Annotated in this window: 30 protein-coding genes and 3 pseudogenes (1 of these 33 running past the window's edge); 21 read left to right on the top strand and 12 right to left on the bottom strand. The window is 41.1% G+C overall.

From position 1 onward, the window contains the following. From RMX98_RS25875 to RMX98_RS25835, 9 genes and pseudogenes are all read left to right on the top strand, one after another. Window positions 1-2,188 carry the end of an SDR family NAD(P)-dependent oxidoreductase gene (locus tag RMX98_RS25875; protein ID WP_322676923.1) on the top strand. 7,490 nt of this gene lie to the left of the window's left edge, so the window shows 2,188 of its 9,678 coding nt (coding positions 7,491-9,678); its start codon lies off the left edge, out of view; its stop codon occupies window positions 2,186-2,188. Beyond that, window positions 2,185-13,248 (top strand): non-ribosomal peptide synthetase, encoded by an 11,064-nt coding sequence (locus RMX98_RS25870; protein WP_322676922.1) that lies wholly within the window; start codon window positions 2,185-2,187, stop codon window positions 13,246-13,248. The genes RMX98_RS25875 and RMX98_RS25870 overlap by 4 nt, the downstream gene beginning before the upstream one ends. Then, window positions 13,245-17,484, top strand: a pseudogene (locus RMX98_RS25865) (beta-ketoacyl synthase N-terminal-like domain-containing protein). The gene RMX98_RS25870 and the pseudogene RMX98_RS25865 overlap by 4 nt, the downstream one beginning before the upstream one ends. Before the next feature lie 57 nt (window positions 17,485-17,541). After that, window positions 17,542-25,107, top strand: a complete 7,566-nt coding sequence (locus tag RMX98_RS25860) for a non-ribosomal peptide synthetase (RefSeq protein ID WP_322676920.1) — start codon at window positions 17,542-17,544, stop codon at window positions 25,105-25,107. A gap of 99 nt (window positions 25,108-25,206) precedes the next feature. Further along, window positions 25,207-26,001 (top strand): hypothetical protein, encoded by a 795-nt coding sequence (locus tag RMX98_RS25855; RefSeq protein WP_322676919.1) that lies wholly within the window; start codon window positions 25,207-25,209, stop codon window positions 25,999-26,001. Window positions 26,002-26,075: 74 nt separating this feature from the next. Then, on the top strand, window positions 26,076-27,182 hold the full coding sequence (locus RMX98_RS25850) for a zinc-binding dehydrogenase (protein WP_322676918.1): 1,107 nt from the start codon (window positions 26,076-26,078) through the stop codon (window positions 27,180-27,182). Window positions 27,183-27,217: 35 nt separating this feature from the next. Then, window positions 27,218-28,039, top strand: coding sequence for a pyrroline-5-carboxylate reductase (gene proC / locus RMX98_RS25845; protein ID WP_322676917.1), 822 nt, complete (start codon window positions 27,218-27,220; stop codon window positions 28,037-28,039). 103 nt (window positions 28,040-28,142) lie between these two features. Beyond that, on the top strand, window positions 28,143-30,155 hold the full coding sequence (locus RMX98_RS25840; protein ID WP_322676916.1) for an ABC transporter ATP-binding protein/permease: 2,013 nt from the start codon (window positions 28,143-28,145) through the stop codon (window positions 30,153-30,155). Between the two features lie 246 nt (window positions 30,156-30,401). Continuing rightward, window positions 30,402-31,181 (top strand): hypothetical protein, encoded by a 780-nt coding sequence (locus RMX98_RS25835; protein WP_322676915.1) that lies wholly within the window; start codon window positions 30,402-30,404, stop codon window positions 31,179-31,181. Window positions 31,182-31,324: 143 nt separating this feature from the next. Here RMX98_RS25835 and RMX98_RS25830 read toward each other — a convergent pair whose 3' ends face one another. Beyond that, window positions 31,325-32,050 (bottom strand): alanine--tRNA ligase-related protein, encoded by a 726-nt coding sequence (locus RMX98_RS25830; protein ID WP_322676914.1) that lies wholly within the window; start codon window positions 32,048-32,050, stop codon window positions 31,325-31,327. A 476-nt stretch (window positions 32,051-32,526) separates the two neighbouring features. Between RMX98_RS25830 and RMX98_RS25825 the strand changes: the two genes are divergently transcribed. From RMX98_RS25825 to RMX98_RS25815, 3 genes are all read left to right on the top strand, one after another. Continuing rightward, the gene (locus RMX98_RS25825; RefSeq protein ID WP_322676913.1) at window positions 32,527-32,940 is read left to right on the top strand and encodes a hypothetical protein; all 414 of its coding nucleotides are present in this window, start codon (window positions 32,527-32,529) and stop codon (window positions 32,938-32,940) included. 616 nt (window positions 32,941-33,556) lie between these two features. Continuing rightward, window positions 33,557-35,170, top strand: coding sequence for a hypothetical protein (locus RMX98_RS25820; protein WP_322676912.1), 1,614 nt, complete (start codon window positions 33,557-33,559; stop codon window positions 35,168-35,170). Then, window positions 35,160-35,366: a hypothetical protein gene (locus RMX98_RS25815; protein WP_322676911.1), complete on the top strand. Its 207-nt coding sequence runs from the start codon at window positions 35,160-35,162 to the stop codon at window positions 35,364-35,366. The genes RMX98_RS25820 and RMX98_RS25815 overlap by 11 nt, the downstream gene beginning before the upstream one ends. Window positions 35,367-35,439: 73 nt before the next feature. Here the strand turns inward: RMX98_RS25815 and RMX98_RS25810 are convergent, their stop codons facing one another. Next, the gene (locus tag RMX98_RS25810) at window positions 35,440-36,033 is read right to left on the bottom strand and encodes a DnaB-like helicase C-terminal domain-containing protein (protein WP_322676925.1); all 594 of its coding nucleotides are present in this window, start codon (window positions 36,031-36,033) and stop codon (window positions 35,440-35,442) included. Window positions 36,034-36,082: 49 nt separating this feature from the next. Beyond that, on the bottom strand, window positions 36,083-36,697 hold the full coding sequence (locus tag RMX98_RS25805; RefSeq protein ID WP_322676910.1) for a hypothetical protein: 615 nt from the start codon (window positions 36,695-36,697) through the stop codon (window positions 36,083-36,085). Between the two features lie 248 nt (window positions 36,698-36,945). Between RMX98_RS25805 and RMX98_RS25800 the strand changes: the two genes are divergently transcribed. The 9 genes and pseudogenes from RMX98_RS25800 to RMX98_RS25760 all read left to right on the top strand — a co-directional run bounded on the left by RMX98_RS25800 (window position 36,946) and on the right by RMX98_RS25760 (window position 48,260). Continuing rightward, complete coding sequence (locus tag RMX98_RS25800) at window positions 36,946-37,674, top strand: hypothetical protein (RefSeq protein ID WP_322676909.1); 729 nt, start codon at window positions 36,946-36,948, stop codon at window positions 37,672-37,674. Window positions 37,675-37,925: 251 nt separating this feature from the next. Next, complete coding sequence (locus tag RMX98_RS25795; protein ID WP_322676908.1) at window positions 37,926-38,891, top strand: Cas10/Cmr2 second palm domain-containing protein; 966 nt, start codon at window positions 37,926-37,928, stop codon at window positions 38,889-38,891. Continuing rightward, window positions 38,854-39,549, top strand: coding sequence for an RAMP superfamily CRISPR-associated protein (locus tag RMX98_RS25790; protein WP_322676907.1), 696 nt, complete (start codon window positions 38,854-38,856; stop codon window positions 39,547-39,549). The genes RMX98_RS25795 and RMX98_RS25790 overlap by 38 nt, the downstream gene beginning before the upstream one ends. Then, window positions 39,546-41,216, top strand: coding sequence for an RAMP superfamily CRISPR-associated protein (locus RMX98_RS25785; RefSeq protein ID WP_322676906.1), 1,671 nt, complete (start codon window positions 39,546-39,548; stop codon window positions 41,214-41,216). The genes RMX98_RS25790 and RMX98_RS25785 overlap by 4 nt, the downstream gene beginning before the upstream one ends. Beyond that, a complete protein-coding gene (locus RMX98_RS25780) occupies window positions 41,209-42,759 on the top strand; it encodes an RAMP superfamily CRISPR-associated protein (RefSeq protein ID WP_322676905.1) in 1,551 nt (516 codons plus the stop codon). Before RMX98_RS25785 ends, RMX98_RS25780 begins: the two co-directional genes overlap by 8 nt. A gap of 101 nt (window positions 42,760-42,860) precedes the next feature. Beyond that, complete coding sequence (csx19, locus tag RMX98_RS25775) at window positions 42,861-43,364, top strand: CRISPR-associated protein Csx19 (RefSeq protein ID WP_322676904.1); 504 nt, start codon at window positions 42,861-42,863, stop codon at window positions 43,362-43,364. After that, the gene (locus RMX98_RS25770; RefSeq protein WP_322676903.1) at window positions 43,354-45,822 is read left to right on the top strand and encodes a TIGR03986 family CRISPR-associated RAMP protein; all 2,469 of its coding nucleotides are present in this window, start codon (window positions 43,354-43,356) and stop codon (window positions 45,820-45,822) included. Before csx19 ends, RMX98_RS25770 begins: the two co-directional genes overlap by 11 nt. 519 nt (window positions 45,823-46,341) lie before the next feature. After that, window positions 46,342-46,533, top strand: a pseudogene (locus tag RMX98_RS25765) (hypothetical protein); the annotation flags it as partial. Window positions 46,534-46,685: 152 nt separating this feature from the next. Continuing rightward, on the top strand, window positions 46,686-48,260 hold the full coding sequence (locus RMX98_RS25760) for an NAD(P)/FAD-dependent oxidoreductase (protein WP_322676902.1): 1,575 nt from the start codon (window positions 46,686-46,688) through the stop codon (window positions 48,258-48,260). A gap of 358 nt (window positions 48,261-48,618) precedes the next feature. Here the strand turns inward: RMX98_RS25760 and RMX98_RS25755 are convergent. The 9 genes and pseudogenes from RMX98_RS25755 to RMX98_RS25715 all read right to left on the bottom strand — a co-directional run. Continuing rightward, a pseudogene (locus tag RMX98_RS25755) lies at window positions 48,619-48,894 on the bottom strand (ISLre2 family transposase); the annotation flags it as partial. 542 nt (window positions 48,895-49,436) lie between these two features. Then, window positions 49,437-49,664, bottom strand: coding sequence for a hypothetical protein (locus RMX98_RS25750; RefSeq protein ID WP_322676901.1), 228 nt, complete (start codon window positions 49,662-49,664; stop codon window positions 49,437-49,439). Window positions 49,665-49,669: 5 nt separating this feature from the next. Next, complete coding sequence (locus RMX98_RS25745) at window positions 49,670-50,500, bottom strand: glycoside hydrolase family 19 protein (protein WP_322676900.1); 831 nt, start codon at window positions 50,498-50,500, stop codon at window positions 49,670-49,672. 22 nt (window positions 50,501-50,522) lie between these two features. After that, window positions 50,523-51,068 carry a 3D domain-containing protein gene (locus RMX98_RS25740; protein ID WP_322676899.1) on the bottom strand — a complete coding sequence of 182 codons (546 nt, stop codon included), beginning with the start codon at window positions 51,066-51,068 and terminating at the stop codon, window positions 50,523-50,525. Between the two features lie 261 nt (window positions 51,069-51,329). Further along, window positions 51,330-52,730, bottom strand: a complete 1,401-nt coding sequence (locus tag RMX98_RS25735) for a glycoside hydrolase family 30 protein (protein WP_322676898.1) — start codon at window positions 52,728-52,730, stop codon at window positions 51,330-51,332. Between the two features lie 317 nt (window positions 52,731-53,047). Continuing rightward, a complete protein-coding gene (locus RMX98_RS25730) occupies window positions 53,048-54,766 on the bottom strand; it encodes a glycosyl hydrolase family 28-related protein (RefSeq protein ID WP_409881847.1) in 1,719 nt (572 codons plus the stop codon). A gap of 104 nt (window positions 54,767-54,870) precedes the next feature. After that, complete coding sequence (locus RMX98_RS25725; protein WP_322676896.1) at window positions 54,871-56,391, bottom strand: malectin domain-containing carbohydrate-binding protein; 1,521 nt, start codon at window positions 56,389-56,391, stop codon at window positions 54,871-54,873. Window positions 56,392-56,747: 356 nt separating this feature from the next. Continuing rightward, complete coding sequence (locus tag RMX98_RS25720) at window positions 56,748-56,891, bottom strand: hypothetical protein (RefSeq protein ID WP_322676895.1); 144 nt, start codon at window positions 56,889-56,891, stop codon at window positions 56,748-56,750. 297 nt (window positions 56,892-57,188) lie between these two features. Next, the gene (locus RMX98_RS25715) at window positions 57,189-57,476 is read right to left on the bottom strand and encodes a hypothetical protein (protein ID WP_409881843.1); all 288 of its coding nucleotides are present in this window, start codon (window positions 57,474-57,476) and stop codon (window positions 57,189-57,191) included. Window positions 57,477-57,671 lie beyond the last annotated feature (195 nt).

Raw genomic sequence — 57,671 nt, 5'->3', positions numbered from 1 at the left:
AGCCAAGTTCAAATGGCTTGACCAAGTAGATGGTTTAGAAGATTATCAATTATATCCAGGTCTTTTGGACTCTTGCTTGCAACTAATCTGTATTTTCTTCTCTGACGATGAGACTTCTGTACCCTTCGCAGTTGAGAGTTTCCAGATTTACCAACGCCCTCAAAATCAGCAGTTATGGTGTCATATAATTCAGCGCCAGTCAGATAACGTCAATCCTGACAAACTAGTAGTAGATATTAAACTTTTTGATGATAGTGGACAGTTAATTGCAGACATCACAGGTTTAGAAGCCAAAAAAGTGACTCGCAAGGCGTTACTGCATTCTCTGGAGCAAGATGTCGCAGACTGGTTTTATGAAATTGAATGGCAAGCGGTGGAAAAAGGTCAATCGGTTGCTGTTCCTGGTGGCAGTTGGCTGATTTTGGCTGACCCAGAAGGACTAGGGCAACAACTGGCTAACCAATTGCAAGAACAAGGAGCCAATTATATCCTAGTGTCTGCTGGTGTTAGCTATCAGGAAATTGACCAGCAACATTATCAAATCGATCCCAACCTTCCCGATCACTGGCAAAAATTAATCAGTGCCGTTAGCCAGTATGGAATAAGCAATATTATCCATCTGTGGAGTTACCAAGAGCAGTCGCAAAACTTGCTAGCAGATTTAGAACAAGAACAACTTCTCAATTGCGGCAGCGTTTTACACCTAGTGCAAGCTGTAGTGCAAGCGAACTTCCCAACACCTCCTCGGCTATGGCTGGTGACTCGTGGTACTCAAGCAGTAGATAGCGCATCAATGCAGCCAATTCAACTAAGTGGGGCGGCATTGTGGGGATTAGGTAGAGTCATCGCTTTAGAACATCCCGAATTACAATGCGTGCGCTTAGATTTAGCTGCTGCTGAGGACAATCTGCCATCGTTCTGGTCAGAAATATGCTCTGCTGATACAGAAGACCAAGTTGCTTATCGTCAGGGTGTACGTTATGTAGCACGCCTAGTGCGGCGAAAAGCTCTCGAAACATTACCATCCGTAAACCTCGATGGTAGTTACTGGATAACCGGAGGTACTGGTGCTTTAGGTTTAGAGGCTGCCCAGTGGCTAGTAGAAAAAGGAGCGCGACATCTAGTATTAACTGGACGGCATGAACCATCTTTGGCTGCACAAGAACGCATCACCATCCTTGAACAGTCAGGGGCGAAGGTGCTAGTTGTCAAAGCTGATGTATCTCAAGCTCACCAAGTGGCTGAAGTACTAGAAAAAATCCACTCAGAGCTACCGCCACTCAAGGGGATTATACATACAGCAGGAGTATTAGATGATGGAGTATTGCAGCAGCAATCCTTAGAACGCTTTGGGCAAGTGATGGCTCCCAAAGTGGCAGGTGCATGGAATCTCCATACCTTAACCCAACATCTACCACTAGAGTTTTTTGTCTGTTTCTCGTCGATGAGTTCGCTGATTGGCTCTACAGGACAAGGTAACTATGCAGCAGCCAATGCTTTTATGGATACTTTATGCCATTATCGCCAAGCTTTGGGTCTGCCAGGAATCAGTATTAACTGGGGGCCTTGGTCGCAAGTGGGCATGGCAGCTAACTTGGATAGCCGAAATCAAAATCGCCTACAGACTAGCGGTATTGGTACAATTTCTCCTCAACAGGGATTGACTGTGCTAGAGCAATTGTTAAATCAATCTTCTGCCCAAGTAGCGGTAATACCCTTCAACTGGTCGGAATTTTTGAGTAAATCGAGTTTCGGTTCGCCATTCTTTGCTAACTTTAGCTACACCTTAGCTAAGACAGTTGAACAATCTGATTTTCGGACTCAATTAGAAAAGGCTAATGCAAGCGATCGCCAATCGCTTTTAATTGAGCATATTTCCTCACAAGTAGCCAAAGTACTAGGGCGTAATCTCTCAAACCGAGATATTGAACAAGGGTTTTTTGAGTTAGGGATGGATTCTCTGACTGCTGTTGAGTTGCGAAACCGTCTGCAAAACTCTTTAAAATGCTCTGTACCCGCAAATTTAGCTTTTGATTATCCTACGGTTACAAAGCTGGCTAATTATTTGGCATTGCAAATTTTTCCCTTGGATGGTAATGAAGAATTTGCTTCTAGCCAGAGCCAAGATAGCGAGCAATTTCAGTTAGTGAATCTGGAAAACAGCGATTGGGTGGAGTTAGAACTATGAGCTTGGTTGAATTTTTACAAGACCTTTCTTTTAAAGGGGTTAAGTTAGGGCATGACGGAGAAAAATTGCGGATTGGTGGTTCTAAGTCGCTGTTAACTTCTGATGTAGTTGCTCAACTACAGCAGCACAAAAGTGAAATTTTAGAGTTACTGCGCGATCGCCCAGATATTTTAAATACTTATCCTCTTTCCTACGGTCAACAAGCACTATGGTTTTTGTGGCAATTAGCACCTGAGAGCGCAGCTTACAATATGGCATTTGCCTGTCGTATTTGTTCGCAGGTGAATGTCACAACTTTGCAAAAAACCTTCCAACTCCTGATTGACCGCCATCCCCAGTTGCGTACCACTTTTTCCAAGCAAGGGAATCAAGTTGTTCAACAAATCCATCCAACTCAGTTACCAGATTTTCAACAAATAAATGCTTCCAGTTGGAACCAGCAGGAGCTTGAGCAAAGAGTTATTCGGGAATATAAACAACCTTTTGACCTCGAAAATGGGCCAGTAATCCGGGTGCGTTTATTCACTTCTTCACCCCAGGAACACATCCTGTTGATGTCAATACATCATATTGCTTTTGATGGTTGGTCGATGGCATCACTGCTCGATGAATTGATCGCCAGCTATCCTACACTAGAGTCGGGGGTTCAGCCATCTCTAACTCCTCTAAAGCACTCTTACATTGATTTCATTCGTTGGCAAAGAGAATTATTAACCACTGCTCAAGGAGAAAAGCTCTGGAACTACTGGCAGCAAAAACTCGCAGGAGAATTACCTGTACTCAATTTGCCGACAGACCGCCCACGACCACCCATTCAAATCTATAACGGTGCTTCGTATAACTTTAACCTCTCCCCAGACCTGAGCGAAAAACTCAAAAAGCTAGCTCAAAAAGAAGGCGTTACCCAATATATCCTGCTTTTAGCGACATATCAGGTTCTCCTGTATCGTTATACAGGGCAAGAGGATATTTTAGTCGGTGTTCCTACTTCCGGTAGAAATCAGACAGAATTTGCTACCATTGTTGGCTACTTCGTCGGTCTAGTTGTCACACGGGCAAATTTTGCAGGTAATCCAAGTTTTAGGGACTTTCTGGTTCAAATTCGTCATACAGTATCACAAGCACTAGCAAATCAAGATTTTCCCTTTGCTTTATTAGTAGAGCGATTGCAGCCACAGCGCGATTCCAGTCGCTCTCCAATTTTTCAAACTGTATTCAACTTTATTTTCCAGAATTTGGGGCAGTTTGAGTATGCACAAAAACTTTTGTTACAAGGTGGAGTAGATAAAGAAGGATTTATCCTCGAACCTTTTGAAATTCCTCAGATGCAGGGTGAGTTCGATCTAAATTTGACACTCTCAGAAGGAAATTCTTCTTTAGGTGGGATTTTGCAGTATAATGCTGACCTTTTTGATGCCAGCACAATTACCCGATTGGTAGGGCATTTTATAACGTTACTTGAAGGGATTGTGGCAAATCCTATTGGGCCAATTTCCCAATTGCCCTTGTTGACACAACCTGAGCAACAGCAGTTATTAGTAGAGTGGAATAACACTCAAGCAGATTATTCTCAGCATAAATGTATCCATCAGTTGTTTGAGGTGCAGGTAGAGCGTACCCCTGATGCTGTCGCAGTGGTGTATGAAAATCAACAACTGACTTATCAGCAGTTGAACAATCAAGCTAACCAGTTGGCGCATTACTTGCGCTCCTTGGGTGTAAAATCAGATACGTTGGTTGGGTTGTGTGTAGAGCGTTCGCTCTTAACAATCGTGGGAATATTAGGCATTCTCAAAGCGGGTGGTGCTTATGTGCCGCTCGATCCTGAGTATCCAACTGAGCGTTTAAGCTTCATGTTAGAAGATGCTCAAGTTAAAGTACTGGTAACACAACAGCAATTAGTAGACACTATTCCTCAACATCAGGCGCATATTGTTTGCTTAGACACCGACTGGGAAAAAATTGCTCAAGAGTGCGAGTTAAACCCAGAAAATACCGCAACACCTGATAATTTAGCTTATATCATCTATACTTCCGGTTCTACAGGTAAACCCAAAGGTGTTTTAGTCAATCACTCAAATATAACTCGTTTATTTGCAGCCACAGACTCTTGGTATCACTTCACTCAAGATGATGTGTGGACAATGTTCCACTCTTATGCATTCGATTTTTCTGTATGGGAAATTTGGGGTGCATTGCTGTATGGTGGAAAACTAATAGTAGTGCCTTATTTAGTGACGCGATCGCCTGAATCTTTCTATCAATTATTGTGTCAAGAAAAAGTCACAATTCTCAATCAAACACCATCAGCTTTCCGTCAATTAATTCAAGCAGAACAGTCAATAACATTTTCCCCTGCCTCCTCCTTGAACTTACGCCTAGTCATATTTGGTGGAGAAGCCTTAGAACTGAAGAGTTTACAACCTTGGTTTGAGCGACATGGCGACTCCTCACCCCAATTAGTGAATATGTACGGAATTACAGAAACCACCGTACACGTTACCTATCGCCCATTGAGCAAAGCCGATTTAGATCGCACAGCTAGTGTAATTGGTCGTCCGATTCCTGATTTACAAGTATACGTGCTGGATGAATATTTACAGCCAGTACCGATAGGCGTTCCTGGTGAAATGTACGTTGGTGGCGCAGGGTTGACACGTGGCTATCTGAATCGTCCCGAACTGACAGCAGAACGTTTTATTTCTAGCCCATTTGATAATTGCAAAAAATTATACAAAACAGGTGATTTAGCGCGGTATTTACCCGATGGCGAGTTAGAGTATTTAGGACGCATCGATAACCAAGTTAAGATTCGTGGTTTCCGCATTGAGTTGGGAGAAATTGAAGCATTAATAACTTTTCACCCAGCCATTTGGGAAAGTATAGTGACAGTTCGGGAGGACGAACCAGGGGACAAACGTTTAGTTGCTTATGTAGTACCGCAAAAAGAACAATCCCCCACAGTCCCAGAACTGCGCTCCTTTCTTAAGGCAAAGCTACCAGAGTACATGATGCCAAGTGCAATAGTGCTGCTGGAATCCTTACCCCTCACCTCTAACGGAAAAGTAGACCGCCGCGCCCTGCCAACACATGAGTTAGACAGCACACTGCGAGAATTGTATGTTGCACCGCGCACACCTACTGAAGAAATGCTGGCGCAAATTTGGGCGCAAGTGCTGAAAGTAGAGCAAGTGGGTATTCACGATAACTTCTTTGAGCTTGGCGGACACTCGCTACTAGCAACGCAACTGCTTTCACGCATTCGCAACATTTTCAAAGTAGAATTACCATTGCGTGAGTTATTTGCAAGAGCCACAGTTGCAGAATTAGCACAATCAATTGGGCAGTTACAGCAACAAGACTCAGAAATAACTTCCCCGCCACTTTTAAGGCGGACAAGGGATGCAGAATTACCACTGTCTTATGCACAACAGCGTTTGTGGTTTTTAGATCAGTTCGAGCCGAACAGCCCCTTTTACAACATTCCTATGGCTTTGCGGCTAGTAGGAAATTTGGATCGAGCAGCCTTAGAACAAAGCTTACAAGAAATTATTCATCGCCACGAAGCATTACGCACTAACTTCATTACAGTTGATGGCAAACCTTCTCAAATTATTAGGGAATGGGGAACAGGGAACAGGGAGCAGAGAATATTATCAATTGTTGACTTGCAGCATTTATCTACACTTGTACTGAGCGAAGTCGAAGTAACAGAACGAGAAATTACTAGTCAACAATTAGCGCAACAACAAGTTACTCAACCTTTCGATTTGGCAAAGGAAGCATTAATCAGGGCGACATTAGTAGTGCTTAATGAGACGGAACACGTCTTGTTAGTGTGTATGCACCATGTTGTTAGTGACGGTTGGTCAATGGGTGTGTTTGTCCAAGAACTAGCAGCACTGTACGATGCTTATGCTCAAGGTCAGCCGTCACCGTTAGCGCCACTGCCGATTCAATACGCAGATTTCGCAATTTGGCAGCGAAACTGGTTGCAAGGGGAAGTACTACAAAGCCAATTAAATTACTGGCAACAACAACTACAAGATGCACCAGCCTTATTGTCGCTCCCCACAGACAGACCTAGACCAGCTGTGCAAACCTACAACGGCACACATCAAGAGTTTGTCCTGTCTGTTGAACTAACTAATAAGCTCTCCAAACTCAGCCAAGAGCAAGGTTGCACGCTCTTTATGACGCTGTTGGCAGCATTTGATACCCTGCTTTATCGCTATACAGGTACAGAAGATATTTTGGTGGGTTCGCCAATTGCTAACCGCGATCGCTCTGAAATAGAAGGGTTAATTGGCTTTTTTGTCAATACTTTAGTCATGCGTACCAGCTTGACAGGCAACCCCAGTTTTAGCGAATTACTCACCCGTGTTCGCTCTATGGCAATGGAGGCATACTCTCATCAAAATTTGCCTTTTGAAATGTTGGTGGAAGCATTGCAGCCAGAAAGAAACCTCAGTCATACACCACTGTTTCAGATAATGTTTGTCCTTCAGAATGCACCCACATCTGAATTAGGACTGACCGGGCTGACTGTAAATCGATTGCCAATCAAAGGCACAACCTCCAGGTTTGATTTAACTTTATCGATGGAAAACACTGCCACCGGATTAGCAGGGTGGTGGGAATATAACACTGACTTGTTTGATGCCAGCACAATTGAACGAATGACAAGTCATTTTGTTACATTACTTGAAGGTATTGTTGCTAACCCAGAACAACGAATTTCTCAATTGCCATTGCTAACAGCAGTTGAGCAACAGCAGTTACTTGTCGAGTGGAACGATACAGAAGTTGATTATCCACTTTATAAGTGCATCCATCAATTGTTTGAAGAACAAGTCGAGTTTACACCCGATGCTGTGGCGGTAGAGTTTAGAAATCAACAACTTACTTACAAGCAATTAAACTACCGCGCTAACCAGTTGGCGCACTACTTACGCTCATTAGGTGTAAAACCAGATGTCTTAGTTGGTCTGTGTGTCGAGCGTTCTTTAGAGATGATTATAGGATTACTGGCAATTCTCAAAGCAGGTGGGGCTTATGTACCACTTGACCCAGAGTATCCTAGCGATCGCTTGAGCTTTATTTTAGAGGATACTCAAGTTAAAGTTTTACTGACTCAACAGCAACTTATTGACAGGCTACCCCAAAATCATGCAAAACTTCACTTCGGCTGCGCTCAGTACAAGGTTTGCTTAGATACTGACGCTGAATTAATTTCTCAGTGCAGCACAAACAATGTAATTTCTGGCGTACAACCCAATAACTTAGTTTATATAATTTACACTTCTGGTTCCACAGGTCAACCCAAGGGTATAGCCATGAGTCAGCTTGCCCTTTGCAATCATATCTTGTGGCATCGGGACAATCTCAAAATTGCTCGTGGAGCAAAAACCCTGCAATTTGCTTCGATTAGCTTTGATGTCTCCTTCCAAGAAATCTTTACTACCTCGTGTTCTGGCGGTACATTGTACCTCATCACAGAGGAATTACGCCGTGATGCTTTAGCATTATTAGGTTTTCTGCAAGAGAAACAAATTCAGAGAATGTTTCTCCCTGTGGTCGGCTTACAACAACTAGCAGAAGTCGCCTTGGGGAATGACATAGTTAATAGTGGTTTGCGAGAAATTATTACTTCTGGAGAACAGTTGCAAATTAACCCAGCGATTTCTCTTTGGTTGAGCCAATTAACTGATATTACTTTGCACAATCAGTATGGGCCTTCAGAAAGTCATTTAGCCACCAGTTATACTTTGCCTAATGCAATAGATACTTGGCCGCTACTTCCTTCAATTGGGCGACCTATTTCTAACACCCAAATCTACATCCTCGATAAATATCTACAGCCTGTACCTGTGGGTGTGCCAGGAGAAGTTTACATTGCAGGTGCGCTTTTAGCTCAAGGCTACTTTAACAGACTTCAGTTAACCCAAGAGAAATTCATTGCCAATCCTTTCGGTCGAAGCAGGGGAGCAGGGGAGCAGGGGAGCAGGGGAGAAAAAGAAAACCAATTCCCTAATTCTGAGCGTCTCTACAAAACAGGGGATTTGGCGCGTTATTTACCGGACGGTAAGCTTGAATCTTTAGGACGTATTGACAATCAAGTTAAAATTCGGGGTTTCCGCATTGAGTTGGGCGAAGTTGAAGCGGTACTGGGTCAACTAAGTGATGTACAAGCGTCTTGTGCGGTTGTTCGTGAGGATACACCGGGCGATAAACGCTTAGTCGCTTATATTGTGCCGCAACCAGAGCAGACAATCTCTATTGGCGAAGTACGTAACTACCTCAAGGAAAAGTTACCAGAGTATATGGTGCCAAGTGCAATAGTCATCTTGGAGGCTCTACCGCTTTCCGCTAACAGGAAATTAGACCGCCGCGCGTTACCTGCACCTGATTTACATAACCAATTATCAGATCGGTATGTCGCCCCACGTAACCCAATTGAAGAAATTTTGTCACTGATTTGGGCGCAAGTGCTGAAAGTTGAGCGAGTTGGGATTCATGATAATTTCTTTGAACTTGGCGGACACTCGCTATTGGCAACGCAACTAGTTTCCCGCGTGCGTAGCAGCTTGAAGGTAGAATTACCACTGCGGAGTTTATTTGCTGCACCAACGATCGCTGAATTGTCCCAAAATATTCAACAGTTGCAGCAACAGGATCTAACAGCATCAGCCATTTTACCAAAAGCAAGGGATGCAGAGTTACCACTGTCTTATGCTCAACAGCGTTTGTGGTTTTTAGACAAGTTAAACCCGAACAGCGCCTTCTACAATTTACTTCTAGCTTTGCGTCTAGTCGGAACTCTTGAAATTGCAGCCTTAGAACAAAGTTTACAAGAAATTATTCATCGCCACGAAGCGTTACGAACTAACTTCATTACAGTTGATGGAGAACCAGTTCAAGTTATTAGGGAACAGGGAACAGGGAGCAGGGAGCAGGGAGCAGGGAGCAGGGGGCAGGAGACTGTATCAATTGTTGAGTTGCAACATCTGCCTACAAGGGAGAGAGAAATTGCTTTGCAGCGATTAGCGCAACAACAAGCGCAACAACCCTTTAACCTGGCAGATGAATTATTAATCAGGACAACATTAGTAACGTTGTCTGAGACAGAACACGCCTTATTAGTTTTTATACATCACATTGTCTTTGATGGTTGGTCAATGGGTGTGTTTGTCCGAGAATTAATGGCACTTTACAATGCTTCTTCTCAAGGTCAGCCGTCACCGTTAGCACCACTGCCGATTCAGTACGTAGATTTTGCTATTTGGCAAAGACAGTGGTTGCAAGGAAATGTACTGCAAAGCCAACTCTCGTACTGGCAACAACAACTAGCAAACGCACCAGCTTTATTGTTGCTACCTACAGACCGACCAAGACCTGCTGTGCAGACTTTCGCTGGGACATATCAGAAGTTTGCACTTTCAGTTGAGTTAACCGATAGATTGATAAAACTTAGCCAGGAGCAAGGTTGTACTTTATTTATGACGCTGTTGGCAGCTTATGATACCCTGCTTTACCGCTACACAGGACAATCAGACATTTTGGTGGGTTCGCCGATCGCAAACCGCGATCGCAGTGAAATCGAAGGGTTAATTGGCTTTTTTGTCAATACTTTAGTCATGCGTACCAACACAGCAGGCAACCCCAGTTTTAGCGAATTACTTCTTCGCGTTCGAGAAGTAGCTTTAGGAGCGTATGCTCATCAGAATTTGCCTTTTGAAATGCTGGTGGAAGCATTGCAGCCAGAAAGGGACTTGGGACATACGCCACTGTTTCAGGTGGTGTTTAACCTTCAAAATGCACCCGTACAGGAAGTAGAGCTTGCAGGGTTAACTGTTAGTTCCTTGCCAGTAGAAAGTACAACTACAAAGGTTGATTTGGCTTTATCAATGGAAAACACCACCCAAGGTTTGGTAGGTGTGTGGGAGTACAATACTGACTTGTTTGATATCAGCACGATTGAACGAATGACTGGTCATTTTGTAACTTTGCTTGAAGGAATTGTTGTTGATCCACAGCAGCGAATTTCTCAATTGCCTCTGCTGACAAAATCTGAGCAACAGCAGTTACTCGTTGAATGGAATGATACTCAAGCAGATTATCCCCGTGATAAATGTATCCATCAGTTGTTTGAGCAGCAGGTTGAGCGTACACCTGATGCAGTAGCAGTTGTATTTGAAAATGAACAACTCACCTACCATCAGTTGAATTGTCGTGCTAATCAGTTAGCTCATTACTTGCACTCATTAGGTGTAAAACCAGACAAGCTGGTGGGTATTTGTGTGGAGCGATCGCTAGAAATGGTGATAGGACTATTGGGTATTCTCAAAGCAGGTGGGGCATACTTACCACTTGACCCAGAGTATCCGCCTGAGCGTTTGCGTTTCATGCTAGAAGATGCTCAAGTTTCGCTACTGTTAACTCAACAACAACTTATTGATAAACTTCCTCCAAATCAAGCAAAACTTGTTTGTTTAGATGAAGCCTGGCCACAAATTGCTCAAAACAATCAACATAACCCAACTACTGGAGTCAAAGCTTTTCATCTAGCTAATTTGATTTACACTTCGGGTTCTACAGGTAGACCCAAAGGTGTGATGATTGAGCATCAGGGATTGTGCAACTTAGCTCAAGCTCAAATTCAAACTTTTGGCTTGACTTGTTCTAGTCGCGTTCTCCAGTTTGCCTCCTTCAGTTTTGATGCTTCTACTTGGGAATTCATCATGGCTCTCTTTTCAGGTGGAACGCTTTATCTAGGAACTAAAGACTCTCTATTGCCAGGAAAGCCGTTAATTGAGCGATTACGCGATTATTCTATTACTCATATCACCCTACCACCATCGGCGTTAGCAGTTATGCCTGTGGAGGAACTGCCGACACTGCAAACAATAATTGTCGCCGGAGAAGCAAGTTCAGCTGAATTAATCAAGCAGTGGTCTGTTAACAGAAACTTTTTTAACGCCTACGGCCCAACGGAAGCTAGTGTGTGTGCCACGATTGCAAAATGTAACAATAACAAGAAAATATCTATTGGAAAAGCGATCGCCAATACGCAAGTTTACATTCTAGACGAAAATTTGCAACCAGTACCCGTTGGTGTGCCAGGAGAGTTACATATTGCTGGAGTCGGGTTAGCCAGAGGCTATCTCAACCGAAAAGAATTGACACAACAGAAATTCATCCCCAACCCCTTTAGCGATGAAGCCCATTCCCGGCTTTACAAAACTGGCGATTTAGCACGCTACTTGAATGATGGTAACATTGAGTTTCTCGGTCGTATCGATCGTCAGGTCAAAATTCGCGGCCATCGCATAGAACTTGGGGAAGTTGAAAATGTAGTGTCTCAGCAACCTGGAGTTCAAGAAGCAGTAGTCATCACACGAGAAGACCAACCGGGCAATAAACGTTTAGTAGCTTATGTTGTACCACAACAGAAAAACCCTGAATCATCCCAGGTAACAGAAAATTTATCAACAGACAAAGTAGAACTATGGCCATCTGTAGCCGAATACTACGTCTATGACGAATTACTGTATTACGCTATGACCAATGACCATCGGCGTAACGATAGCTATAAAGTCGCTATTAATCAATTGGTCAAAGATAAAATAGTCGTTGAAATTGGCACAGGGAAAGATGCTATTTTGTCTAGATTTTGTGTAGAAGGGGGTGCTAAGAAAATTTATGCAATTGAAAGAGACCCGGAAACATGCCGTAAAGCAATAGCTTGTATTGAAGAGTTAGGTTTAGCAGATAAAATCACAATTATTCATGGCGATGCAACTAAAGTTGAACTTCCAGAACTAGCTGATGTGTGCGTTTCAGAAATTGTCGGAGCAATTGGTGGCTCTGAAGGAGCAACAGTAATTATTAATAATACTAGAAGGTTTCTCAAACTTAACGGGTTGATGATTCCTGAAAGAAGTGTGACTAAGATGGCTGCTGTTACTCTTCCAGAGCAAATATTGCACAACCCTCATTTTGCTGAAACACCAGCACATTACACCAATGAAATCTTTAAGCAAGTCGGATATCCATTTGATTTAAGGGTATGTATTAAGAAATTTCCGCAAGCCAATGTTCTGTCCACTGTAGATGCTTTAGAAGACTTGAATTTCAATGAATATATTAGTCCAGAACTTTCCCATACAGTTAAATTTGAAATTCAGAAAAATGGGCGAATGGATGGATTTTTAGTGTGGTTGAATTTGCACACTGTTGCCGGGGAAGAGATAGATATTCTAGAACACGAACATTGTTGGCTGCCTGTTTATTTTCCAGTTTTTGAGCCAGGAATTGAGGTAGAGCAGGGAGACATAATCCAAGCAGTTTGTTCGAGAACGCTTTGTGAAAATAACCTCAATCCAGATTATGCAATTAAAGGCTGTTTACTAAAAAAGAATGGAGAAAATATAGAATTTGAATATATCTCCTATCACTATAAGCAAATTTTTCGGCAAAGACCTTTTTATCAACGATTATTTGCTGACTATGACAATGCAAATTCTAAAAAACCGAATAATTTAATTCAATCTTTAAGGGCGAATGTTAAGGAATTACTACCCGACTATATGATACCTTCTAGCTTTGTATTGCTAGATAAACTGCCCTTAACGCCAAACGGTAAAGTAGACCGTCGCGCTTTGCCCATACCAGAGGTGAATCTTCTAAATAAAGCTGATTATGTCATACCAAACACAGAATTTGAAAAAATCATTGCTAGTATTTGGGAAAAAGAGTTAGGTGTAGAAAATGTAGGAATTTATAGTAGTTTCTTTGAGCTTGGAGGTCATTCATTACTCTTAGTAAAAATCAATCAGCAATTGCAAAAAGAATTTGGTGTAGAACTATCAATAGTTGAGATGTTTAACTACCCAACTATACATAGTCTCAGCCAATATTTAAGTAATAAATCTCAAAAAGAAGAAAAAATTAAAGAAAACAATTATCGAACTCAAGCCCAGAGTGAAATTAAAACTCTAAGAAAACAACAATTGCAATCCAGACAACAATATCGCTCTCAGAAAAAAGGTGGAAGATGACAAATATAGTGTATAACAATAATGAATTTAATAATTCTGAAATAGCCATAATTGCTGTTGCTGGTAGATTTCCTGGTGCAAAAGATATTGAATTATTTTGGCAAAATATTCGAGATGGTGTAGAATCTATTTCTTGGTTGACTGATGAAGAATTAATCAACTCTGGCGTTTCTGTTGATTTACTAAATAATCCGAGTTATGTAAAAGCAAGCGGTGTTCTAGAAGATATTGAATTGTTTGATGCAAATTTCTTTGCTTATAGTGCCAAAGAAGCTGAGTTAATAGATCCCCAACAACGCCTATTTTTAGAATTAGCTTGGGAAGCTGTCGAAAAAGCTGGTTACGACCCGCAAACCTACAATGGATTAATTGGGGTTTATGGTGGTGTGGGGATGAATAGGTATTTTCTCAACAATATCTATTCTCATCATCAATTACTAGGAACGTTTGACCCGGTACAGTTAGGAATATCCAATGATAAAGATTTTTTACCAACAAGAGTTGCATATAAACTCGATTTGACTGGCCCCGCAGTCAACGTACAAACAGCCTGTTCTACTTCTTTGGTTGCGGTTCATGTAGCGTGTCAAAGTCTTTTAAACGGTGAATGTGACATAGCTTTAGCTGGCGGAGTGACTCTGTGCATTCCCCAGAAAATAGGTTATTTGCATCAAGAGGGAATGATTCTGTCTCCCGATGGACACTGCCGTACTTTTGATGCTAAGGCACAAGGAACGATCGCAGGTAGCGGTGCTGGTATTGTGGTATTAAAAAGATTACAGGACGCAATAAGCGATCGCGACTACATTCATGCAATTATTAAAGGCTCGGCGATTAATAATGATGGTGCAATGAAAGTCGGCTACACTGCTCCTAGTGCTAGCGGTCAAGCAGCAGTGATTGGCGAAGCTCAAGCGATAGCTGGTGTAGATGCTGAGACAATTTCTTATATTGAAGCTCATGGCACAGCTACACCTTTAGGAGACCCGATTGAAATTGCAGCTTTAACTCAAGCTTTTAATCAAACTACAGATAAAAAAGGCTTCTGCGCTATTGGTTCGCTAAAAACCAACTTGGGACATTTGGATACAGCAGCAGGTGTTGCAGGTTTGATTAAAACAGTATTAGCACTGCAACATAAAATGCTGCCTCCAAGTTTGCACTTCGAGACACCTAATCCCAAAATTGATTTTGCCAACAGTCCTTTTTATGTCAATACAAAATTGACTGAATGGAAAACAAATAACATCCCTCGGCGTGCCGGAGTTAGTTCTTTTGGTATGGGGGGGACGAATGCTCATGTGATTTTAGAAGAAGCTCCTTTGTTGCGGCAGGGGAGCAGGGGAGCAGGGGAGAAATTATCAATTATTGTGTCTTTCGGCTAAGAGTGCGAGTGCGCTGGAGAAGGCAACGGCTAATTTAATTACTCATTTAAAAGAGCATCCAGAAGTTAATTTAGGCGATGTAGCTTATACGCTCAATAGTGGTCGCCGGGGTTTTAATCATCGGCGGATGTTAGTTTGTCAGGACTTAGAAGATGCTGTTAAAGGTCTAGGGTCAAACCAAGTATTTACTAACTATACAGAGATAACAGAACGGCCTGTTGTGTTTATGTTTCCCGGTCAAGGTTCTCAGTATGTCAACATGGCGCGGGAAATTTACGAAACTGAGACAGTATTTCAAGAACAAGTTGATTATTGCTCAGAAATTCTTCAACCCCTTTTAGGGTTTGATTTACGTCATATTATTTATCCTAGTGACGAAAAGATTGATGAGGCATCAAAGCAACTTCAACAAACAGGAATTGCTCAAAGCGCTATTTTTGTAATTGAGTACGCCTTAGCTAAATTATGGCAGTCTTGGGGAGTGGAAGCACAAGCTGCGATCGGTCATAGCATTGGCGAGTATGTAGCCGCAACTCTTGCAGAAGTTTTCTCTTTAGAAGATGCTCTATCTTTGGTAGCAGCGCGCGGACAGATGATGCAGCAACTTCCCATAGGTGCAATGCTTTCAGTTCCCCTGTCCGCAGACAACATACAATCTCTGTTAGGGTCAGAACTGTCTGTTGCAGCAATTAATCAAGCATCACAATGTGTAGTTTCCGGTTCCATCGCAGCAATGGATGCACTACAAAATCAGCTTGCGGCTCAAGGGATTGAATGCCGTCGTCTACATACTTCCCATGCCTTCCATTCGCAGATGATGGAACCAATCTTAGAGGCATTTAGAGAGCAAGTTAAAAAAGTTACTTTAAATCCGCCAAAACTGCCTTATATCTCCAACTTAACTGGTAATTGGATTACAACTACCCAAGCCATAAATCCTGAATACTACGCTCAACATTTACGTTCTACAGTGCTGTTTGCTTCTGGTGTTGAGAAGTTATTAGCAAAGCCAGAGCAAGTCTTACTAGAAGTAGGACCAGGACATACACTAGCTACATTAGCTAAAAGACATCCAAACAAAGCAACTGCACAAACTATCTTAACTTCAGTACGCCATCCTCAAGAAAAGCAATCGGATATTCAATTTTTATTCAATACATTTGGTCAACTCTGGCTGGCTGGGGTGAAGGTAGATTGGTTTGGATTTTATAGTCAGGATGAATATTATCATATTCCCTTACCAACTTACCCCTTTGAACGCCAACGTTATTGGATTGACCCCCCACAAAAAACAGCTTGGGAAAATTCGCAAATACCCACAACATCACAATTGTGGAAACTGCTTACACAAGCAGGTCAAAAGCAAGCAAGTGTTAGAAATGCAGAACTCGATGAGTTAAACTATCAAGAAAATAGACAGTGGTTAGATGGTTTATGTACAGCCTACATTAACTCTGCATTTCAGCAATTAAATGCTTTTAATAATCCTCAAGGCAAGTATTATTTAGAAGATTTATTGGAGAAACACAATATATCTCTCCGCTATGAGCAATTGTTTTCTAGATGGTTGCAAATATTAGTCGAGCAAAAACAACTACAGCAACAGGAGGGTTTATTTACTGGACTAGTACCATATTCGTCAGATTATATTCATCAATATTTAGAACAAGTTAGAACAAGATTTGCTGGTTCATCTTTAGTAGATTTAGATTTAATCCAACGTTGTGGTGAAAATTTAGCAGCTATTGTGACTGGTGAACAAGAACCATTAGAGATTTTCAATGAACTGGTTTACCAAAAAGAAAATAAATCTTCATATTCAGAATCTACTTTAATTACTTACTACAACTCTATTGTGCGTTCCGGCTTAGAACAGCTAATCAAATCATTACCATCTTCTGTTCAGTTGAGAGTTTTGGAAATTGGTGCGGGTACTGGTGTCACTACACAAGCATTATTACCTGTATTGCCACCTCAACAAACTAGCTATACTTTTACCGATATTGGTAGCGGCTTCTTAACTCAAGCGCAAGAGAAGTTTAAAGACTATCCATTTATTGAATATCGCTTACTAGACATAGATAAACCGCCAACGCAGCAAGGTTTTGAAAAGTACAGCTATGATGTTATCATCGCCACTAATGTTTTACACGCCACTCGGAATATAGATAAAACTCTTCATCATGTACGCTCTTTATTAGCTCCTAGCGGCTTCCTTGTAATGTGGGAAATAACTCAGCCGAAAATCGACTTTGATATTAGCTGGGGTCTGCTTTTAAAACCATTAGATGATAAAAGACGCAGCCCAGGTCAACCTTTTATTATCCTAGACCAGTGGTCTGAAGCATTACGCGAACAGGATTTTGTGCAAGTTGCTGCGTTTCCTGAAACTGAAGCAATCGAACATCAGATTATTATGGCTGTTGCTTCTGCATCAGCCGCATTTAGCACAAAATCTGGTCAGAAAGAAACTGAATCACAATCAGAAATTGCATTACAAACAAAGCCGGATATTTTTCATTCAGAAAAATTATCAGCAAACTATTCAAGACCTAACTTACCCAATTCTTATGTAGCTCCCCGTGATGAAAATGAGCAAAAAATCGCTGAGATTTGGCAAGAATTATTAGGAGTAAAACAAGTAGGAATTTATGATAATTTTTTTGAATTAGGAGGAGATTCTTTAATAGCTGTGCAAGTGCTATCTCGATTACGAAATACTTTTTCTATTAAATTAACTGTAGCCAGTTTATTTGAATCTCCCACAATAGCTGAAATTACATCTAAGCTAGAACAACTAGAGCCAGATAGTAACTTAAGTGCAATTGAGAGAGAAGAAATCACAATTTAAATAACAAAATTTTTTAATTACTAATTCTGAATTAGGCAACGTGGAGGCAATGTTTTTGTGAATATCGAGCAATTGGTAGCTAATCTTAATAAACAGGGTGTGAAGTTCTGGGTTGAAGGTGAGCAGTTGCGCGTTAATGCTCCTAAGGGAGTGTTGACGCTAGAAACTCGTAATTTATTAGCTCAAAATAAATCAGAGCTTATCTTGTTTTTGCAAGAGAAAAAAGCCGCTACCAATACAGATTTACCTCTCGTCAAAGCCAAGCGCCCTCAGAACATACCTTTATCTTTTGCCCAAGAACGACTCTGGTTATTAAACCAGTTGGAACCAGATAGTCCCTTCTACAACGAACAAACAGCTCTAAAATTTCACGGTCAGTTGAATGTCGCGGCACTAGAGCAAAGCCTCAACAAAATTATTGCTCGCCACGAAGTTTTACGTACCAACTTCCGCACTATCAACGAACAGCCAGTCCAGGTAATTGCTGACAGCTTAACTTTAAGTGTGCTAGTAGTAGATTTAACAGAGTTACCTGAAAGTGAAAAAGCGATCGCTTGCCAAAAATTAGCCACGACTGAACTTGCTCAACCCTTTGACCTTGCTAGCTCTGCTTTAATCCGAGCTTGTGTGGTGAAATCCACAGAGCTAGAACACGCTTTTATACTAACAGTCCACCACATCATAGTGGATGGTTGGTCAACAGGCATATTAATGCGCGAGTTAGCAACCATCTATTCAGCCATCTGCAATAACTTGTCTCCCAAGCTACCTGAGTTATCAATTCAGTATGCCGACTTTGCGATTTGGCAAAGGCAGTGGTTGCAAAAAGAAGTACTGCAAACGCAGCTTGACTACTGGAGGCAACAACTCAAAAACGCTCCTACCTTATTAGAATTACCTACAGACCGACCTAGACCAGCCATTCAAACTTACCGAGGCGCAGTCCAATATGTAGAATTATCAAGCGAACTGAGTCAAGCGATCGCCAATTTTAGCAGGCAAGAGGGAGCTTCCCTATTTATGACGCTGTTCTGTGCTTACGTTACCTTGCTTTATCGCTATACAAGCTCTGATGATATTGTAGTGGGTACGCCAATTGCTAACCGCGATCGCTTAGAACTTGAAGGGTTAATTGGCTTTTTTGTCAATACTTTAGTATTACGTACCGATTTGTCAGGCAACCCCAGTTTTAAGGAATTGCTAGGTCGAGTACGACAACGCATATTGCAAGCTTATACTCATGCAGACTTCCCTTTTGATGAGTTGGTCAAAGCATTACAGCCACAACGCGACCTGAGCTATACACCTTTATTTCAGGTGTTGTTTGTCCTCCAGAATGCACCCATATCTGAAGTAGAGCTTCCTGGCTTAACTATCAGTCCTTTACCAACCCAGAGCACAGTTGCCAAGTTTGATTTAACTTTATCATTCCAAAACACTGCCACTGGACTGGTAAGTATGTGGCAGTACAATGCTGACCTATTTGATGCAGCCACTATCGAGCGCATGAGTGGGCATTTTGTCACATTACTTAAAGGCATTATTGCTAACCCCAAAGAGCAGATTTCACAATTACCTTTGCTAACAGCAGTTGAGCAACAACAGTTATTAGTAGAGTGGAACAATACTCAAGTAGACTATCCTACCGATAAGTGTATTCATCAGCTGTTTGAAGAGCAGGTAGAGCGTACCCCGGATGCTATAGCAGTAATATTTGAAAATCAACAACTGACTTATCAGCAGTTAAATTGCCGAGCTAATCAATTAGCTCATTACTTACGCTCATTGGGTGTAAAACCTGATACGCTGGTGGGTATTTGTGTCGAGCGTTCTTTAGATATTGTGGTAGGGCTATTGGCAATTCTCAAAGCTGGTGGCGCATATCTGCCACTTGACCCAGATTATCCGCCTGAGCGTTTGAGCTTTATGCTAGAAGATGCTCAAGTTTCGGTGCTGCTAACACAACATAGTCTAATTGAGAAGTTGCCTCAATATCAAGCAGAGCAAGTACTTTTGGATACCAACTGGCTAAATATAGGTAAGTATAGCCAGGAAAATCCAATCACTAGTGTGCAAGCAACTAACTTGGCTTATGTAATTTATACTTCTGGTTCTACAGGAAGACCCAAAGGGGTGATGATCTCACATAGCGCGATCGCTAATCACTGCTATATTGTTCAACAGACTTATAAATTTGTACAGAGCGATCGTTTACTCCAGTTTGTCTCAATCAGCTTCGATCCCTCATTAGAAGATATATTTCATACATTAATGGTTGGTGCTACCTTGGTACTCCGAGGCTCTGATGTATGGACTCCGACAAACTGCCAAAAAATAATTTCGGATTTTGGAATTACCGTCCTTAGTCTTCCAACAGCCTATTGGCACCAATTGGCTCAAGAGCATTTTCAAACACAAGTGTTAGATCCCAATAACCAACTGAGACTTGCGTTGGTTGGTGGCGATGTCATGTTGCCTGAATATGTTGCCCTTTGGCAACAAAGCCAAATGTCTTGTGTTCGTCTGATCAATATTTATGGCCCCACAGAGACAACTATCGGCGCAACTCTATTTGAAACTCTTCCTCAGGTAAGTGAAGACATCAATTTGAAAAAAATTCCTATTGGTCGTCCCCTGCCTAACAAAACTGTATATATTCTGGATAAGTATTTACAGCCTGTTCCTATTGGTGTGCCAGGAGAATTATATATTGGGGGTGCGTGCTTGGCAAAAGGCTACCTCAACTGTCCAGAGTTAACACAAGAGAAATTTATTCCTAACCCCTTTCAAAGAGGCAGAGGGGCAGAGGGGCAGAGGGGCAGAGGAGAGGATTTCCCCTCTGCTCCCCTGCTCCCCTGCTCCCCTGCTTATTCTGAGCATCTCTACAAAACAGGGGACTTAGCTCGCTATTTACCTGATGGCAATATTGAATACCTAGGGCGTATTGACAACCAAGTAAAAATTCGGGGCTTCCGAATGGAGTTGGGCGAAATTGAAACAGTCCTAAGCCAACATCAAGATGTACAAGCATCTTGTGTCATCGCCCGTGAAGACACTCCTGGTGATAAACGTTTAGTTGCATACGTGGTTCCGCATCAGCATTGTACAAATATACTCAATCAACTGCGTGACTTCCTAAAAGCAAAACTTCCAGAATATATGGTTCCAAATGCGATCGCTATTCTGGATTCTCTACCACTCACTCCTAACGGAAAAATAGACCGTCGTGCTTTACCCGCACCAGATTTACAAAGCAAATTATCAGATAAATACTTTGCTCCACGCAATCCAGTTGAAGAAATGCTGGCGCAAATTTGGGCGCAAATCTTAAAACTAGAGCAAGTAGGCATACATGATAATTTCTTTGAACTGGGGGGACATTCGTTACTAGCAACGCAATTACTTTCGCGTATCCGCAACATTTTTAAAGTAGAACTACCACTGCGTGAGTTATTTGCCAGAGCAACCATTGCCGAATTGGGGCATTTTATTGGGCAATTGCAGCAACAAGAATTAGAAATTTCTACGCCACCCATCTTAAGGCGAACAAACAATACACAATTACCACTGTCTTATGCTCAACAGCGTTTGTGGTTTTTAGACCAGTTACAGCCTCTAGGTGGCGCATATAATATGCCCCTAACTTTGCGTCTAGTTGGCACTCTCAATCAAACAGCCTTAGAACAAAGCTTAGAAGAAATTATTCGTCGCCATGAAGTATTACGCACCAACTTCATTAACGTTGATGGGCAACCATTTCAAGTTATTAGGGAGCAGGGAACAGGGAGCAGGGAGCAGGGAATATTATCAATTGTTGACTTGCAGCATCTACCGACAAGCGAACAAGAAATTGCTTTGCAACAATTAGTGCAACAACAAGCACAGCAACCTTTTAACTTGGCAGATGAACCATTAATCAGAGCAACTTTAGTCTTACTGTCCCAAACAAAACAGGCTTTGTTAGTGTTTATACATCACATTGTCTCTGATGGTTGGTCAATTGGTGTGTTTACTCAAGAATTAGCCGCTTTATACAATGCTTATACTCAAGATCAATTGTCATTATTAGCACCATTGTTAATTCAGTACGCAGATTTCGCAATTTGGCAGAGACAGTGGTTGCAAGGGGATGTACTGCAAGGCCAACTCTCGTACTGGCAACAACAACTAAAAGACGCACCAACTTTATTATCCCTACCCACTGACCGACCGAGAGGAGCGGTGCAAACTTATCACGGGGCTTATCAAGAGTTGGTAATCTCGAAAGAGTTAAGTACTGCTCTGAAAAATTTGAGTCAAAAAGAAAGTGTCACTTTGTTTATGACGCTGTTAGCAGTATTTCAAATATTGCTATGGCGTTATAGTGGACAGGATGATATTTGCATAGGTACACCGATCGCTAACCGCAACCGTGCAGAAATTGAATCACTAATTGGCTTTTTTATCAATACTTTGGTGATGCGTACCCGCTTAGATGGGAATCCCAGTTTTAGGGAGTTATTATCGCGGGTGCGAGAAGTAGCTTTGGGCGCATACACCCATCAAGATTTACCTTTTGAAATGTTGGTGGAAGCATTACAGCCAGAACGAAATCTCAGCCATAATCCAATTTTTCAGGTGTGGTTTAATTTACAGAATTTGGCACAAAACGAACTAGAACTTTTTGGGCTGTCTGTAGAACCTATATTGATGTCAGAAGCGGCTTCTAAGTTTGACTTAAGCTTGTATGTTGCAGAATACGAACAAGGAATAACTCTGCAACTACTATATAATGCTGACCTATTTACTTCAGAACGAATGGTGGAAATGGTGCAACAATTCCATCATTTGCTGAATCAAATTGTTGTTGATGCTGATAGTAACATTGCCTCTTATTCTCTTGTCACACCGCAAGCCCAACTGTTGCTACCAGATCCCACAACAGCCATACCACAACCAGAATACGAATTAGTCACAACAACCTTTACCTCTTGGGTAAATAGCGCCCCAGAACTCTCAGCAGTGCGTCAAGGATCTCGCACTTGGAACTATGGCGAATTAGGCAATAAATCTCAAGCTTTAGCCAGGGTGATGCTGAGTCATGGTATCGCTAAGGGTGATGTCGTAGCTGTATATGGAAGCCCAAGTTTTGGATTGATTGCCAGTGCGATCGCTGTACTCTTGAGTGGAGGAGTTTTACTTACTATAGATCCGCAACTTCCTAGTCAACGCCAACGGCTAATGCTTCAAGAAGCTAAAGCTAAATTCATATTGTACGTCGATAGTCAATACCTAGAAGACCAAATATGGCAGTCTTTAACTGTTATCTGTATAAATCCAGACACAGCAGAAGCCATAAATTCTTTAGAAAGCAGTCATACAATACCCTTGCCGGAAATATCTGCTAATGATGCAGCCTATATTTTCTTTACTTCTGGTACTACTGGCGTTCCTAAAGGAGTGTTGGGGTGTCACAAAGGGATGGCGCATTTTCTCAATTGGCAAAGACAAACCTTTGAAATTAATCAACAAGACCGGATTGCCCAATTAACAGGACTTTCCTTTGATGTTGTCCTCAGAGATATTTTCTTACCTTTGACCAGTGGTGCAACCTTGTGTCTGCCAGCACCAGAGGATAAGTTAGAACCGACGAAAATTTTACGTTACTTGGAACGCGAACAGATTTCTGTTCTGCATACAGTTCCCTCCTTAGCGCAATCATGGTTAGCCAATGTTCCCTCGAAGGTTTCTCTGCATAACTTACGCTGGTTATTCTTAGCCGGAGAACCTCTGAAGGAGACACTTGTACTGCAATGGCGAAATGCTTTTCCCGAAGCAGGTGAAATCGTTAATCTGTATGGGCCCACAGAGACAACTTTGGCGAAGTGTTATTACCAAGTACCCAGCGAACCCAGACCAGGAATACAGCCAGTTGGAAGAACACTTCCAGAAACTCAAGCACTAGTTTTGGGTAGAAATCACCAATTGTCTGGGATTGGGGAACCGGGCGAGATTGTTTTGCGGACTCCATTCCGCAGTTTGGGCTACATTAACGCGTCCCAAGAAATGCGCTCTCTGTTTGTCATCAATCATTTTCGCAACGATGAACAAGATTTGCTGTATTATACAGGCGATCGCGGCTGCTATTTTCCAGATGGCACTCTAGAAATTCTCGGTCGCCAAGATTATCAAGTCAAGATTCGCGGCATACGTATAGAGCTGGGAGAAATTGAGACAGTGTTAGCACAACACCCATCTGTGCATCAGACTGTAGTAGCTGCACGTGAAGATGAGTCTGACGAGCAACGCTTAGTGGCTTACATCATCCCCACTCCAGAATCAACACCTACCATCAGCGAGATTCGCCGTTTCCTCTCTACCAAATTGCCACAGTATATGGTACCTTCTAGTTTTGTCTTCCTAAATAGGCTGCCACTAACACCCAACGGCAAAGTAGACCGCCGCGCTTTGCCAATACCTTCTAACGTTAATCACTTAGACACATTTATCGAACCCCGTAACCAATTAGAACTGCAACTAGTACAAATTTGGTCAAAAATTCTCAAAGTTGACAAGGTGGGAGTACAAGACAACTTTTTTGACCTTGGCGGTCATTCGCTGTTAGCTCCTTACTTAATGGCTCAAATCAAGCAGCAATTTGGTAAAGATGTGAGTTTAACCAGCCTGTTCCAAAATCCAACAATTGAACAGTTGGCGACAATTTTGCAAATAGACTCGGATTATGAAAGTTCGTCTTGTCTAGTTCCAATTCAGCCAAACGGTTCCAAGTTACCTTTCTTCTGCCTTCCTGGTGCGGGTGGTGAGCCTTTCTACTTGTATCATTTAGGGCGTTATTTAGGAGAAGACCAACCTTTATACAGTTTTCAAGCCAACAATTTAGATGGACTAGAGACAGCTACCCGAATTAAGGAGATGGCTAATCATTATATTCAAGCCATGCAGACAGTTCAGCCGCAAGGGCCATACTTTTTAGGAGGGCATTCTTTAGGAAGTATCGTGGCTTTTGAAATGGCGACTCAGTTGGTTTATCAAGGACATCAAGTTGCGCTACTTGCCATGATTGATATGCCAGCACCAACCTCTAAAGACAAACAAACACGAATTGAGCGTCTTGATTGGGATCATGCGAGGTGGCTGGTTGAGGCGATTAAAGCAGTAGAAGTTTCTCTATCAACGAATATAGATATTTCTTACGATACTCTGCGATCGCTATCTGTAGAGGAACAACTAAAACGAGTTTTACAGCATTTCAAAACGGTAAATATGTTGCCTCCTAATGCTGAAATTACACAGCTAAAAAACATCGTGCAAGCTTTAAAAGCAAACTCTCTATCTCTCATTAAATATGAACCACAACATACCTATCCCGGACAAATTACTCTTCTACGTGCCAGCGAGACTCCTCCAGAACGCTTGAATAGTAAGTTTTCTGATATTTCACAGGATTCAGCTATGGGCTGGGAGGAGTATTCTTGCGAACCAGTAGATATCCATTTTGTTCCAGGCAACCATGTGACAATGTTGGCTGAACCCCACGTTCAGATTTTAGCCGAACGCTTGAAAGTTTGCATTCAGCAAGCCTTATATAGGCAAGGGGGTAAGATAAATATATTATCTGAGTAAATTTAGATAATTTATTTTTCAGAACTCCACAAGCAAACATGGCTTTGCTAAATATTAGTAGGAATTTAAATTTGAAATTGAAATGTAAGGAAATGTATTATGACTGCTGCTTCTAACCAAATTAAATCGACACTGTGGGAAAAAAACCAAGAGTATTCCTTAACAACAGAATCTTTAAGAAAGCTGATTGAACAACGCATTCCTCTAATTCGGATTAAAGATTTTGCCACACGCGAAGAGTGTGAAATGTTATATGCTCAATCTCAATCACTCGTCTTTAATACTTATGAAGATGTCACTCCTAAAATTGAAAAAGTTGGCATTACAGTGTTTGAATATAACAGTATTAGTAAAGGAAACTATTTTCAAGAAGTAGAAAGAGCATCTAAATTAAGAGACTCTATTTTTGCAGCTTCCTTCAATCCATTAGAGCGCATCATAGAGAAATTTAGAGAGTGTGGCGCGAAGGTACGAGTTGCTTCTGAACCAGACTACGGTAGCTATTATGCAGGATTGATCAGAAAAATTGAAAATGGTACTCAACTTCATATTGATTTTGCCCCATTGGAGCAATCTGGATGGGAAGTTTGCACAATTACCACTCAACTTTCCTGGACTTTGTACTTGAAATTGTCTGATAACGATCGTGGTAAAACTTGTATTTACGATCGCCGTTGGACACCGGAAGATGAGCAATATAAGCTCGATTCTTACGGATATAGCGATAAAGTCATTGCCGATAAAGATGCGATCGCTTTTCAACCTTACGTAGGAGATGTATTGCTTTTCAATACCAGCAACTTTCACTATGTTGAGCCAATGAATGGACAACGTGTAGCTTTCACTTCCATGATTGGCTTACTTCCTAACGGTGAAATTATTTTCTGGTCTTAAACCAAAACTCTGTAGAGACGTTGCATACAACGTCTCTCCATCAACAGCAATTTGCAAAAGTGAGGTAATGATTCATGCCTTTAGCAGCTGTAATGACTGCACCTAATCAACCAGTTACAGTGCAACAATTACCAGACCCAATTCTAGAAAAGGGTGGAATCATTATTGAAACCTTATATTCTGAAGTTTGTGGAACTGATGTACATCTATTGCGCGGACATTTAGAAGGAGTTCCCTACCCAATTATCCCCGGTCACTTTTCAGTCGGTCGTGTGGTAGAAACAGGGGGGCAGGTTAATGATGTCAATGGTAAATTAATTCAGCCTGGAGCGATCGCCACTTTTTTGGATGTCCACGAAACCTGTTACAACTGCTGGTATTGTCTAGTAGCCAAAGCATCCACGCGCTGTCCCCAACGTAAGGTTTATGGTGTCACCTACTCTGCCAAAGATGGGTTATTGGGCGGTTGGTCTGAATTAATTTATCTTAAACCAGGGGTAAAGGTTCTCACTCTACCCGAAGAAGTCTCGCCAAAGCAATTTATTGCTGGAGGATGTGCTTTACCAACTGCACTACACGCGATTGACAGAGGGCAGATTCAAATTGGTGATATTGTTGTAGTACAAGGTTGTGGCCCTGTGGGTTTGAGTGCAGCAATTCTCGCTTTACTTTCAGGTGCGGGTAAAGTAATTGTTATTGATAAATTTGAGAGTCGATTAGCAGTTGCTAAATCCTTCGGTGTCGATGAAGCGCTTGTAATTAATGCTAACGATCCACGACAACATATTGAGCAAGTTTTGGAATTGACAAACGGACATGGTGCTGATGTGACTATTGAAGCCACAGGTATTCCCATTGCTGTCAAAGAAGGCTTGAATATGACAAGAAATGGGGGGCGCTATGTGATTGTTGGGCATTACACAAACACTGGTGAAATTCTCATCAATCCCCACTTAGAAATTAATTTAAAACATATAGATATTCGCGGAACTTGGGGAATTGATTTCAGCCATTTCTACAGAATGATTGAATTATTAAAACGTCATAGTAATTCAGACAAAAATATTGCTTGGTCAAGCATAATTAGCCGTTCATATACTTTAGAAGAAATTAATCAAGCCCTAGTAGATGTAGAGCAAGGTTCTGTATTAAAAGCTGTAATTCAGCCTAATTTATGTTAAAGCTAAAAATATATTAAATAACTTAGGAAGAAGATATGCTAAGAAATTTACAAATTGCTTTCATCGGTGGCGGAACGATGGGGGAAATGATAATTAGTAGATTGTTATCAACCAAGATTGTTGAAAAACCTGAACTAATTGTTGTGAGCGAGCCACTTTCTACACGATGCCTTCATTTAGAAAGAGAATATAGAGTACGTACTACAACCTCCAATATAGAAGCTATACAAGGCGCATCTATTATAGTTTTAGCAGTAAAGCCGCAGGTGTTAGCCTCTGTTATGGCTATGCTAAAAGGTCAGATTTCACCTGATGTTTTAGTAATTAGTATTATCGGTGGAGTGGGTATTGCAGCTCTGTGCGAAGGTTTAAATCATTCTGCTGTTGTCCGTACAATGCCAAATATTGCAGTGCAAGTTGGTCATGGAACTACAGTATGGAGCGCATCAGCAAGTGTGACAGAAAAACAGCGATCGCATACTCAAATAATTTTACAAGCATTAGGTAAAGAGTTTGCTACCCAAAACGAACATTACCTTGATATGTCAACAGCGTTGAGTAGTGCCGGAACAGGATTTATATATCTGTATATCGAAGCGATGATTGATGCTGGGGTGCAGATGGGTTTAACTCGCATACAAGCCCAAGAATTAACACTGCATACAATTGCTGGCAGTGTAGAACTGATGTTTCAAACTGATGAACATCCAGCCGTCTTACGCAACAAAGTAACGAGTCCAGGAGGAGTTACTGCTGCTGGACTTTACGAGTTAGAAAAAGGAGGGATGCGGACTGTGATTGCTAATGCAGTGCTTACAGCTTTAAGCCGCACTCAACAACTAGGTAATATGTTTTAAAAAATAGTTAGTAATGGGATTTGTTATTCAGTCACTATTACTGATTATTTAACAGTTAAAATAATCAAGATAAATCTAAAATATATCGGTTTTATTCTCAAATATGACAGCCCAAATTCTTCAATCTAAACCTGCAACAAATCCTTTTTCAGACTTTTTTCATTTCTGGGGAAATGTCAAAGCGATCGCAGGCCCTTATTGGTATCCCACAAAGCCAGGCGAAAGAGCATTTGGTGATGTAATTCGTGCCTGGGGAATGCTGATTTTACTCTTATTAGTAATAATGTTATATGTAGGCATAAATGCTGGTAATACTTTTATTCATCGCTACCTAATAGATGTAATTATTCAAGAAAAAAATTATTCTAAATTTACTTATACTATTTCAATTTATGCTGTTGGTATTGTTTCTATAACACTTTTGATGGGATTTAATAAATTTCTCAGAAGACAAATTTCTCTTCATTGGTATCAATGGCTAGAAAATAATATATTAAATAAATATTTGAGAAACCGCGCTTATTACAAAATAAATTTTAAAGCCGACATCGATAACCCAGATCAACGCTTATCCCAAGAAATTGAACCGATTACGAGTAGTGCTGTCAACTTTTCAGCTACTTTCTTAGAAAAAGCGTTGGAAATGACGATCTTTTTAGTCATTATCTGGTCTATTTCCCAACAAATAGCTATTGTTATCATTATTTATACAATTATCTGTAATTTAATTGGTGGTTACTTAAATCAAGAATTTATTAAAATTAATCAGGCAGAACTCGAAGCTAAAGGCGATTATAGTTATGCTCTAACTCATGTGCGAAATCATGCTGAATCTATAGCTTTTTATCAAGGAGAACAACAAGAATTAAATATAATTGAACGTCGATTCCTGAGCCTAATTAAAACTATTCAACGTAAGATTGGTTGGGAGAGAAATCAGGCAATTTTTAACAGAGGATATCGAGGTGCTATCGAACTTGGTATGCTCTTAGTACTCGCACCTTTATACATTAAAGGTGACATTGATTTTGGACAAGTTGGACAAGCCACTACAGCCAGCTATCAGTTTGCAGCCGCGTTAGAAGAATTAATTCGAGAATTGGGCGTTTCTGGGCGATTTTCTAGTTACGTTGAGCGTTTATCTGAGTTTTCAGATGCTTTAGAAGCAGTAAGTAAACAGCCAGAAAATGTCAGTACGATTAAAACAATAGAAGAAAACCAGTTTGCTTTTGAGAATGTCACTTTACAAACGCCCAACTATGAACAAGTAATTGTTGAAAATTTGTCCCTTTCTGTTCAACCAGGAGAAGGTTTATTAATTGTTGGCCCTAGTGGTAGAGGGAAAAGTTCTCTACTCAGAGCAATCGCTAGTTTGTGGAATGCGGGAACTGGTCGTTTGGTACGACCTCCTCTAGAAGAACTCCTATTCTTACCCCAACGTCCTTATATCATTCTGGGAACTTTGCGCGAACAGTTACTCTATCCCAAAACTAATCGTCAAATGACCGACACAGAACTAAAAGCAGTTTTGCAACAAGTAAACCTGCAAAACTTGCTCAGTCGAGTTGAAAGCTTTGATACAGAAGTTCCTTGGGAAAATATATTATCGCTCGGAGAACAACAACGCCTAGCTTTTGCACGCCTGTTAATAACTCATCCAAGATTCACCATATTAGATGAAGCAACAAGTGCCTTGGATTTGAAAAACGAAGGAAGTTTATATCAACAGTTAAAAGAGACGAAAACAACATTTATTAGTGTGGGACATCGAGAAAGTTTATTTGATTATCATCAATGGGTTTTGGAACTTTCACAAGACTCTAGCTGGCGACTTGTTACTATCCAAGATTACCGAAATCCACAAAAGATAGCCCCTAATTCTCCAGAAAATACTCAAATTTCCTCTAATCATGAATCTCAAGACCAATTAGCTATCTTGACTCAAAAAGCTACAACTGAAGGACTTTCTCATAAAGAAATGAGCGAATTAACATACTATTCCATTAAAACTATTAGAAGTAAGGGCAGTAAAGGGGAGCTTATCACCATTAGAGACGGACTTAGCTACCGATATGACAAAGATCCCAAAGTATTGAAATGGGTGAGAGTTGAATAGCTATTACTCATAATTTTTAAATATCAATCACTTTTTACCAAACAGTTCAATATTCAATTTATTCCAAAAAATAATAATCGTGAGGTTGAAGAGACTACGCTCACCTCTTATTCTGAACTGCTATTAACGTCAATTTGTTTGACACATAAAAAAGTTATTTACCAGAATTAATAACTTCCATTAAAGATTCCTAGCAATTCTTATCCCTATTGCAAATTAATGAGATATGAAGGAAGGAGAACTTATATGCTAAAAACAACCCAATGGCAAACCTTAAATGACTGTGAAATGAACTCAGAAAATTTTCAAGCGTTACTGAGAAATGACATTCCATCAATTCGTATTTCTAAATTTGCTTCAGTTGAAGAATGCCACAAATTAGCTTTAGCGATTGAAAAAGTTGGGTTTGATTTTTATAAAAATGTAGAACCGCCAATTGGTAGAATTGGAGTTACCCAATTTGAATATAGAAATAGAGATAAATCTGGATATTTCGATGCAGTTAAAAAAGCTAGTGAAACTTATAATAAAGTTACTTCTTTAGCTTTTAATCCACTAAAACGTCTAGCAACAATTTTGCGTCAGAATGTATCAAGTAAAGTAGAAACTGCTTACGAAAATGAAATTTATGGGTATTATTTTGCCGGATTGATACGTCAGATTAATATCGCCTTGCTACATCTAGACTTTGCTGGGTTAGATGCTCCAGATTGGAAAATAGGAAATATTACCTCACAGCTAGTCTGGAATGTATATATCAAAGCACCTAGCCAAGGTGGTATTTGCAAAGTCTACAACCGTCAGTGGCAGCCTGAAGATGAAAAATATAAAATTCCTGGTTCGTATGGCTACGATTGTTCCTTAGTAGCTAACTCAGAAGTAAAGTATAATATTCCAATCACAGGCGATTTGGTTATTTTTAACACCCGTAATTTTCATGAAGTCTTACCAGGCATTGGAGAGCGCATAACAATTAGCTCTTTTATTGGAAAAATGCCAGGAGGAGATTTAGTTTTTTGGTCTTAATTTATGTAATGTAGCTTTCCAGCCTCAGCTACATCACATAAGTTAAATTAGTAATATTGCGGTTAAAATTTTATAAATTAATACAAATACGCAACTACTATTAATAAACAAAGTAATATTTTAACTTAATAAAAAGCATAAATTTACTCAAACTTATAACTAATCTTGAGATTTCCTTTTTGACGTTTGGCTTTAGTAACTACTACACTTTTTAATTCATTAAGTGATTTTAAATGAGTTCCTCCACATGGTGTGGGATGAAGATTGCCAATTGTTACAACTCTCAAAGATTTTTCTGGCGGTAAATTACTAGGAATATTAGACCAACGGGCTGCTAATTGTTCTGATGTAATTAGTGAAGCTTCTACACTAGTAGTTTTATTTAAAGCTTCACTAATTTTTGTGTTAACTTCAGCAATAAATGTTTCCATATTTTCAAATGAAGGGCTGCCTTGAAACTCTACATAGGAACCATCGGGAAAATGATATCCTTTAATTGCAATTAGATTTTTATCAAAAGATTCAACTATAGTGTACATAAGATGTCCAGCCGTATGAGCCTTAGCATTTTGTATACGACGAGCTTCATCAACATTTAAAGTTACCTCTTCGCCTTTTTCCAAGGATACCGATGAAAAGTTTCCATAATGACGAACTTCTCCATCTACAAAGCTTACAAAAGTGATGGGAATCTGAACTCTTTCAGCTTCAATAGTACCTACATCCGAAGGTTGACCACCACCTTGCGGATAAAATATAGTGCTATCGAGTACGCAATAATAACCACGCTCATCATTGGCAATATACTCAAAGTGAGCTTTATCACTAAATTTATAGGTATCTTCAAGATAGGCAAGTACTGTGGACATAGATAAATCTTTCTATTTAACTTTGATAACAATCATTTAGAAAAAGACAAGAAATCACAAATAAATAAACTACTTGAATACCCAGTTTATGCTTAAGGGATTTCCAAGAAATAAATTATCTACTCTTGTAAGATACGTATCATATCATAGCAATTTACTAGCAAGTGGTGAAGTCAAAAGCTTTGTTATTAGTCGCGCTGCCAAAGCTTTTCGGATGGCAGATCGAACTCTTGCCGTAGTCACTCGGCTTTAGGCGCTTATTACGGTCATATGCAATCACGCATGGGCGCTCCCAAGGCCATCACTGCTGCCCATAAATTGGCACGTATTTTTTATCGCCTTTGGACTTCTGGCGATCAATTCACCGCGCGAACACTTTTAAAAGATGCCACAGCTATATCACATGGCATTACCAGCGCGGAACACTGCCCATACAAGAAGAAGAAACCCCAGTCGCTACAACGGGGAACGAAATCATGGTACAGATTGCTGATGAATGCGAAAAGTACGGGTTTGAAATCCTAAACGATGGTATCTACGACCACGATCAAAAGCTTGGCGAAGTAGGCTGTACTAACAACAGATGGTGGGTTATTCGGGCAACTTCAGTGTATCAGCAGAAAATTCCGTGTGATTCTGCGTTCGATGCGGTGTGGGTGTTGTCGATGGTAGAACTAACGCAACCATCTCGTGAGGAACTGCTGGGTAAGCCGTTTGATCGACTAACAGCTAATGATTTTTCTGCACTTGTGAGAAATCCGGGTAAAGTTGCCGAGTTACAAGAAAAATTTGGGGAATGCGCGATCGCAGAATCTACTAATGGCACTATGCAAACCCTACGCCTAACCTTTGCCGGACATCAGGAAGTTCAACATTTTGCTAGGAGATAAATATGGAACGTGACGCTACGCGTAGATTGCTTCCACAAAAGGGTACGGATAATTCAAAATTCAAATATTTTAGAGATTAGTGCTTGCTCTGTACCTAGAATTAATCAATTCCAAAATTTTTTTAATTTTTAATTTTGCATTTTGAATTTCATTAAAGGTAAAGTTGAACCATGAAGTCTGTTTGTAGTTCAATAATTATACTTACGCTCATTATAATCATTAGCCAGCAGCTTAATTCTCTAAAGAATCCCTTCAGACCAATACACTTTTACTTTTAGGAAAAATTTTATCGAGGCGATTCTCATCAGTACAGTATTATTTAGTGATGAAGTCTCCTAGTAGATATGAAATGGCGGTATGGCTACGATTTATTAGCGCTAACTTAGCCATTCCAATCAACCAGCACTCCATCAACTGTCACAAAGCCCCATTGCGGAAACTTCACCAGTAGTTTTTTGTTCGCAATCTGCCTTCGTAGTTAATAATCCATCTCTTTGACAAAACTGATACCTGAATATTCCGCCAGAGGTAGAAGAAATATTCTTTAGTCGTAGTAGTATCATGACATTGATCAACGCAATTTTTATACACCTGAATAAAAATCGGAGTAGTACTAATGGCTACATTTACCGTTACTAATACTAATAACAGTGGTGCTGGTTCACTACGGCAAGAAATTCTAGATGCTAATGCCCTGTCAGGAAAAGACATCATCAATTTTGGGGGACTATTTGATGATGGACTGGCTCATACCATCAGTTTAATTGGTGGTGGTCTGAGTATCACAGATGATATTGCCATTCAAGGTACAAATCCAAACTTACTAACTATTACTGATAATAGTGCATCTCGTGTTTTTGATATTACCAGTGGCGCAACAGCTACAATCAACGGGCTGACTATTACTAATAGCTTTAATACTTTCAATGACTACAATATAGGCGTAATAGGAGGCGGTGCTATCTCCAATGAAGGCGTACTTTCACTGAGCAATAGCATCATCACTGGTAACGCAGTAAATGGAGGCGATGGCGGTGGCATCTACAACTCAGGCACCCTTGCAGTGAACTATAGCACTATTTCTGATAATTACAGCTATGATAATGCGAATAGTACAGGTAATGGTGGCGGCATTTACAACTCAGGCACCCTCACGCTGAACTACAGTCGCATAACTAACAACTCGGCAATAGGTGATTCATTCCGCGACAATTTTAGTAGATCAGGTGGTGGCATCTATAATTCTGGCACCCTCACAATAAATGGGAGTAATATTAGCAACAACAACTCAGGATATAGTGGTGGCGGCATTGAGAACACAGGCAGCCTTACAGTAAACTATAGCAATATTACTGATAACGCAGCGATAGGAGGCGGACCTGGCGGTGGCATCGACATTTATGGAAGTTATGGACATGTAACTCTTACTACTATTAACTATAGTACTATTAGTGGTAATAAGGCAACCGTAGGTGCTGGGATATACAATATTGGCTTTAATTTTCCAACACCAAATGGAACAATAGCAGGCACTATTTATGGCAACCTGAGCATAAACAACAGCACTATTAGTTACAATTATGCAACTACTGGAGGCGGCATCTATAATAATGGCACTCTCTCATTGAGTGACAGCACTATTAGCAGTAACTATGCCAGTCTGTACGGCGGCGGAATCTATAACTCTAGCTCTAACGGGAACGGGAACGGCAGTGACAGCAACAATCAATTCGGCTTAGTTACCGTTAGTTATAGCAGTATAAGTGGCAATACAGCAGGGAAAGCTGGAGGTGGCATTTACAATAATGCTAATGATGGCGGCAGTTTTTATACTAGTAGTTATAGTAGTAACACTGTTAGAGGCGATCAATTAGGCATTGTTACCGTGAGTGATAGCACCATTAGTAACAATCAGGCACACTTTGGTGGTGGTATCTACAATGATGGTACTCTAACAGTGGGCAACAGCATTATCAAGCACAATAAAGCTTTCGGAATTGAACTCAGTTCTGGTAGTTACGAGTCTGGTGATGGTGGTGGCATTTACAACAACTCTACCTATGGCACTACCACAATAGACTACAGCGCCATTGCTTGTAACTTTGACACTTGCCAGGAGGATTCAAATAATCGTATCCAGCCTGATGATATAGCAGGTAAGTTCATCAACAAGGGCTATAACTGGGTTGGCATTAATACTGCTACTACGGCTGCTGGTGATGCTGCATAATCTTTTTTTTGAAGTGGGCAATAATAACCCACACAAAACTTACGCAACTGGCATAGGCGATCGCAATCATTGCACAGATCGTTTGATTGTCGGTATAGATATAAGACGAGCGATACAATTACTAAACGCTATACGTTCGCTGTTGCAAACAGGAACTTTGTTGATAGCTACATACTTGCCCTTAACAAGTATTTGAAGATTGTCCCAACTCCTTTGGGAATGTAAATCAATCCTTACAGGGTCTACCGGACAGTTACAGATATTGATTATCAACGAGAATTATTCAGTTCTTTGCTGGTGAATGAGCCTGTAACTAAATTCTTAAACTGTCCAAATCGTTCATCAAACAAGAGATTAACAGTCGTCTCACTACTAAACCGACTTTTCAAAACTGAAACTTCAAAAATGCCTTTTTGGGTGGATTGTTTATCGTAGTAATCTTCACGATACAAACCCAACATAACAGCAGCTTCTTGTTCAAATCCTCCCGATTCTCGAAAATCAGCTTTTGTCGGACGCTTTTCGGAACGTGAATCAACTTCTCTTTTTAATTGGGCTAAACCCAAGACAGCGCAATTGAACTGTTTAGCGATCGCCCTGAGTTGTTTCAAGATGGAGTCGATTTCTTGTACGCGGTTTTCCCCTCGTTCACGGCGCATTGGTTCAATCAACTGCACATAGTCCACAATTACCAAACTGACTGAACCGCAACGAGCTTGTATATCTTGCAAATCGCCCTTGATTTGTGATGTGGTGATTACAGGGTTGTCATTCAACCAAAATGGTAGTGCCATCGCGTTATCACTTGCTTTCACCAAAGGATTCCAGTGAGATTCCCGAAGTGCATTGCGTTTGAAAAGCAGGTCAGCCGGAACATGGGGAGCTGCCAGCCTTGAGAGGGTCTTTTAGGCTTTACACTGTGACTAATTCTTGAAGTTGTGATCGCACTTCATGGTTGAAAAGCTGCTGTAATTCCTCAGTAGTCAGTTGTTCCAATGGTAGGGATTGCAAGTATTTGTGAACTGGTTCAGCCAGCGATGTATCCACCATCGACAATGAGCGCACAGCATCAAACACGGAGTTAGAATACTGCTGCTGGACTGAATAACGCCTCTTCACCCACCAGTTACCATCAGTGCATCCGACTTGCCCTAGTTTCACGCCGTTGTTGTTGTAAATGCCATCATTGAGAATTTCAAACCCATAATTCTGGCACTCGCTGAAGATATGCGCCATGATTTGGTTTTCGGTCGTGGGGGGTGTTGCTTCTTTATCCTGCACAGGTAATGAACCATTTTTGTAGTGAGTGCAGATGAAGCGATCGCAACGCATTGGAGTGTTGGCACGAAATACTTCTTTGTCGTTTACCATTACTACCCAGGGTTGCGTTAAATGGTTGTCGTCATGGCTAATGCTGGCTACCAGTTTGTCATTAACTTCCGCGCTATTTTCAGTGACTCTACAGAAGCGATCGCTTGCATTTGAAACGGCAAGTAGAAAAAGCGTTTTACCTTGCGGGGAAAGCATTGATGCAATTGCGAGACAGAAAACTTTATCGTAATACGCACAAAACCTTTGAGGAATACTGCCCATAGCCGTATAGCGCGGGAGAGATTATGATTTTGGTCTATAGAGCCATTGGCTAGCTGCTGTAAAAGATCGGGGTGCGGAAGGTTAGTGAAGTTTATACTCATAATCAATAAAAGTATCTCAAGTGTTTTACTAAAGTAGCAGGTATTGGAAAGGGGTACTTCCGATACTGTGTAATACTGGGTGTGCCAATCTTAAAAGTCACATACATCTACCACATGAATACATCTGAGTTTGAACCTTACAAAGTAGATCACCTGTTTTTGCTGATTGGTGAGAATCCTTTACCCAACTATGTTGCAGCCCAAATACTGCTGAAAGAGGATGGTACTGTTTACTTGGTACACAGCACAGATACAACTAGTAAAGCTGCTTGTTTGGAAAGAAATTTAAAGGGTGTAAATGTCAAACCAATTTCATTGGGCAGACATGAGGCTAACTCCTGTGTTATTAAAGACAAAATCCAAACCGAAGTAAAAAATATTTTAAAAAAGTATCCAAAGCATACTTTTGGTTTAAATTATACAGGTGGAACAAAGGCAATGTCCGTTCACGGTTATCGTGCCTTATTCGAGGCTTCAGGAGTTGAGAATCCTCAATTTAGTTATCTGGATGCTCGAAGTTTACAAATGTTCATCGATAGGGAGAATGATTCTCCTAAAGCTGAAGCAGTAGATATAAAACTTTCCTTAAAAGAAATCTTTGATTTGCATGATTTACGCTGGGAAACAGAGCCAATTACTGTTCCAATACTACCTGAATTAGCAATAGAATTTGCAAAACTACATACCTGTAAAAATAATACTGACAAAAGTATAGTCATAGCATGGCGCTGGTGGTGTGATAATTTGCTAAAGCCTGCGACAAAGGTGTTTAAGAAAAAGCTTAATAAACCACCTGAGTCCCTCTGCTAGGTCTGGGAGTTACAGCTAACTGTCTTTCTACTGGATTATCTGCTGTAGATACTAGCGATCGCTACAGTGTAACCACTAGCTATCCAGTCTCCAGAGAAATCGTTGAAAAGCTCCGAGCCGTTGACCCTAAAAATAAAGCTCCAGCCAATCAAGAACTAAAAGATACTATATTTAAAAATTTACCGCTAGGCAATTATATAGTCCCTTATGATGTTGATGATTTAGGTCGCACAGAGGGTAAAAGTAGTTACATGGCTATAGTTCACGCTGATGGTAACGGGATGGGCGATCGCTTTAAAGAACATGGTAGGAAATGTAAAACAGACCGTGAGTATATTACTGCCATGCGTGAACTATCTAAAACTGTGAATCAGGCAGGTGTTAATGCCTTAAAAAAAGTTGCTGAGAGAGTTATCCAATTAGCAGATGGAAAATTACAAGAGCAGTTTGCAATTACAGAAAGAGATGAGAAAAAATATCTGCCTTTTCGTCCAATAGTTTACGGCGGTGATGACGTTACATTTGTATGTGATGGACGCTTAGGATTATCGTTAGCAGCACTTTACCTGAAGGAATTTGAAGCTCAAAAAGTAGCAGATAAAAAAGATTTAACAGCCTGTGCAGGAATAGCTATTGTCAAAACGCATTATCCATTTGCTAGAGCATATCAATTAAGTGAATCGCTGTGCAGAAATGCTAAAAACTTTGTGCGTTCTGAAAAAGAACGACTGGGAATATCAGATTTTTCTGCACTTGATTGGCACATTGCTCCTAGCGGTTTGTTAGGTTCAATCAGCGATATCCGTCAACGAGAATATCAAGTTACCGAAGGAAATCTCACCATACGACCTTTGTACTTGCAATCTGATAATGATTGGCGCAACTGGGATGATTTTTCTGAGGTAGTGAATCAATTCAACACGCACCCTGACTGGATAGGTCGCCGTAATAAAGTGATAGCTTTGCGAGAACAGTTACGGCAAGGTTCAGAGAAAACAAAGCAGTTTTTACAGGTTTACGGTTTGAATGAGAACTATTTACCCCGATTTAGCAAGTCAAAATATGACAACTTGTATCAATCTGGTTGGACTGAAGACCCCAGAACAAATACGAGAGTTTGTGGTTATTTTGATGCCATTGAAGCAATGGAATTTCACATTCCTTTAAAGGAGAAAACGAATGGAGATTTATTACCTGAAAATGCTACTTTTGAGTGATACAACTTTTGGGCGTGGTGATGGAGTAGCAGGTTTAATCGACCAAGAAGTAGAGCATGATGCTAACGGATTTCCCTACTTACGTGGACGTACTTTAAAAGGCTTGTTGAGTGAAGAATGCGACAATTTGATTGCTGTGCTTTCTGAACCACCGCCTTACCGTTGGGAACAAGCCACTGAACATTTATTTGGCATACCTGGTAGCACCCTGGAAACTATCTCCAAGATGCACGTTGGCGATGCTTGTTTACCCCAAGACTTGCGAAAGGCTGTAAAACTTCAACTTGACCAAGAACAGGAAAGAGAACGCATACATCCAGACAGAAGAAGACTCACAGAAGTAGACATTCTTGCTTCTCTTACCACTATTCGCCGTCAAACTGCTATTGACCCTGAAGATGGCGCACCCGTAGAACATAGCTTACGCTCTAGTCGGGTTATCTTGCGAGATTTATGCTTCACCGCACCATTGTTATTTGAAAAAAAACCAACACCAGATATGTTAGCACTCTTAGCAGTCAGCACATTAGCACTGCAAAGGGTTGGTAGCGGACGTAACCGGGGTCGGGGTCATGTTCGTTGTATGTTACATAACTCAATTGGGGAAGAAATTACCCGAGAACATTTTCGTTATTTTGAGCAGGAAACCAGGGGATGAAAGCAATTACTTTTTTACTGCACACTACACAACCATTGTTAGCAACTTCGCTTCAGGGAGACCCGAACAGTGATGTATCTTTTCCGTATATTCCAGGTAGCATGATTCGCGGAGTGTTGATTGGTCGCTATCTCCAACGTCACAATTTAAAAAGTACAGATGATATTTTAGATGAATCAAAATATCCAGATATAAAACGTTTATTTTTTAATGGTAATACCCGATATTTAAATGCTTATTTGTACGATAAACAAAAACAAAAGCGCACTCTACCTGTACCGCGCTCTTGGTTAAAGAAAAAGGGTGATGACATTTCAAATTTAGACGAGATAACTGTTTATGATTTCAGTTACGAAACACCGGAAGAAGATATTTCATACAAGTCACTAGATGAGAGTTTTTGCACTGTAGATGATAAAGATATAGTGCTTTACAAAGAAAAACGACGCATCAACATTCATAATATGCGAAATCGCAAAAAAGGCAGAGGTGATGAAGATAATGGTGCAATATTTCGCTATGAGGCTTTAGATGCCGAACAATATTTCCAGGCTGTAATTCTTTGTGACGATCCTGACGATATAGAAAAAATTAAGCCGTTACTAGAACCACAAGAAATGTGGTTAGGCGGTTCTCAAAGTGCGGGATATGGACATACTCAGATTATTCCTATAGAAGAGGATAAAGAGTATGATTATTGGGACGAAGTGGGAATTGAGCCTGAAGACCGTAACGACAGAGAACTAATCCGTATTACTCTTCTTAGTGATCTAATTTTACGGGATAAATGGGGTCATTATGTTGCTACGCCACCAAACTCAACAGGAGATGAAATTAATCAAAAAGTTGAGTCATTAACTCAGATATTAGAAGAATTACTAGATATAAAGTTAGAACCACAATCTAGTTATACCAATAGTCTTATTGTTGGGGGATTTAACCGTAAATGGGGATTACCTTTACCGCAAGTACCAGCTTTAGCAGCAGGTAGTGTTTTTGTATTTAAGTGTAATAAAGAAGATGGAGAACTAGATTCAGAAAAAATTCGTTTAGTAGAAAATCAAGGTATTGGTGAAAGGCGGGTTGATGGTTTTGGAAGAATTGCTATCAATTGGCTAGAGGAAGAAGCAATATTTAATGCTTGTTTACCAAAAAGAGAAACTAACAGGGAGCAACCACAGCTAGTCCCAAATTCAGAAGACAGTCAACTAGCGCAAAAGATGGCGAAGAGATTATTGGAACAAAAGCTAGATAGGCAACTTTTAGATAAGGTTGATAATTATAAACTCAAACCCAACAAACTCAGCAATAGCCAACTTTCCCGGTTAATGATTGTAGCAACACAAGCTCTGAGACAAGAAATTAAAAAATCAGGTGTTGAAGAATTAGAAGAAAGAAAAAAAATAGTTATTGATTTTTTGAAAAATCTAACCAAAAATGCCAATAGTCAATTTGAAGACACAAAAGTTTATCGTAAATCTTTCAAAGGTCAGATTTGTGACTGGTTAAAAGACTCAAATACATGGTTAGATTCAGATAATTTAAAATTTTCTATTGCTGGTGAGTCAGTTCCACCAGACTTAGTTGAAAAACTGAAGCTAGAATACACGCTACGGCTAATTATTGCGGTTGCCAAACAAGCGACAAAGGATAAACAAGATGAATAGAACACGCGAAGGACGACATATTATTAAGCGCATTATTGTACGCGGTGTTTTGGTTCTGGATACGCCAACTTGTTTGGGAAATGGTGATGCTGAAGGTGCTACAGATATGATGCTGTTACTTGACAGTATTAGTCATAACCCTTTATTAACAGGTTCATCAATTGCTGGTGCTTTACGCAATTATTTACATGAATATCAGCGTGATTACACGAAAAGTGAAAGCCGTGATAATATAGCTGCAAAATTGTTTGGTGATTTATTTGCTTACAAGGATGAAAGGAATAAAAATGAAGCCGAAAAAATTGCGTTAAGAGAAAAAAATACTCAAAGTCCTTTAATTATTCATGATGCAATAAGTAGCACTATTCACAATGTTGAAATACGAGATGGAGTCAAAATAGATGGTGCAACTGGTACTGCGTCTGACAAGGCAAAATACGACTTGGAACTCTTGCCTGCAGGGACTAAGTTTCCTTTGAACTTTGAGTTGTTAATTGAAAAAGATCAAGATAAAGATGAGAATGAATTAAAACAAGCACTTGCTTTAGCTTTAGAAGGGTTAAAGAATGGTGAGATTGCTATTGGAATGAAAAAGCGACGGGGTTTTGGTCGCTGTCATGTAGATGAGTGGCAATTTTGGGAATTTGATTTAACTAAACATAGCGATCGCATTGCTTGGTTAACATTTGAAAGACCTTGGGGTAAACCTTATGCTACTAAATTACCAAGCGACAAACTATTGAGTGATACACACCTCCAGAAGCTAAAGATAGATAAGCCAGATAAGCGCGATCGCCTCTTCATCACTGCCAAATTTCAACTAGCCAGCCCCTTACTCATTCGCTCTGGCCAAGATTTAATTCAAAACAAATGTTCTCCCGATGTGGTACATTTGCACTCCTATAGAAAAGACAAACCTGAGCCAGTTGTTTCTGGTACAAGTTTAGCAGGAGTGCTATGGCATAGAGCCGAGAGAATAGTGAATACTTTAGATAAGAATTTACAAATTGTGTATGACCTATTTGGCTTTGTTAAAGAAGAAAGTAAACAAGCAAAGGCTAGTCGTTTAGTTATTCATGAAAGCTTGATAGAAAATACAGTTGACATTGTACAAAGCCGAATTGCTATTGACCGTTTTACAGGCGGAGCATATAGCGGAGCATTGTTTCAGGAACAGCCAGTTTTTGGTATTTCTAAAAAAGAGGATAGTCAAAAAATTAATAAAGTTAAAGGTAAATTAAAAAAAAGTAGCAATACAAGTAGTAACACAGCGCACATAAAACTAGAACTGGAACTACGTCAACCAAAGGAATATGAAATTGGGTTACTTCTGCTACTACTTAAAGATTTATGGACAGGTGATTTACCAATAGGTGGTACTAGCAGTATTGGGAGAGGACGTTTGCAGGGAGTTGAAGCAACTCTAGCTTGGCAACAACACAAGTGGGTAATCTCTGAGGAGAATCGGAAATTACTAATCAGCAACCAGGATAAAGATGAAATGGAAGAGTTTGTTAAAAAGTTTTTGGAGCAAGCACCATGAATCAAGATTTGTGTCAGGAAGTTTCAACAGAAACAATTGAACTATTACTGGAGGATTGGTTAAAGCAACAAGCAATTACTACAGATTATTAGTTACGGTACGTGTTAGCTCATGCAGAGGATGGAGTTATCTGGGGACATTTTGAAGTAGAAAGCGGCATTTTAGAAACTTCTAAGCAAGCTTTTCCTGAGTATGATTTTCCTACATTACGTCTGTCAACATTACAACAATGCCGGATATTTGGAGAAGCTGGTGAAGTTTTACTATGGAATAGTAATGGAAAATGGCGATCGCGGCTAATTTTACAAAGCCAAGTATCAGAATTACTTAAACAAGAAAAAATAGGTTTAATACTAGAATCACAAATTCTCTGGGGTACTCAAGGAAAAGCAAACGGTAACTTTACCTTACTTTCAGATGGTTCTCAGGGGCTTAAATATGCTGCTCCCATCACAGGGATTACTTTTAGCCAGGATAAACAGAAACAGTATCGTCCACTTCGACTAGAAGTACATCACTATTTTTCTTATGACCAAGATGGAGTAGCTCAGATTTTTCTCAGTCGTCTTGTATCTCTCACAAAAGAAAAAATTTATGAATCCTAAACATCTAAAAAAAGTGCCTGATGACCGTAAAGCAGTTGCTCCTTATAACTTTGTAGAGATACCAGAAAAAGTAGTTGAAGCAAAACTTGAATGTAATGGGAAATTACGCGATAACAACCGCTACTATTCTGACCGTCACACTGGCAAAATTATATGTACCTTAAAAACTGAATCACCTTTATATATTCGTTGTGGTTTAACACCTGCTGATTTTGCAGATTTTGGAGATAAACAGAACGAAGAATTAACACCAGAACAACGCAAAAAAAAGGCTGAATTCTTTCAGTATCCTTCAAAACAGTATCCCGTTTTGCCTGGTAGCAGTTTGCGTGGAATGGTGAGAACTCTAGTTGAAATTGTTAGCTTTGGCAAGATTGAAAGAGTCTCAGATGCTTCAAAATTTTTCTTCCGTGCGGTTGCTGCTGATAGTGACGACCCCCTAGCAGAAAGATATACAAATGCTGTTGGTAAGTTAGCTGGAAATGTCAGCGCAGGGTATCTAGAAAAAAGAGATGGTAAATGGTTCATTCGCCCAGCTATGAAAAACCACTTGGGTAAATCATTTATTCGAGTGAAAGAAGAAGATATAAAAGTTTATCTTCCTTCCCTAATCACTATGGAAAAAGCTAATTACTTACCTCAGTATCTCAAAATTAGCTATGAGGGATTAGGAGAATCTCTAAAGATTAGTGAAAATTGTGATTATGAACACAAAGGTTGGCTTGTTACTAGCGGTAACATGCTAGATAACAGCAAAACAACGGAAGCGGAACGCAAACGGCTACTTCGCCGCAAGGAAGGACGTAAATCCCACTATATAGTTTTGCAATCTGATAATTCAGCTGTTTCAATTCCAATTAGTGAAGAGGCAATCAGAGATTACCGTAACGCACTAACAGACTTTCAACAAGGAAAGCCTTTTAAGCAGAATCCTAAAAATACTTTCGATGAAAGTATGGGTTTTTTAAAATATCTAGATAATGAAGAACCTAGACCTGTTTTTTACTGTAAGCCACAAAATCGACAGTCAACAGTAACTTTATTTGGTCAAAGTCCTAACTTTCGTATTCCTTATTCTCCTAAAAATGATGGAAAAGCCGCATCAGCAGTTGATTTTATTCCTGAAGAAGTAGGTGAATCTGACAAAATTGACTTAGCTGATGCCATTTTTGGCTTTGTTAGGCGTAAAAACGATAACAAAGAACAAGGTTCTGATAAAAATAAAAAAGGAAAACGAGAAAAATCTCGTGCTGGACGTATATTTTTCAGTGATGCTCAATATAAAACTGATGAAGATGGTATCTGGCTGACTGATGACACCATTACACCACAAATTCTGGCTACTTCTAAACCAACAACATTTCAGCACTACTTAGTCCAAAAAAGCCACGAAAAGAAAAGCCTGAAGCACTATGCTAGTCAACCAAATCAAGACACAGTAATTCGAGGACATAAACTATATTGGCATAAGGGAAATGTAGGCATAGACAGAATTAAAGCCAAAGCAACTGAAGCTGAAATTAAAGATAAACAATCCCAGTACACGGAAATTAAGCCAATTCAATCAGGAGTTTCTTTTGAGTTCACCATTTATTTTGAGAATCTCAGTGATGTAGAACTGGGTGCGCTTTTATGGGTATTAACCCTATCAGTCGAAGATGTAGAGAAAGTCAAATTACTTGGTCTTGATAGCAAAGAAAAATATCGGCTTTCCCTTGGTATAGGAAAGCCATTAGGTATGGGTGCAGTAATGATTGAAAAATATGAACTTTCCCTTAATGAACGATATCGTAATGAACCTCAGCAGCGATACACACAGCTATTTGATGATAATAACTGGTTAAGTGGCGATCGCCCTGCTAATTCTGATGAGCATAAAGAATGTATTCATAAGTTTGAGGAATATGTAACTACGCGCATTAGTGAAGCTGACTTTCTCCAAGATTATGAAAAATTGAAGCTAAAGGATGTACCGCGTATCAAAATGTTACTAACTATGCTGAGATGGGATATTTTTCCACCTGTAAGTAGAACACGATACATGGAAATAGAACGAGAGATAACAACAAATGACTACATCTGTCAGTCTGTTAAGGAAGATGATAAAACAGTTAATGAGTATAAATGCCGTCTAATACTACCAACTCCATTTCAAGTAATGGATATGTCAGACAATCGAAGACATCAAGCCCCAAAATTAGATAATTTAAAGTCATACCGCCAAAATGAAATTACTAAATCTAAACCATCTCAAGAATTTCAAATTGGTCAAATTTTAGATGCCGAGGTTATCAAAATCATAGGGATTAAAGTTACTTATAAAATGTTAGCTGATATTAGGCGAACTACAGATGAACACAAAAAAGCTAAGTATCTACAGGAAGGACAAATGGTTAAAGTTAAAATTACGGCTTTGAAAGATAATAGAGAAATTAAAAATATCAAATTATTGGATTGATTAGTTTTATCGAAATTAATGATTGCAATTACTAAACTTGTTTTTTCATAAACGTGGCAACAAGAACCATGATTTGTGGACTTTATCGGTGGATCATCTTTGTTACCTCCATAATGGTTTTATTCATATTTCGTTTTCGCCTGTCTGTACCTTCATCCTCCCGTCATAACTTTTCGGAAAACCCCTCTTCCAACTATGAGATATGTTTGAGAACGGAATCTCTTATAGGACTTACGCATCGTCCATAAGTACTAAACACAATTTGGGTATTTTAGCCATGTTTTGCATCCAGCGATCGCAAGAATGAAGTCACAAGTCCCATGCTCGGATAAGAAAACGTTTTAAAACCTTCTGCCAACTGAGCCTCCTGCCTTCTGCCTTAAAGTGCGTAACCTTTCATCATCACCAAAATCTGACAAGAACCATTTTATGCTTCAAAAATCAGCGTCAAAGTAGAATACATCTTCCATATAATACACGGCTAGAGATAAACTAACAGTGTATTACATGGAAAAGTTTATGCTAAAACGGGATATTCAAGGGAAGTTTGCGCTTAAAAACGATGATTATCGTCAAGTACGCTCTTTGAGATTGACCGATGAAACGTGGAAGGCTCTAGGCATAGCGGCGGAGTGCTTCGGGTGTACCCGAGCAGACTACTTGGAAGAAATGGTAAAAAACAACCTTTTACCAAGTATTACACGGCGAAAGAACTGAAAAAGTACGAATGCTTTACCATGTATTACACGGTAGAGGGAGGATTTTATAGCTCTTCAGGGCAAACGCATCTAATTTGTTTTGACAAAATGTAACTTACTTGAAGTTGACAGCGACAACATCTAAATTCTTGTATTAGAGTAACTATGGTAACAACAACTCGACAGCAACGGTTTGATGCAATTGTGATTGGCTCTGGAATTGGTGGGTTGACGGTTGCCGCGCTCCTATCTAAGCTTTATCACAAAAGCGTTTTAGTGTTAGAACAGCATTTCATCCCTGGGGGATTCACCCATACCTTTGAGCGCAAGGGAAAATTTCATTGGGATGTGGGGCTGCACTATGTTGGAAATATGGGAGATGGAGGCACTGGCAAAGCTGTGTTTGACTATCTCACCAATGGCAATTTGAATTGGCACAAGATGCCCGATCCGTTTGAAAAATTTGTCTACCCGAACTTCACCTTTGAGGTTTATTCTGACCCTAATCGCTTTGAGTCTGATCTAATTCAGCGCTTTCCTCACGAGCAGACAGCCATTCGGCGGTACTTTAAGGATGTCCAGAAAGCGGCATTTTGGTTTGGAGCGCATTCAATGTTGGAGCTATTTCCGGTATTGCTGCATCCTCTACTCAGGCGGTTTGTTCGTCATTTCGGAGCCATTGCTAGACAAACGACCCAGCATTATTTGAACAGACATTTTCAAGATACCCAACTCAAAGCATTACTGGCTTCCCAGTGGGGAGATTATGGCTTACCGCCATCCCAAAGTTGCTTTGGCATTCATGGTGCGATTGTGACCCATTATTTTAAGGGCGGCTGGTATCCTGTGGGCGGGGCAAAGGCGATCGCGCAAGCCATTATTCCCGTAATTGAACAGGGGGGTGGTGTCGTCATCACCCAACGCCGAGTCACAGAAATCTTGTTGGAATCCGGGGTGGTAGTGGGAGTGAAAGCCCAAGATACAGCACATCCCAAGGCAGACCTGGAAACGTACTTTGCACCTATTGTGGTGTCTGATGCCGGAGCCTTCAATACTTATGTGAAGCTGATTCCACCCAACTACGCGCAGGCAGAGCGCCAGAAAATTCAAGCGTTTCCAAAAAGTAGCAGTATGGTAACGGTATATTTAGGGTTAAAACAGAGTCCACAGCAACTGGGGTTTCAGGGTGAGAACCATTGGATTTACACGACCTATAACCACGATGCAATTGCCCAAGATCCACCCATCCCTGTCGCTAATTTCTGCTATCTCTCATTTCCATCGCTCAAAGATCCATTATCTCAGGGGCATACGGCAGAAATTATTGCCCACGTTGACTATGATTTCTTTTCGCAGTGGCGGGAACAATCCTGGCGACGGCGAGGCGCGGATTACACTGAACTCAAAGCCCAAATTACCCAATCCCTGATTCAGTTAGTGGAGCGCCACTACCCTGGCTTTCAGGATTTGATTGAGTATGCCGAACTCTCGACTCCACTGACGGTGGAACACTTTGATGCTAGCGATCGCGGTGCTATCTTCGGCATTCCCTGTATTCCTGAACGTCTGGATCAATCCTGGATTGGGGCTAGAACACCAATTAAAAATCTATACCTAACTGGAGCCGATACACTTTCACTCGGCATTATGGGAGCGATGATGGGTGGAGTGAAAACAGCAGGTGTTTTAAATGGGGCATTCGGCTTTTTTAAGATTATGGCAACCATCATGAGAAGGTGACACAGAAAGCTGGGGTATGAGTATCATCAGAACAGAAAATCGGGATAAGCTTAAAATCCTTTTGATAAATAGCCCACAGTCGGAAAGATATAATTGAGAGACTTCAGTGCGACCCGAAAGTCGCTCGCGAGAGTGGAACCCTCAAAAAGTTCCCAGGTTAGTATCCAAACCTGTACCCACCCGAAGGGGCATTTTGAGTAATTAGTATGTCTCACAGCTAGAGGGTAATGTCTAATCCCAAGTAATAGTCACAGGGAGCAACGCGATTTTCTGAAGTTGGAGAAAAAATGGGCGATGATGCTCTGCCTCGCAAGATGCGATCGCTAAAACATACATTTAAGTAAAATGTATAAAATGTTCAAGCACTGTTGAAATTAAGGAAAGAATTAAAAATAGAGTTACAAAAATTCTCCCAACTGCCAGCTATCGATTGACATCGCAGATGTAACATAATCTCTGCGTTATCTTCAAGCCAAAACTTACTGTTTCCCTTCATACGTAAGTTAACAGCTTGATGGATTAAACTTTCAACTGCACCACTACCAAGCGGTAGCTGATGTGCTGCGACTAAGTGATAGTTTAAAAGTCGCTTGCGGTCAGCTTTAAGAATGTAATTACGCTCTCGCACTAAAATAGAGTTGTCTCAGTATTACTGAGACAACTAGACAGTTAGTTAGTATTAATTTTACTATAAATACTGAACTTTCGGTTTAGCGATCGTCTCCTGTGGGGTGGAGCATCGTCACTCGTTTTTGTCCGACTTCAGAAAATCGCGTTGCTCCCGTTATGAAGCTCCCCGTGGTTCATCTACGCGTACTGAACCTGGCGCTTGTGGAAAGAAGACAATCTGTGTAGTCCGAATTGGGTCAGTGCAAGATTAAGTTCAACTGTCTGTGCTAATTTTTGGGTTACTTTCACATTAACTGCAAGCGCCTGAACAGAAATTGCTGCTCCAAGCATCCCGAACAATAGAGTTGATGTAGTAATTGTAACAAGCCAAGGAATTTTAATTTTCATAGTTATGTGATTAATAATGTGGTGAACGCAGATATCTTTTGCACTGCCGAAAGTTCATGCGGTTATCAAAACAGAATACATACGTCAGCCGCCAGAATACGGGAAAGGTATTCTGTGCGGCAAAAAGATCGGTGGTAGTTGAATCTCGACTTCGCTCGATTACCGCGTAGCGATGCACTGAGCGTAGCCGAAGTGTCGAAACTCAGTGCAAGTCGCTCGATTATCGCCAAGCGATGCACTGAGCTTGTCGTTGTGTTGAAACTCAGTGCAAGTCGCTCGATTACCGCCAAGCGATGCACTGAGCTTGTCGTTGTGTCGAAACTCAGTGCAAGTTGCTAAGTCGATAATCTTGTAGGTAAATTCATTAACAAATAACAAGCGTGCCATTCGACTTAGCAGGAAAGATTTTCGCCCGGTGAAACTCCCAACCTCTGGCAAAAATCCTGATAAAAATTGATTCGATTTTGGGCTTCTTGTCTACCTTGTGGGGACGCATTCGGTCCACATTCGATGCCACCATTGATGATAGAGATTGTCATGCCGAAACCGGAGTTGCGGATAGCATTGTGGCATGATGTCATCCAGAACCACAGGGCGGTCATGAAGGAAATAGCGCTATCTGTTGAGACCAAATCCGGGTTATCGAGCAGATCAATCCCAAGAGCCGCCCCACATGTAGCATAGTTGTAGTTCCACGATAACTGGATTGGTCCGCGACCGTGATAGGTTTTACCCTGCACACACGGATAGGTTGTGGGATCGCAATAGCTACCCCATACTGCTGTGTTCAGTTCATCAATGTATTGTAAAAAACCCGTCTCTTGAGCAACATTTGCTAGGAAGGCAGCTGCCTCACGTCTGCATTGTTCGTCCGATCCTTCATTGCAGAAGCTTGGGTATTTCTGCGTGGCGGTCACTAGACCGTCGTAGGAATAAAAACCATTTCGGTTTGGAAATAGAGCCTCGAAGGTTTGCTGCGATACAATACCTGCGAAACCATTGTCCTTTGGGGGAGGGGGTGGTGGTGGTGGAGTGACAGACCCGTTAGGAATACAAATCTCTTGTCCCACTTGTAAATTTGTTGCATCCGCGTCTGTTAAGGGAGTGCCATCTGGTTTTTTGAGTTCATACCAACGGTTCCCATCACCTAATTGTTGTTGGGCAATAACAAAAAGCGTGTCTCCAGACTTAACAATATATGAACTACCGATTGTACAAGACATAAATCAACTCCAAAAAATTAAATTACAAAATTGCTGTTACAGACTGGACACCTAGATTGATTGCTTCTTCAACGCTATCAACAAAGATGTCAATCTTTTGACCGATAATTGCCGTACCGATATCTAAGGCAGCAGCAGGAACTTGCCTACCATCCCAAAGCACCAAGGTAAAATTTGTTAATACGGGAATCACATTTGGGTCTACTGCACACTGTAAACGTTCAACGCTTTCACCTTGGCATTGTGACTGTAATTGACCTGCAAGTGCTGCTTGCAATGTTACCCCATGCACGCCGGAGGCAGGTAGATGGCAATTCGTTTCCTCCATACTGTAAAATCTAGCTTCTAGATTTATTTGGTTCCCGGAGGGAGGAGGTAAAGGAGTAGACCCTGGAATGCATATTTCTTGACCCACCTGTAAATTAGAAGCATCCCCGTCTGTAAATGGGATGCCATCTGGTTTGAGAATCTCATGCCAGCGTTCACCATCACCTAATTGTTGTTGAGCAATGATAAAAAGCGTGTCTCCCGACTGGACAATATATGAATTACCGAGTGTACAAGACATAAAGGAACTCCAAACAAATACTTCAAAGTATTAAATGCGGTGTTGCTGAATCGAGGTATGAATTTGGATGTAAAGACTAGCAATTACAACGTCTCTACAAGGATTTTGAAATAACGCAAAATTATTTTTCATACCGCAATCAGCAACGCCGATTTCACAAGTTTGTAGCGTTATTAAGCCAACACCATTGAAAGAGTTTTCCGACTCAGAATGTGGGTTTTCACACGGCTATAGGCTCAATACCGATCTAATTCTTATTTATTAGGAGCGCCATTTGAATGTTACCGCAGCTTTTTCAGGTACAGTATATGTAAATGACTCTGAACCCGATTGAATTTTAACTGACTTCTGATTGGGTGTTCTATTGGACAATACAACTACTTTAGAGCCATCAGGGTTTTTGTATGCTACGTCTTCAATATCGTCTGGGAATGAATTCGACTCTATTCTGTATGCTCCTGGGTCAACAAACTTGCTTGTATGACCCATTGAATAGTATGATGTATTTCTTGTTACACTGTCTGTAGAATCTGACCTGATTGTCAAGAAACCACGGTTTGAATTAGATGTATCTACTCCTGCAAGCTTTGGAGCTGCGTTCTGGTCAAGAGCTATATTCCAAAATACTACAGACTTAGACCAGTTTCTGGGTGAACGGATAGTGTGAGACATCTGGTCTGCAAATTGGGCAGAATCATCACCTATCCACGTACCGCTACCTGCTTCTGTAAACCATACATCCTTATCCGGGTATCTATTGTGTACTTCAGTCATTTTTTCATGTACACACGAATTACCCGCACAGTAAGGATGCCATGCTGAACCGGCACAGTAGTTATATGCACCAGATGCTAACACTGACGCTGCAAAGTCTGTACCCTTATCATCAAAATTGTGGTCAAAGCAGATAATTTTTGTGCTTATACCGTTTTGTTGAAATTTAGGACCAATGTAGTCTTTAATAAACCCTATTTCATCCTGTATAGACATTTGCATTCCAGGATATGCATCAGGTTCATACTGAGGTTCATTCTGAATTGTTACCGCATATATAGGAATTCCTTTAGCTTCACATTCCTTAACATATTTGACAAAGTAATCAGCATATACGTTGTAACACTCAGGACGCAAGTATCCGCCCTGACCATAAAGTCCCTTGTTAGAGCGCATCCATGCTGGTGGACTCCACGGGGTAGCAAATATCTTTATGCGACCCGGATTTACTTTGTATGCCGTATCGAGCATAGGGCGTATGTAAGCGTCTTCCCTCGAAAGAGAAAAGTTGTTTAAAGACCAGTCATCAGTATTATTGGTAGTATCATCAAATGTCCACGCTTCCCAGCTAAAGTCAGATGCTCCTATAGGCTGCCGAAGCAAGCTTATATTTATTCCTGATTCTCCGAATAAATCCTGCATGACTTCAGCCCTTTTCTGGTCTGTAAGCTTATACTTTAGTAGCCAACATGACGCATCGGTCAGTGAGCCACCAAAACCATCTATCTGCTGATAGTGTGTATCTTCGTTAATCATTATTGTATAATTATTAACAGCACTGTCAGCCGCAAAATAAATATCTGCCTGCCTTACCAGCATAGTGCTTGTATTAGGTACAGATAGCCATACCTCTACACTTTCCTGAGATGACTTAATGTTCAAGCTCATAAGTCTAGAATAACTCCTTAGAATTTACCATTTTTCTACACTTAACTTTGGACAATTGATTAGGGAGAGAGGGTTTCAGCCTCGTCGCACTCATTAAAATCAAGTTCGGATAGTTACGCGCTTCAAGAGCGTTGGTGGTTAATTACAATTAACTATTAACAACCTCACTAGTTTTATAAGTATTTAACCAAAGATGCTCTAACTTCCTACAGACAAAGCGTCACATCAAAGCTTTTTTGCGTTGCTCCATCTGCGATCGCCGTTGGTATTCAGAGCCGCAAAATTCTGATCGCTATATTTACAGCGAACCCACCCTGTTACTTATTTATGGGTACTCCTAATAATTGTTCAGGTTTAGATGATCCTAGCGAAACATAAATCGGGGTTGGATAAGGGTCAGGGCAGATTGGTGGTTGAGTAGTCCAGTCACCGTTACCGCCACCGTCAGCGATCGCAAAGTCTGTTCGGCAGTTGAGAATAGCGCCGTGTCCCAGTCCTGTTGCCGTTGTATTGCTGATTGTCATTGTACCTGCACAACGGATTTCCATTGCATAAGTACCAGCGCCGATAATCTGATTGCGGTTGAGGGTTACATTGGTAACACTGCTGCCAATAAAATGAATCGCTTCATAGTTGCTGTCGATGATTTGATTATCTTCAACATTGATGACGCCCGTCATGTCTGCGTCCAGCGCGTAGAACCACAGCGCACCCGTACCGAAGTTCCAGCCATTGTAGTAATCCTGTGAACCGGCGCGGACAATTACGTTGCGGGCAATTACCGTTGTGCCGCTTATTGGTTTACTTCCGGGGAAGCGGTTGCCGACGTGGACACCACCCCCTTCAGCCTGCTGGTCAGCAACGTAGTTATCGGTGACGACGTTAGATTCACCCCCATAAATGGCGATTCCGTTTGCCAGCACTGGTATTTCAACGCGGTTGAACGAGAAGGTGTTGAAACCGCCACCTCCTTCGTTCCACATTGCGAGGGCATCATCGCCTGTGTTGCGGAAAAATGACTGTGTAACGGTGGAATTGGTGACTTGTCTGTGGAAATTGATCCCGTCTGCTTGCTGATTGCGGACTCGGACATTGCTGATTATCAGCTTGTCAAATGGCCCGTCCAGCCACATACCACACTTGTTATGCTCGATCCACAGGTTCGTAAACGTTGAGTTCGAGTAGGCGCCGCCGATACCGTTGAGCTGGTCGTTATCGACGCGCTGGGTAACTTCGCCCCAAATTGCAAAATCCGAAAAGTTGACATTTTGTGCAGATGTCCCTGTATTCCAAGGCCCCATAAGTCCGGCATTATTACCCGTCTGCGCCACAAAGTGAATCTTGGAATACCAGATACCCGCACCCTTGAGTGTTACGCTGTCGTGTACCTGTAGCCAAGTGCTAACTTTGTACTCGCCAGGCGGAATCCATAATCCCCGACGCTGACTTGATGATGCATCAAGCGCATTTTGGAAAGCAGTAGTGGAATCCTGTACGCCAGACGGATCTGCACCAAAATCAACGGTCAGCGAGAGATATCCCTCTGGCATCGCACAAGCAGGTGCTACTTGCTCAAAGTCAACTAGGTCAATGATGTACCAGGGCGCGGTACTATTTGACTCCACCTGAATGCGAACCTTGTCGTCCGCAGACATCTGTGGTGTTAGCCGATTCGCCTCATCATAAAAGTGATGCGGTCTGATGTCGCCGGGATTGTTATTGAATGGATAGGTACCGTAAATCCAACTGTATTTCGATGTCAAGATTAGGTCGGGTTGTTTTTCACCGTTGATATACAAGCCGATAGGTGTTGTTAACCCTGCACCATCGGCTGAGTCGGGAATCGCGTAACGGACGATGATTGAGTTTGCATCGCGTGGTACGGTGAACTCGACATATTGCCCTACGGTATCGAGTTTCACGGCGCGACGTTCAATTGCTTCATTTGCCAACCCTGGATAGGTACGGTCATTGCGTCCATCAATTACCGTGCCGTTGTGGTCGGCATTTTCAGCTTGAATTTCATCATAAGACATAGTGGTGGGGCCTGCGGTGGCTGGTGCAACGTTGTTGATAAATGAAAATTTCATGATGTTCTTGCTGATTGAGTAGGTTTGTCGAACTATCTGGGATGGAATGTTTACAGTCCTTTGAACTGGGCATCTGTTATTCGTTGAGGACTGTTGTTGCCTGGGATAATGTAGTCTGCACCGACTCGTACTTTGTAGATAGAGTAGACCTGATGGACGATGGAGCCTATGTTATAGGTGCTGTCGCCGTGACCTCCGCCAAAAATAGCCCAGTCAGTCTCTTTATCAATGTTGAAGTAACAAAGCATCTTGATTTGGGGTTTGACCGAGAGGTAGTCGAACATCTCAACAATCCACTGACCCTTCGCGCCAACATTGTTGCTACCGTAGTTATCACTCGTTGTGCCCCACTCTGGAATCGCGATCGCCTTGCCGTAGCCGGAGAGGCGGTTAATCATGTCATCTAGGAGCGCGACAGGAGACGTCCAGTTTGACCAAGACGGGCCAGTACCCCAGTTGTAAGCGTCAATGCCAACCCAATCAACGTAGGTATCGCCCGGCCAGTAAGACTCAGCCTTGTGGAGCGGGCTGCCTACATCGGTATTCATGGGTGTCCAGAGCCACTGCAAATGATTACTGTCAATGCCTTTATTTTTGAAGACCGTCCAAACATGTTGCCACATATTGATATAATCTGTGGGCGTGTTCTGTGAGTTTTTATAGCTGGCAGACCAGGGATACCAGTCGCCGTTCATCTCATGAGCAAATCGCAGGTAAACTCGACGGTCATCAGCATCGCCGTATACGCCGCCAGAACCTGCCAGGAAGCTCTTCATGGTGTCAGCCCAATCGTTCAAATAGCTATCGTAGCTGCCGTTGGCGATTAGTGCATCGATATTCTCTGGTGCATAGCGATTTTTGTCATCGGTAAAGACTTCCCATGTCACCAGAGGTACACTTCCACTATCCCAGATATGATTCATCGTAGTGAAAGCCTGTTCCTTGTTGTTCAAATCCCAGCTTGTGAACATAACCTGCACGGCGTGCTTTTTACCCAACCAGGATTCTATGTCGTTGATATTAGCGTAGCCAGAGAAACAACCCAAGAGCATATTGTTTTGCGGGCGGGTGTTCTGGTTGATTTCAACACCGCTAACTGTGGGCTGGTCAGCAGCGCCTGGTGTGAAGTTCACTACAATCTGCCCCCTGGCATCTGAGGTCACTACAAATTCTTCAGCGATCGCCTTATTGATGCCGCCAGCTTGGGAGAAAATGTCATAATTCCATAATACTTGCGTGCCGTTAATCGCAGCGTTAAATTTGCGCTTGTCAACCGAGTCCCAGAAGTGTTCGTTAAAGTGAAGCTTAACAGTATGGATGGCGTTGGGAGTCAGATCCGTAAAGGTATAAGTGAAGGTGCCGTAGCGTTCGGTCTGATAAACTTCTTGGTTTGCTGGGTAATAGACGCCCTTACAATCGACGGGAGTATTGCTCGAAGCGCTTTGACCGCCACTGTAGTAGGCATCTGCACCAAAGATTCCGCTCACTCCTCCACCAGCATTGATGCAAATTGAGTCCACCATAAAATTCTCCTGAGAAACTAACTCATCAGATTTTTGGTTATGATGCAAATTTCCTGACCGATTTCGAGTTCTGGAGCATAAGCCTGAACCCATCGATATATCGTTGAATGATCTACTACAGGGGAGAGGGGGCGTTGCAGAACAGAGGGATGAATTTAGGCAGGCAGGGGAGGCAGGGGGTGCTGGCGTTGCAGGGGGGGAGATTTTATAACTTGCGAAATCATCCCGCAATTATGCAACGCCGGGAGAGGGTTATGAGGCTTATTATATCTGCATCATAGCCCTTTTTGTCCCCCGTAAGGACTGATGCATATCTAATGCATAGTAGACAAAGAAGACATTCATACGATCAATTTCAGAGAGGAAAGTTTCGCTCCCGGTGATCTTGCTGTCACAAGCATTACTTATTTGCTGCGATCGCCTGTTGCAGGCAATGATAGTAGTTTCCCTTGCAGCAACAGTCGTACTATTCCCAGAGCAATACTGCCAATCACGATATTTGCGCCAACGAATAACAGTATTGCCAGCTTTTCTATCACTCCAGTCATGCCGCGTTCAACTAAGCATAGGGATGCCAGCCAATCTATATTTATATACTTATGCCCACCTACTTATTAACTCTTGGGGATCTGTGTGAAATAAAAAACGCTAAGAGGATGTTTGAAAAGTCGTAAAGTATACCAGAAACCCCGCTTCCTTTCCTCTCCCCGTTGGCGTTAGCCTGTCGTTAGACAAGCAAAGAGAGGCTTTGAAACTCTCATTCCCTTGTAGGGAAGGGAGGTTAGGGGGATTAGGTTTCCGAGCTTCAGAAGTTCCAAAAATACTTTTCAAACATCCTCTAAGGCTTAAAGACACCCCAACTGCTGCCATCCCCGGCAGCCTGCTAGCAAAGTTTTTTTCTTATCTAGAGCAGCATTTCTATTTTGAGATTGAGTTTGTTTGATGCTGTAATTAATTTTCCGGGCATCGTCTCCGAATGTATTGTGCTTTTTAATCGCTGTGTTTAAAGTAGGTGCGTTGAGATTATTCTCTAGAGTCACACCCTGATTGATTTTGGCAATAGCAGAGTTTCCAGAGAAAGCTATTGCGCCAACGATTACGACTCCTAATTTACCCAAATTCCAAACATCCATAATTGTATTCCGCCTTTTTTACCAATTCTAAATATTCTTTGACATCAATTAATTAGAGGATTTCGCCACCAGTGAGCAACTAAACGTTTACATACTTTTGTTGAAGCTTTGGAGGCTCTGTCTATAAATATATGCAATTAACTCTAACTTGTCGTCCCCTAAAAGTTGAAACTTTTACTCAATAGAGTGATTGAT

The organism is Nostoc sp. DedQUE02, assembly GCF_034531035.1.
GTDB lineage: Bacteria > Cyanobacteriota > Cyanobacteriia > Cyanobacteriales > Nostocaceae > Nostoc.
Note: the sequence above shows the minus strand (reverse complement) of the source record. Positions and strands in the feature narration are given on the sequence as shown.

Coding starts and splice junctions, on each gene's coding strand:
- RMX98_RS25780 (WP_322676905.1), top strand. CDS start 41,209: ATGAATAGAACACGCGAAGGACGACATATTATTAAGCGCATTATTGTA.
- RMX98_RS25820 (WP_322676912.1), top strand. CDS start 33,557: ATGGCTACATTTACCGTTACTAATACTAATAACAGTGGTGCTGGTTCA.
- RMX98_RS25760 (WP_322676902.1), top strand. CDS start 46,686: ATGGTAACAACAACTCGACAGCAACGGTTTGATGCAATTGTGATTGGC.
- RMX98_RS25785 (WP_322676906.1), top strand. CDS start 39,546: ATGAAAGCAATTACTTTTTTACTGCACACTACACAACCATTGTTAGCA.
- RMX98_RS25720 (WP_322676895.1), bottom strand. CDS start 56,891: ATGACTGGAGTGATAGAAAAGCTGGCAATACTGTTATTCGTTGGCGCA.
- RMX98_RS25730 (WP_409881847.1), bottom strand. CDS start 54,766: ATGTCTTATGATGAAATTCAAGCTGAAAATGCCGACCACAACGGCACG.
- RMX98_RS25750 (WP_322676901.1), bottom strand. CDS start 49,664: ATGGCACGCTTGTTATTTGTTAATGAATTTACCTACAAGATTATCGAC.
- RMX98_RS25825 (WP_322676913.1), top strand. CDS start 32,527: ATGGTACAGATTGCTGATGAATGCGAAAAGTACGGGTTTGAAATCCTA.
- RMX98_RS25840 (WP_322676916.1), top strand. CDS start 28,143: ATGACAGCCCAAATTCTTCAATCTAAACCTGCAACAAATCCTTTTTCA.
- RMX98_RS25770 (WP_322676903.1), top strand. CDS start 43,354: ATGAATCCTAAACATCTAAAAAAAGTGCCTGATGACCGTAAAGCAGTT.
- RMX98_RS25870 (WP_322676922.1), top strand. CDS start 2,185: ATGAGCTTGGTTGAATTTTTACAAGACCTTTCTTTTAAAGGGGTTAAG.
- RMX98_RS25795 (WP_322676908.1), top strand. CDS start 37,926: ATGGCTATAGTTCACGCTGATGGTAACGGGATGGGCGATCGCTTTAAA.
- RMX98_RS25855 (WP_322676919.1), top strand. CDS start 25,207: ATGACTGCTGCTTCTAACCAAATTAAATCGACACTGTGGGAAAAAAAC.
- RMX98_RS25850 (WP_322676918.1), top strand. CDS start 26,076: ATGCCTTTAGCAGCTGTAATGACTGCACCTAATCAACCAGTTACAGTG.
- RMX98_RS25745 (WP_322676900.1), bottom strand. CDS start 50,500: ATGTCTTGTACAATCGGTAGTTCATATATTGTTAAGTCTGGAGACACG.
- RMX98_RS25805 (WP_322676910.1), bottom strand. CDS start 36,697: ATGCTTTCCCCGCAAGGTAAAACGCTTTTTCTACTTGCCGTTTCAAAT.
- proC (WP_322676917.1), top strand. CDS start 27,218: ATGCTAAGAAATTTACAAATTGCTTTCATCGGTGGCGGAACGATGGGG.
- RMX98_RS25735 (WP_322676898.1), bottom strand. CDS start 52,730: ATGAGCTTGAACATTAAGTCATCTCAGGAAAGTGTAGAGGTATGGCTA.
- RMX98_RS25790 (WP_322676907.1), top strand. CDS start 38,854: ATGGAGATTTATTACCTGAAAATGCTACTTTTGAGTGATACAACTTTT.
- RMX98_RS25815 (WP_322676911.1), top strand. CDS start 35,160: ATGCTGCATAATCTTTTTTTTGAAGTGGGCAATAATAACCCACACAAA.
- RMX98_RS25740 (WP_322676899.1), bottom strand. CDS start 51,068: ATGTCTTGTACACTCGGTAATTCATATATTGTCCAGTCGGGAGACACG.
- RMX98_RS25715 (WP_409881843.1), bottom strand. CDS start 57,476: ATGGATGTTTGGAATTTGGGTAAATTAGGAGTCGTAATCGTTGGCGCA.
- RMX98_RS25830 (WP_322676914.1), bottom strand. CDS start 32,050: ATGTCCACAGTACTTGCCTATCTTGAAGATACCTATAAATTTAGTGAT.
- RMX98_RS25835 (WP_322676915.1), top strand. CDS start 30,402: ATGCTAAAAACAACCCAATGGCAAACCTTAAATGACTGTGAAATGAAC.